24 protein-coding genes (1 of these 24 running past the window's edge) are annotated in these 57,671 nt (G+C 72.2%); 18 read left to right on the forward strand and 6 right to left on the reverse strand.

Features of this window, described 5'->3' with window-relative positions:
• Positions 1-25 precede the first annotated feature (25 nt).
• The 11 genes from Amac_RS26210 (at position 26) to Amac_RS26260 (ending at position 38,267) form a co-directional block, all read left to right on the forward strand.
• Positions 26-7,423, forward strand: a complete 7,398-nt coding sequence (locus Amac_RS26210) for a type I polyketide synthase (protein WP_155357064.1) — start codon at positions 26-28, stop codon at positions 7,421-7,423.
• Entirely contained in the window at positions 7,413-12,779 is a 5,367-nt protein-coding gene (locus Amac_RS26215) for a type I polyketide synthase (RefSeq protein WP_155357065.1), read from the forward strand. The genes Amac_RS26210 and Amac_RS26215 overlap by 11 nt, the downstream gene beginning before the upstream one ends.
• Before the next feature lie 30 nt (positions 12,780-12,809).
• Positions 12,810-18,182, forward strand: a complete 5,373-nt coding sequence (locus Amac_RS26220; protein ID WP_155357066.1) for a type I polyketide synthase — start codon at positions 12,810-12,812, stop codon at positions 18,180-18,182.
• A 40-nt stretch (positions 18,183-18,222) separates the two neighbouring features.
• Positions 18,223-23,433: a type I polyketide synthase gene (locus tag Amac_RS26225; RefSeq protein WP_155357067.1), complete on the forward strand. Its 5,211-nt coding sequence runs from the start codon at positions 18,223-18,225 to the stop codon at positions 23,431-23,433.
• Between the two features lie 236 nt (positions 23,434-23,669).
• The gene (locus Amac_RS26230; RefSeq protein ID WP_155357068.1) at positions 23,670-33,512 is read left to right on the forward strand and encodes a type I polyketide synthase; all 9,843 of its coding nucleotides are present in this window, start codon (positions 23,670-23,672) and stop codon (positions 33,510-33,512) included.
• A 53-nt stretch (positions 33,513-33,565) separates the two neighbouring features.
• Entirely contained in the window at positions 33,566-34,411 is an 846-nt protein-coding gene (locus tag Amac_RS26235) for a 3-hydroxyacyl-CoA dehydrogenase family protein (protein WP_155357069.1), read from the forward strand.
• 10 nt (positions 34,412-34,421) lie between these two features.
• Positions 34,422-34,670: an acyl carrier protein gene (locus Amac_RS26240; protein ID WP_155357070.1), complete on the forward strand. Its 249-nt coding sequence runs from the start codon at positions 34,422-34,424 to the stop codon at positions 34,668-34,670.
• Between the two features lies 1 nt (position 34,671).
• Positions 34,672-35,820, forward strand: coding sequence for an acyl-CoA dehydrogenase family protein (locus tag Amac_RS26245; protein ID WP_155357071.1), 1,149 nt, complete (start codon positions 34,672-34,674; stop codon positions 35,818-35,820).
• Positions 35,820-36,899, forward strand: a complete 1,080-nt coding sequence (locus tag Amac_RS26250; protein WP_155357072.1) for an HAD-IIIC family phosphatase — start codon at positions 35,820-35,822, stop codon at positions 36,897-36,899. Before Amac_RS26245 ends, Amac_RS26250 begins: the two co-directional genes overlap by 1 nt.
• Positions 36,889-37,668, forward strand: a complete 780-nt coding sequence (locus Amac_RS26255) for a thioesterase II family protein (protein WP_155357073.1) — start codon at positions 36,889-36,891, stop codon at positions 37,666-37,668. Before Amac_RS26250 ends, Amac_RS26255 begins: the two co-directional genes overlap by 11 nt.
• A gap of 11 nt (positions 37,669-37,679) precedes the next feature.
• Complete coding sequence (locus tag Amac_RS26260; protein WP_170322649.1) at positions 37,680-38,267, forward strand: 4'-phosphopantetheinyl transferase family protein; 588 nt, start codon at positions 37,680-37,682, stop codon at positions 38,265-38,267.
• On the opposite strand, the gene Amac_RS26265 is transcribed toward Amac_RS26260, so the two are convergent.
• The 5 genes from Amac_RS26265 to Amac_RS26285 all read right to left on the reverse strand — a co-directional run bounded on the left by Amac_RS26265 (position 38,254) and on the right by Amac_RS26285 (position 49,711).
• On the reverse strand, positions 38,254-39,414 hold the full coding sequence (locus tag Amac_RS26265; protein ID WP_155357075.1) for an acyl-CoA dehydrogenase family protein: 1,161 nt from the start codon (positions 39,412-39,414) through the stop codon (positions 38,254-38,256). The two genes, Amac_RS26260 and Amac_RS26265, sit on opposite strands and share 14 nt — an antisense overlap.
• On the reverse strand, positions 39,411-43,223 hold the full coding sequence (locus Amac_RS26270) for an SDR family NAD(P)-dependent oxidoreductase (protein ID WP_155357076.1): 3,813 nt from the start codon (positions 43,221-43,223) through the stop codon (positions 39,411-39,413). The genes Amac_RS26265 and Amac_RS26270 overlap by 4 nt, the downstream gene beginning before the upstream one ends.
• Positions 43,220-47,959: a type I polyketide synthase gene (locus Amac_RS26275; RefSeq protein ID WP_155357077.1), complete on the reverse strand. Its 4,740-nt coding sequence runs from the start codon at positions 47,957-47,959 to the stop codon at positions 43,220-43,222. Before Amac_RS26275 ends, Amac_RS26270 begins: the two co-directional genes overlap by 4 nt.
• Positions 47,960-48,090: 131 nt before the next feature.
• Positions 48,091-48,885: an ABC transporter permease gene (locus tag Amac_RS26280; RefSeq protein WP_155357078.1), complete on the reverse strand. Its 795-nt coding sequence runs from the start codon at positions 48,883-48,885 to the stop codon at positions 48,091-48,093.
• Positions 48,875-49,711 (reverse strand): ABC transporter ATP-binding protein, encoded by an 837-nt coding sequence (locus Amac_RS26285; protein WP_155357079.1) that lies wholly within the window; start codon positions 49,709-49,711, stop codon positions 48,875-48,877. The genes Amac_RS26280 and Amac_RS26285 overlap by 11 nt, the downstream gene beginning before the upstream one ends.
• Positions 49,712-50,088: 377 nt before the next feature.
• On the opposite strand from Amac_RS26285, the gene Amac_RS26290 reads away from it, so the two are divergent.
• The 3 genes from Amac_RS26290 to Amac_RS26300 all read left to right on the forward strand — a co-directional run bounded on the left by Amac_RS26290 (position 50,089) and on the right by Amac_RS26300 (position 52,806).
• The gene (locus tag Amac_RS26290; RefSeq protein WP_218041286.1) at positions 50,089-51,600 is read left to right on the forward strand and encodes a glycosyltransferase family 39 protein; all 1,512 of its coding nucleotides are present in this window, start codon (positions 50,089-50,091) and stop codon (positions 51,598-51,600) included.
• 78 nt (positions 51,601-51,678) lie between these two features.
• Positions 51,679-52,350, forward strand: coding sequence for a phosphotransferase (locus Amac_RS26295; RefSeq protein WP_155357080.1), 672 nt, complete (start codon positions 51,679-51,681; stop codon positions 52,348-52,350).
• Between the two features lie 12 nt (positions 52,351-52,362).
• Entirely contained in the window at positions 52,363-52,806 is a 444-nt protein-coding gene (locus Amac_RS26300) for a DUF1707 SHOCT-like domain-containing protein (RefSeq protein ID WP_155357081.1), read from the forward strand.
• A gap of 3 nt (positions 52,807-52,809) precedes the next feature.
• Here Amac_RS26300 and Amac_RS26305 read toward each other — a convergent pair whose 3' ends face one another.
• A complete protein-coding gene (locus Amac_RS26305; protein ID WP_155357082.1) occupies positions 52,810-54,039 on the reverse strand; it encodes an ROK family transcriptional regulator in 1,230 nt (409 codons plus the stop codon).
• 82 nt (positions 54,040-54,121) lie between these two features.
• Between Amac_RS26305 and Amac_RS26310 the strand changes: the two genes are divergently transcribed.
• The 4 genes from Amac_RS26310 to Amac_RS26325 all read left to right on the forward strand — a co-directional run.
• Positions 54,122-54,985 carry a LacI family DNA-binding transcriptional regulator gene (locus Amac_RS26310; protein WP_218041287.1) on the forward strand — a complete coding sequence of 288 codons (864 nt, stop codon included), beginning with the start codon at positions 54,122-54,124 and terminating at the stop codon, positions 54,983-54,985.
• Positions 54,986-55,122: 137 nt separating this feature from the next.
• The gene (locus Amac_RS26315; protein WP_155357083.1) at positions 55,123-56,445 is read left to right on the forward strand and encodes an ABC transporter substrate-binding protein; all 1,323 of its coding nucleotides are present in this window, start codon (positions 55,123-55,125) and stop codon (positions 56,443-56,445) included.
• A gap of 65 nt (positions 56,446-56,510) precedes the next feature.
• Complete coding sequence (locus Amac_RS26320) at positions 56,511-57,392, forward strand: carbohydrate ABC transporter permease (RefSeq protein WP_155357084.1); 882 nt, start codon at positions 56,511-56,513, stop codon at positions 57,390-57,392.
• Positions 57,389-57,671, forward strand: partial view of a carbohydrate ABC transporter permease gene (locus tag Amac_RS26325; protein WP_155357085.1) — the 5' end (the start) only. The gene runs 542 nt beyond the window's last position; only the first 283 of its 825 coding nucleotides appear in the window; the start codon lies at positions 57,389-57,391; its stop codon lies off the right edge, out of view. Before Amac_RS26320 ends, Amac_RS26325 begins: the two co-directional genes overlap by 4 nt.

A 57,671-nucleotide genomic window follows, 5' to 3' on the forward strand; every position in this document is an offset into this window, starting at 1 on the left:
GACCAAGCAAACCGCCGAAGCCTCTGTGATCGCCGAGACCCCTCGAACCGCCGAGACCCGCCCGCTGATCCGGCAGATCCATGAGGAGCCTGCCCCCGCGACCGCTGAGACCCCGCGAACCGCCGAAGTCCCCGCGACTGCTGAGGCCCCGCGAACCGCCGAAGCTTCCGCGACCGCCGAGACCAAGCAAACTGCCGAAGCCCCTGGGACCGTCGAAACCCCTCGAAGCGGGGACGCGGGCGCGGGAACGCCCTGGGTGATCTCCGCGCGGTCGGCTGAGGCGCTTCGGGCGCAGGCCGGACGGCTGCGCGACCGGGTCGTCGGCGAGCCGGCGGTTGGCGTCGCCGATGTGGCCCTCTCGCTGGTACGGACCCGGGCGAGCTTTGAGCATCGGGCGGTCGTCCTCGGGGAGCGTCGCCGGGAAGCGCTCGACGCGTTCGCCGGTGGGCGGCCTGATGAGTCGGTGGTGAGTGGTTCTGTCATCGCCGGTCGGCGGGCGTTCGTCTTTCCGGGGCAGGGGTCGCAGTGGGCGGGGATGGCCGCCGAGCTGCTCGATGGGTCGCCGGAGTTCGCCGGGCTGATCGGGTCGTGCGGCGCGGCGCTCGCATCGTTCGTCGACTACTCCGTCCTTGACGTCCTGCGTGGTGCGCCAGGCGCGCCCGGGTTGGACCGGGTCGATGTGGTGCAGCCGGCGCTGTGGGCTGTCATGGTGTCGCTCGCCGGGCTGTGGCGGGCGCGCGGGGTCGAACCCGACCTGGTCCTTGGGCATTCGCAGGGCGAGATCGCTGCGGCCACCGTCGCTGGGGCGCTGAGCCTGGCGGACGGGGCGCGGGTTGTGGCGCTGCGCAGCCGGGCCATCGCCGGGATCGCCGGACGCGGCGGCATGATGTCGATCGCCGCACCGCTCGACGTCGTCGAAGAGGCAGTCAGGCCGCTGGCGCCGCAGGTGGGCGTGGCCGCGTTCAACGGCCCGCGCTCAGCGGTCGTGTCCGGGCCGCGTGAGGCGCTCGCCGAGCTGGGGGAGCGGCTCGTCGCCGATGGGCACCGGGTCAAGCTGCTGCCGGTCGACTACGCGTCCCATTCGGCCGAGGTCGAGGGCATTCGGGATGAGGTCATCGCCGCGCTGGAGCCGATCCGGCCAGTCAGCGTTCCGATGCCGTTCGTCTCCACCCTCACCGGCGAGCCGCTGGACACAGCCGGGCTCGACGCCGAGTACTGGTACCGCAGCCTGCGGCAGCCGGTCCGGTTCGCGCAGGCCACCCGGCGGGCGCTCGACCTGGGCACCGGCTTGTTCATCGAATGCAGCCCGCATCCCGTGCTCGGCACCGGCGTCGCCGAGACGGCCGAGGCCGCGGAGCTGGACGTCGCGGTCGTCGGGACGCTGCGGCGCGGCGACGGCGGGCCAGAGCGTTTCACGCGGTCGCTGGCGGAGGCGTACACATGGGGGGCTCCCGTCGACTGGGCCGCCCAGCTCCCGGGCGCACGGCTGATCGACCTGCCGACCTATCCGTTCCAGCGCCGCCAGTACGACCCGGTCGCGGTCGCGCCCCGCTCAACGCGGATCCCGACGGCGAGCTCGGAGACCGGGGACGCGCCGACTGGTCTCTCGCGACGGGAGATCCGCGAGCTGGTTCTCGCCACCGCCGCCGGTGTGCTCGGGCATCAGGACGGTGCGGGCGTCGAGCCGTACCGGACATTCAAGGATCTTGGTTTTGACTCGGCGGCCGCGGAGGATCTGCGGGCCAGGTTGCGCGCCGCGATCGGGCTGCGGCTGCCCACCGGGCTGTTGTTCGATCACCCGACGCCGGACCGGCTCGCCGATCACCTGTATGCGCTGACCAGCGGCGGTGTGGCCGCGGCAGATCCGGTCGAGCCGACCCAGGTCGACGGCGACCCGATCGTGGTGGTCGCGATGGGTTGCCGCTACCCCGGCGGTGTCACGACGCCCGAGGAGCTGTGGCAGCTCGTCCGTACCGGCACCGACGCCATCGGGGAGTTCCCCGAGGATCGCGGCTGGGATCTCGACGCGCTGTCGGGCACCAGCGACACCCGTTATGGCGGGTTCCTCACCGGCGCGGATCGGTTCGACGCCGGATTTTTCGGGATCAGCCCCCGGGAAGCGGCCGCCATGGATCCCCAGCAGCGGCTGCTGATGGAGATCGCCTGGGAGACCGTCGAACGCGCCGGCCTGGATCCCGTCACGCTCAGCGGCACCCCCACCGGCGTGTTCGTCGGCGCGATGGCCTCCGACTACGGCCCGCGCCTGCACCAGCCCACCGGCGTCGCCGACGGCCACCTGCTGACCGGCACCGCGCTCAGCGTCGCGTCCGGCCGGATCGCGTACGCGCTGGGCTTGCGCGGCCCGGCGATCACGGTCGACACGGCGTGCTCGTCGTCGCTGGTCGCGATCGTGCTGGCCATGCAAGCGCTGCGGCGCGGCGAATGCTCGCTGGCGCTGGCCGGGGGCGCGACCGTGATGTCCAGCCCCGGACTGTTCGTCGAGTTCAGCCGCCAGAGCGGGCTCGCCGTGGACGGCCGCTGCAAGGCGTTCTCCGCGCGGGCGGACGGCACCGGCTGGGGCGAGGGAGCGGGCCTGCTCCTGCTCGAACGGCAGTCCGACGCGGTACGACACGGGCACCCGATCCTGGCCGTCCTCCGAGGCGGCGCGGTCAACCAGGACGGCGCGAGCAACGGCCTCACCGCCCCGAGCGGCCAAGCCCAGCAGGACGTCATCCGCCAGGCCCTCGCCGACGCCCGGGTCTCCGCCGCCCAGGTCGACGTGGTCGAGGCGCACGGCACCGGGACCCGCCTCGGCGACCCGATCGAAGCCGAATCGATCATCGCCGCGTACGGTACCGGCCGCGATTCCGAGCGGCCGGTCTGGCTCGGCTCCCTGAAATCCAACGTCGGCCACACCCAAGCTGCCGCGGGGGTCGGCGGCGTGATCAAAATGATCAAGTCTCTGGAGCACCGCAAACTCCCGCGAACCCTGCACGCCGACGAGCCCAGCGCTCAGGTCGACTGGTCCGCCGGTCAGGTTCGCCTCCTCACCGAACCCGTCGACCTCCCCGCCGACCGCCCGCTCCGCGCGGCCGTCTCCAGCTTCGGCATCAGCGGCACCAACGCCCACGTCATCCTGGAACGCCCGATCGCCACAAGCGGAGAGCAGCCGAACGGTTTCGGCACCAGCGGCACCAACGCCCACGTCATCCCGGAACGCCCGGTCGCCACAAGCGGAGAGCAGCCGAACGGATTCAGCATCAGCGGCACTAACGCCCCCGTCATCTTGGAACGCCCGGTCGCCACAGGCGGGGAGCAGCCGAGCGGTTCTGGCTCCGCGCTGGTCTGGGTGCTGTCGGCGAAGACCGAGGCCGCGCTCCGGGATCACGCTGTGCGGCTCGGTGCGTTCGCCGAGGGTGCGGCCGAGGAGGATCTCCCAGCCGCCGGGCGGATGTTGTCGCGGCGGGCGAACTTCGCGTGCCGGGCTGTCGTGGTCGCGCGGGATCGAGCGGAACTCCTCGACGGGCTGGCGGCCGTCGCCGCCGGGGCGCCGCACGGAGCCGTGGTGACGGGGGTCGCCGGTGGCGAGGTGCGGCCGGTGTTCGTCTTCCCCGGGCAAGGGTCGCAGTGGGCCGGGATGGCCGTCGAGCTCCTCGAATCCAGTGACGTGTTCCGGGAGCACCTGACCCGATGCGCGGACGCGCTCGCGCCGTACGTCGGCTGGTCGGTGGCGGACGTGCTGCGGGAAGCCGAAGGGGCGCCGAAGCTCGAAGGATCCGACGTCATCCAGCCGGTGCTGTTCGCGGTGATGGTGTCGCTGGCCGAGTTGTGGCGGTCGGTGGGGGTCGATCCCACGGCTGTGGTCGGGCATTCGCAGGGGGAGATCACCGCAGCGTGCGTCGCGGGGGCGCTGTCCCTGGCGGACGCGGTGAAGATCGTGGCGCTGCGGAGCAAGGCGCTGATGAAGCTGGGCGGCACCGGCGGGATGCTCGCCGTGTCGCTGCCGGCCGAGCGGATCGACCTGGCCCGCTGGGAGGGCAGGCTGTGGCCGGCCGTGTACAGCGGCCCGGCCGACACGGTCATCGCCGGTGATCTGGACGCGCTGGCCGAGTACGCGGCGGACTGCGGCGAGGGCGTGCGGACCCGGCCGGTCGCGATCGACTACGCCGCGCACACCCCGCACATCGAGGCGCTGCGCGACGAGCTGCTCGCCACGCTCGGCGACATCACGCCGCGCCCGACCGGGGTCGCGTTCTGCTCGGCCCGCGACGGCGCGTTCCTCGATCCCGCCGAGCTCACCGCCGACTACTGGTTCACCAGTCTCCGCACCCCGGTCCGCTTCCAGCAGGCCATCGAGGCGTTCGACGGCACTCCGGTCTTCATCGAGGCCAGCCCGCATCCCGTACTGACCGGGCATGTCCAGGACACCCTGGCGGCCGCGGGCAGGCCGGGCGGCGCCACCGGCACGCTCCGGCGCGATCAGGGCGGCCGGCCGCGGTTCCTGCTGGCCGCCGCCCACGCGTACGTGCTGGGCGCGGGCATCGACTGGGCCGCCGCGCTCGCCGATGGGCCGGGTCACCACGTCGACCTGCCCACGTATCCGTTCGAGCGCAGCCGCTACTGGCTCGACGGCGACGCCACGGCGGGGCATCCGCTGCTCGGTGAGGTCGTTCCGCTGGCCGGGGACGGCGGATTCCTGCTCAGGGGACGGCTGTCGCGCGGTGGCGCGCCCTGGCTGGGTGATCACATCGTCGACGGCGACGCGATCCTGCCGGGTACGGCATTCGTGGAGTTCGCGCTGGCAGCCGCGGCTGCGGCGGAGTGCGACGAGGTCGAGGATCTGACGCTCGAAGCGCCGCTGCCGCTGCGCGGCGCGTGGTCGGTCGACGTCCAGGTCGCCGTCGCGCACGCCGATGAACAAGGTCGTCGCGCGTTCACCGTGCACGCCCGCCCCGCCGGTGAGCTCCCGTGGACCCGGCACGCGGCCGGCACGCTCGCGATGTCGGCCCCCGTCGCCGCCGACCGGCTGGCCTGGCCGCCCGGCGCGCCCGTCGACATCGCCGACGCCTACCAGCGGCTGGCCGACCACGGCTACCAGTACGGCCCCGCCTTCCAGGGCCTGCGCGCCGCCTGGCGCTCCGGCACGGACACCTACGTGGAGGTCGCGCTGCCTGAGCCGCTGCGCGGGGACAGGTTCACGCTGCACCCGGCGCTGCTGGACGCGGCCCTCCACCTCCTCGTCCTGGACGCCGCCGACGAGGCGCGCGACCCCGGCACGCTGCTGCTGCCCTTCTCCTGGAGCGGGGTACGGGCGTCCGCCCAGGGCGCGGACTCCCTCCGGGTGCACCTGTCCGGCGACTCGCTGGCGATCTACGACGGCGCCGGATTCAAGATCGCCGAAGCCGACGCTCTCCACCTGCGCAGTGTGTCGCGCGGCGCGGCGCAGCAGGCCGCGGAGGCGTACGGGATCGACTGGATCGACCTGGCGATGCCGGACGCCGACCTGACCGATCAGCGCTGGGCCATCGTCGGGTACGACGGCTTCGCCGACGAGATCGGCGCGGCGCTGGCCAAGACCGGGGTGACCGCGCCGCGCTACTACGACCTCGCGTCCCTGGTGGAGACGTCCACCGGCGACGTGCCGGCCACCGTGCTGGTGCCGTGCCTGCCGGATGACGACGACCTCCCGTATGACGCGCACGACGGGATGTACCAGGCCCTCAACCTCATCCAGGCCTGGGTGGGCGACGAGCGGTTCGCCGGGTCGCGGCTGGTGTTCGTCACCCGGGCGGCGCGGAGTTCGCCGGCGGGCGGCGCGGTCTGGGGCCTGGTGCGCTCCGCGCAATCCGAGCATCCAGGGCGATTTGTCCTACTGGATGTGGAAGAAGGGTTCACCGCGTGGGGCGTGGCCGCAGCGGCGGTGGCGGCGGGCGAAACACAACTCGTGACGCGCGACGGCGCGGTCCTGGCCCCTCGCCTGGCTCGCCAGACCATCGCGAATCAGGACGAATCCGGTGCGGGTGCGGGCGTTGGTGCCGGGGCAGACCTGAGCGCGGGCACCGTGCTCGTCACTGGTGGCACCGGCGGGCTTGGCATGCTGGTCGCCCGGCGGCTGGTGGAGCGGCACGGCGTACAGGATCTGCTGCTGGTCTCCCGGAGCGGCCCCGACGCGCCCGGTGCGGCAGAACTGCGCGCGGACCTGGAAGCCCAGGGCGCGAGCGTGACCATCGCCGCCTGCGACGTGTCCGACCGCACCCGGCTGGCCGCCCTCCTCGCCGGTCATCCGGTCACCGCCGTCATCCACACCGCCGCCGTCCTGGACGACGTCACCGTCGAGGGCATGTCGGCCGAGCGCCTGGACACCGTGTTCGCGCCGAAGGCCGACGCCGCCTGGCACCTGCACGAACTCACCCCAGGCGCGACCACGTTCCTGATGTTCTCTTCTGTGGCGGGCGTGCTCGGCAACCCCGGCCAGGGCAACTACGCCGCCGCGAACGCCTTCCTGGACTCGCTCGCCGTACACCGCCACGCCATGAACCTTCCGGCGGTCTCCATCGCCTGGGGCCTCTGGGACACCGAATCGGGAATGTCCGGCACGCTGTCCGATACCGACACGGCCCGGCTGGCCCGCACCGGCATCGCCCCGATGAGCGCCGAGCAAGGTCTGGCGCTCTTCGACGCGGCCCTGACCACCCAGGCTCCCCTCCTGGTGGCCGCGACCTGGGATACCGCCGGGCTCCGCGCGCGGGCGGCGGCCGGCGAGCTGCCCCCGCCCCTGCGCGGCCTGGTCCGCACCCCACGCCGTACCACCGAGAAGGCCACTGCGAAAGCGACCGCGACGGCCGGCCTGGCCGAGCGTCTCGCCCACCTCGCCCCGGCCGACGCCCACGCCCACCTGCTCGACGTCGTCCGCTCGCACGTCGCCGCCGTCCTGGCGCACGGCAACGCGAGCAGCATCGGCGTCGATCGCGCCTTCAACGAACTCGGCTTCGACTCCCTCACCGGGGTCGAGCTGCGCAACCGGCTCAACGCCGACACGGGGCTGCGGCTCCCGGCCACGCTGGTGTTCGACCACCCCACCATCGCGACCCTCACCGACCACCTGTTCCGCGCCCTGGCGCCCGCCGCGCCCTCCGCCGAAGACACCCTGCGCGGCGCGCTGGAGCAGGTCGAATCCATGGTCGCCGCCGCCAACGGCGACGGGGACGCCCTTCGCGGCAAGCTCGTCGCGATTCTGCAGAGCGGTCTGGAAACCTTCGGGGCCGCCACGATCACCAGGTTCCGCGCGAGCCCGAGCGGCACCACGGACGCGGCGGAGAAACTCAGCTCCGCCTCGGACGAGGAGATCTTCGCCTTGCTCGACGACCGAACCAAGGCGTCACCCCTGAGGTCCTCACTGGAAAGGTCCGGTCATGGCGACTGAGGACAAACTGCGCGAATATCTCAAGCGCGCGATCGTCGAGTTGGCGGAGACCCGGCAGCGGCTCAGCGACAGCGACGACCGCCGGCACGAACCCATCGCGATCGTCGGCATGGCCTGCCGCTACCCGGGCGGGGTGACCAGCCCGGAAGAGCTGTGGGACCTGGTCGCCGCGGGCCGCGACGCCATCGGCGACATGCCCGCCGACCGGGGCTGGGACGTCGAGGGGATCTACGACCCCGACCCGGAGGCGATGGGCAAGTCGTACGCCCGGCACGGCGGTTTCCTGTACGACGCGGGCGATTTCGACGCGGCGTTCTTCGGGATGAGCCCGCGCAGCGCGCTGGCCACCGACCCGCAGCACCGGCTCGTGCTGGAGACGTCCTGGGAGGCCTTCGAGCGGGCCGGGATCGACCCGGCCACGCTGCGCGGCAGCGGCACCGGGGTCTACGTCGGGAACATGTACAGCGACTACTCCACCCGGTTCACCGACGGTGCGGTGCCCGAAGGGGTGGAGGGCACGCTGCTGGTGTCGAGCGCGCCGAGCGTGCTGCCGGGGCGGGTGTCGTACACGTTCGGGCTGGAAGGGCCGTCCATCTCGGTGGACACGGCCTGCTCGTCCTCGCTGGTCGCGCTGCACCTGGCCGTGCAGGCGCTGCGGCGCGGCGAGTGCGCGATGGCGCTCGCGGGAGGCGTCACCGTGATGGCCACCCCTGACTCGTTCGTCGAGTTCTCCCGGCAGCGCGCGCTGTCGCCGGACGGGCGGTGCAAGTCGTTCTCGGCCGACGCGGACGGCGTGGCCTGGGCCGAGGGCGTCGGCATCCTGCTGCTGGAGCGGCTGTCGGACGCGCGCCGCAACGGCCGCCGCGTGCTGGCCCTCATCCGCGGCTCGGCCGTCAACCAGGACGGCGCCAGCAACGGGCTCACCGCGCCGAACGGCCCCGCCCAGGAGCGGGTCGTCGAGCAGGCGCTCGCCGACTCCCGGCTGGACGCCCGCGACATCGACGCCGTCGAGGCGCACGGCACCGGCACCCGGCTCGGCGACCCGATCGAAGCGGGCGCGCTGTTCGCCACGTACGGGCAGGGCCGCCCCAAGGACCGCCCGCTCTGGCTGGGCTCGGTGAAGTCGAACATCGGCCACTCCCAGGCCGCCGCCGGGGTGGCCGGCGTGATCAAGATGGTGCAGGCGATGCGGCATGGCGTGCTGCCCCGCACGCTGCACGTGGACGACGCCACCGCCCAGGTGGACTGGCCGTCCGGCGGCGTCCGGCTGCTGACCGGCGCGCGCCGCTGGACCCGCGAGGGCCACCCGCGCCGGGCCGGTGTCTCCTCCTTCGGCATCGGCGGCACGAACGCGCACGTCATCCTCGAAGAGCCTCCCGAGCAGCCGGAACCGCCGACCCAGGCCCCTGCGGTCGCGGGCGCCCCGCACGCGTGGCTGCTCACCGCCCGCACCGCCGCGTCGCTGCGCGAGCAGGCGGCCCGGCTGCACCAGCTGGTCAGCGCCGACCCGACGCTGGCCCCCGCCGATGTCGCGCACGCCCTCGCCACCGAGCGGGCCAGGTTCGAGCACCGCGCCGTCGTAATCGGCCACGACCGGGAAACCCTGCTGGCGGGCCTGTCCGGGCCCGAGCAGATCACCGGTGTCGCGCCGGACCGGCCCCGGCTGGCGTTCCTGTTCACGGGGCAGGGCGGCCAGCGGGCCGGGATGGGCCGCGAGCTGGCGGCAGCCTCGCCGGTGTTCGCCGCCGCGCTGGAGGAGGTCTGCGCCGCCCTGGACCGCTACCTGGACCGGCCGCTCCGCCAGGTCATGTGGGCCGAGCCCGGCACTCCGGACGCGGCCCTGCTGAACAAGACCCGCTACACCCAGCCCGCCCTGTTCGCCTACGAGGTGGCCGCCTACCGGCTGCTCGAATCGCTGGGCGTCACTCCCGACTTCGTGGCCGGCCACTCGGTCGGCGAGTTCGCCGCCGCGCACGTGTCCGGCATCTGGTCGCTGGCCGACGCGGCCCGGCTGATCACCGCCAGGGGCCGGCTCATGCAGGCGCTGGACGTGCCCGGCGCGATGGTCGCCATCGAGGCGAGCGTCGAGGAGGTACGGCCCGGGCTGACCGGCCAGGTCGGCTTCGCGGCCGTCAACGGGCCCGCCTCCGTCGTGGTGTCCGGCGCCGAGGAGGCGACGCTCGCGGTCGGGGCGCGCTGGCGCGAGCTCGGCCGCCGCACCCGCAGGCTGCCGGTCAGCCACGCCTTCCACTCGCCGCTGATGGAGCCGATGCTCGCCGCGTTCGAGGCCGAACTGCGGACCGTCCTGTTCACCGAGCCGCAGATCCCGGCCGCCACCAACCTGGGTGGGGACGCCAGCTGGACGGAGCCGTCGTACTGGCTGGACCAGATCCGGCACGCGGTCCTGTTCCAGCCGATGATCGCCCGGCTGGAGGCGGATGGCGTCCGCGCCTTCCTGGAGGTCGGGCCCGACGCGGTGCTGGCCGGGATGGCGCACGACTGCGTCACTGGTCCGGAGGCGGTGATCGTCTCGCTGCACCGGCGGCAGCAGTCCGAGCCGGACTCGCTCGTCGCCTGCCTCGCGCGGGCGGCCGTCGCCGGCGTCCCGGTCGACTGGGCGGCGCTGTCCGGCGGCGGCGCGCACGTGGAGCTGCCCACCTACGCGTTCGACCGCGAGCGGTTCTGGCTGACCTCGCGGATCGACACCGGCGATGTCGCCGTGGCCGGGCTGCGCGGCGTCGGCCACCCCCTGCTGGGCGCGGCCGTCGACCTCGCCGACGACGGCACCACGATCCTCACCGGGCGGCTCACCACCGCGTCCGCGCCCTGGCTGAGCGAGCACGTGATGCTCGGCTCGGCCGTGCTGCCCGGCGCGGCGCTGGTCGACCTGGTGCTGGACGCGGGCGGCCGGCTCGGCTGCGACCGGGTCGAGGAGATCACGTTCGAGGCCCCGCTGGTGCTGCGCGGCGCGGTAGACGTGCAGGTCGTCATCCAGCACGCCGAAGGACCCCGCCCGGTCCGGGTTTACTCCCGGCCCGCAGGCGACGCGGAGGCCGCCTGGACCCGGCACGTCTCCGGCCTCGTGACCGCAGCCGAGACTCCCGCCGCGGACGCCGCCTGGGCAGGCGTTTGGCCGCCCGCCGACGCCATCCCGGTCGCCGTCGACGGCGGTTACGAGCGGCTGGCCGACCTCGGCTACGAGTACGGCCCCGCCTTCCAGGGCGTCCGCGCCCTCTGGCGGCAGGGCGACGACCTGCTCGCCGAGGTTGCCATCGACGACGACCTGGACGTCACCGGCTACGGCCTCCACCCCGCCCTCTTCGACGCGATGTTCCACCCCATGCTGCTGGCCGCCGTCGACACCGCCGGTGAACTCCGCCTCCCGTTCGAGTTCCGCGGGGTGCGGCTGCTCGCCGCCGGGGCCCGGCACCTGCGGGTACGGCTCACGCCCATCGGCGCCGACGGGTGCGCCATCCAGGCAGCCGACGGGTCGGGGGGACCGGTGTTCTCGATGGAATCGCTCCGGGTCCGCACGGTCCCGGTGGCCGCACTCGCCACGTCGACCGGCCCGGTGCCGCACGGGGTGGACTGGGTGGAGGTGCCCGCATCGGGCGGGGACGGTTCCGGGTTCGCGTTCCTGGACCCGATCCTCCTCCCGTCGCTGGACCCCGTCCCCGAGTTCGTGGTGGCCACCCTGACCGCCACCGCCGGGGATGTGCCCGCCGCCGTCCGCGAGCTGTCGAGCCAGGCGCTCGACCTGATCCAGACCTGGGTCACCGGCGACCGCTTCACCGGCTCCCGCCTGGTGTTCCGCATCCGCGCCGACGACCTGGCTGGCGCGGCCGTGCAAGGCCTGGTACGGACGGCGCAGTCCGAGCACCCCGGCAGGTTCGTCCTGCTGGACGCCGGGCCCGAGTTCACCTCCTGGGGTTCGGTCGCCGCCGCGGTGAGCGCGGGCGAATCGCAGCTCACCGCCCGCGACGGCGCGCTCCTGGCACCCCGGCTGGCCCGCCGCCCGATCGAGGCCCCGGCCGACCTGGGATCCGGCACGGTGCTGGTCACCGGCGGCACCGGCGGCCTCGGCAGCCTGGTCGCGCGGCGGCTGGTGGAGCGGCACGGCGTGCGGGATCTGCTGCTCGTCTCCAGGCGCGGCCTGGACGCGCCCGGCGCGGGCCAGCTCGTCTCCCACCTGGGCAGCTACGGCGCCCGGGTGATGGTCGCCGCATGCGACGTGGCCGACCGGGACGCGCTCGCCGCCGCGCTCGCGCTCATCCCGGCCGATCGGCCGCTCACCGCGGTCATCCACACGGCTGGCGTGCTCGACGACGCCACCGTCGAAGGCCTCACCCCCGCCCGGATGGACGCGGTCCTCGCGCCCAAGGCCGACGCCGCCTGGCACCTGCACGAGCTCACCCTCGACCTGCCGCTGTCGGCCTTCGTGCTGTTCTCCTCGCTGGCCGGCGTGCTCGGCAACCCGGGGCAGGGCAACTACGCCGCCGCGAACGTGTTCCTGGACGCGCTGGCCGCGCATCGCCGTACGGCGGGACTGCCCGGCGTGTCGGTCGCGTGGGGGCTCTGGGACACCGAATCGGGCATGTCCGGCACGCTGAGCGAGGCCGACACGGCCCGGCTGGCCCGCTCCGGCATCGCCCCGCTCACCGTCGAGCAGGGCCTGGACCTCCTGGACGCGGCGCTCGGCAGCCCGGAACCGCTCGTCGTCGCGGTCAGGTGGGACACCGCCGGGCTGCGGGCCAGGGCCGAGGCCGGCGACCTGCCGCCGATGGTGCGCGGCCTGGTCCGCGTCCCGCGCCGGGCCGCCGCCGGGGGACCAGCCGCCGGATCGACCGGCGGGCTCGGTGACCGGCTGGCCGGTATGGCCCAGCCTGACGCGCTGCGCCTGCTCACCGACACCGTCCGCGCCCACGTGGCCGCCGTCCTCGCGCACGGCAACGCCGCCAGCGTCGGCGTCGACCGGGCGTTCAACGAACTCGGCTTCGACTCGCTCACCGCCGTCGAGCTCCGCAACCGGCTCAACGCCGAGACCGGCCTGACGCTCCCGGCGACGCTGGTGTTCGACCACCCGACCGTGAACGCGCTGACCGACTACCTGTTCAAGAGCCTGGCGCCGGCCGCTCCCTCGCCCGAGGAGATGCTGCGCGGCGCGCTGGAACGGGTGGAATCGATGATCACGGCGGCCGCCGGGGACGCGATCAGGAACAAGGTCGTCGCGATCCTGCAGAGCGGCCTGAACCGCTTCACCGCCGCCGGGACCGCGGACGATCCGGACGACGTGGCGGACAAGATCGACTCGGCCTCCGATGAGGAGATCTTCGCGCTCATCGACAACGAGCGGTGACCCGTGGCTCTCGAAGGAAAGGCGGGACCGATGAGTACTGAGGACAGACTCCGCGACTACCTCAAGCGCGCGATGGTCGAGCTGGAGGACACCCGCGAGCACCTCGCGGAACTGGAGGAGCGCCGGCACGAACCCATCGCGATCGTCGGCATGGCTTGCCGCTATCCCGGCGGGGTGACCAGTCCCGAGGAGCTGTGGGACCTGGTGGCGGGCGGCGTGGACGCGATCGGCGAGTTCCCCGCTGACCGGGGGTGGGCCACTGACCTGTATGACCAGGATCCGGACGCTGTGGGCAAGTCGTACACCCGCCATGGCGGATTCCTGTACGACGCCGCCGACTTCGACGCGGCGTTCTTCGGGATGAGCCCGCGCAGCGCATTGGCCACCGACCCGCAGCACCGGCTCGTGCTGGAGTCGTCCTGGGAGGCGTTCGAGCGGGCCGGGATCGACCCGGACACGCTGCGCGGCAGCAGCACTGGGGTCTACGTCGGGAACATGTACGAGCACTACGCCAACCGCTTCCTCGGCGTGGTTCCCGGCTCGGTCGAAGGGACGCTGTTCACCTCCAGCGCGTCGAGTGTGCTGTCGGGGCGGGTGTCGTACACGTTCGGGCTGGAAGGGCCGTCCATCTCGGTGGACACGGCCTGCTCGTCCTCGCTGGTGGCGTTGCATCTCGCGGTGCAGGCGCTGCGGCGGGGGGAGTGCACGATGGCGCTCGCGGGAGGCGTCACCGTGATGGTCTCGCCGGAGCCGTTCATCGAGTTCTCCCGGCAGCGGGCGATCTCCGCCGACGGCCGCTGCAAGTCCTTCAGCTCGACCGCCGACGGCGCGGCCTGGGCCGAGGGCGTCGGCATGCTCGTGCTGGAACGCTTATCGGACGCGCGGCGAAACGCCCGGAAGATCCTTGCGGTGGTGCGCGGCTCTGCCGTCAATCAGGACGGCGCGAGCAACGGCATGACCGCGCCCAACGGCCCCGCCCAGGAGCGGGTCGTGCTGCAGGCGCTCGCCGACGCGCGGCTCGACACCCGCGATGTCGATGTCGTCGAGGCGCACGGCACCGGCACCCGGCTCGGCGACCCGATCGAGGCCCAGGCCCTGCTCGCTACCTACGGCCGGAGGCGATCCGCCGACCGGCCGCTCTGGCTCGGCTCGGTGAAGTCGAACATCGGGCACACCCAGGCCGCCGCCGGAGTGGCCGGCGTGATCAAGATGATCAAGGCGCTGGAGCACCGGACCCTGCCGGTGACCCTGCACGTGGCGGAGCCGACGCCGCATGTGGACTGGTCGTCGGGCGGGGTGCGGGTGCTCACCGAGACGGTCCGGCTGCCTGTCGGGCGTACGGTGCGGGCGGGCGTGTCGAGCTTCGGGATCAGCGGCACGAACGCGCACGTCATCCTGGAGGAAGCACCCGAGACCGAGACGGCGACCGAGGAGGCGACCGGCGATCGCCTCGTCTGGGTCCTCTCCGCGAAGTCCGCCGCCTCCCTGCGCGGCCAGGCCGCCCGGCTGAGCGCGTTCGCCGGGACCGCCCCCGAAGCCGACCTCCCCGCCGCCGGCCGCGTCCTGGCCCGCCGCTCCGGCTTCGCCCACCGCGCCGTCGTCATTGCCGCCGACCGTGCGGAATTGGTCGCCGGTCTGACCGCCCTCGCCGAAGGCGCCCAGCACCCCGCGGTCGCGACCGGGGTCGCCCCCGCCGACGTGCGGCCGGTGTTCGTCTTCCCCGGCCAGGGCTCCCAGTGGGCCGGCATGGCGGTCGACCTGCTCGACTCCAACGAGGCGTTCCGCGCGCAGATGCAGCGCTGCGAGAAAGCCCTGCGCCCGTACACCGGCTGGTCGGTCACCGGCGTGCTCCGCGCGGACGAGGGAGCGCCGGAGCTCGACGGGTCCCACGTCATCCAGCCGGTGCTGTTCGCGGTCATGGTCTCGCTGGCCGCGCTGTGGCGCTCGCTCGGCGTCGAGCCCGCGGCCGTGGTCGGCCACTCGCAGGGCGAGATCACCGCCGCCTGCGTGGCGGGCGCGCTCTCCCTCGAAGACGCCGCGAAGATCGTCGCGCTGCGCAGCGCGGCCCTGGTCAAGCTCAGCGGCACCGGCGGCATGCTCGCCGTGTCACTCCCCGCCGACCAGGTCCGCGAGCTGCTGGAGCCGTGGCGGGACCGGATCTGGATCGCGGTGCGCAGCAGCCCCGCCAGCTGCGTCCTGGCCGGTGACGTGGACGCGCTGGACGGGTTCACCGCCGCCCACGCCGACAGCGTCCAGATCCGCAGGATCGCGGTCGACTACGCCTCGCACACCCCGCACATCGAAGCGCTCCGCGCGGAACTGCTGACCGCCCTGGACGGGGTCGCCCCCCGCCCGACCGACATCGTGTTCAGCTCCGCGCACCGGGGCGAGTTCATCGACACGGCCGAGCTGACCACCGCCTACTGGTACGAGAGCCTCCGCAACCCGGTCCTGATCGAGCCGGCCGTCACCGCCTTCGCGGGCCCGGGCACGCCGCTGTTCATCGAGGTCAGCCCGCATCCGGTGCTCGGCCACGACCTGCGGGAGATCTGCGAGTCCGCCGGGATCGCGGCGGGCGTCGCCGCGACCCTGCGCCGGGACGCGGGCGACTGGCAGCGGTTCCTGACCGCGCTGGCCGGGGCGTACGTGCTCGGCGCCGAGGTCGACTGGACCGCGGCCGTCGACCCCGGGCCGGACCGGCACGTGGACCTGCCGACGTACGCGTTCGAGCGCCGCCGCTACTGGCTGGGCGATGCCGAGCGGGCCGGGATCGCGCCCGCCGGGATCGACGGCTCCGGCCACCCGCTGCTCACCGCCGTGGTGCCGATGGCCGACGGCGGGTTCGTGCTCGCCGGGGAGCTCGGCGCGGCGACCGCGCCCTGGCTGGCCGACCACGCCGTGGACGGCGGCGTGCTGCTGCCGGGCGCGGCCTTCGTCGAGCTGGCCCTCGAAAGCGGCGCGCTCGCGGGCTGCGACCACGTGGAAGAGCTGGTCATCGAGGCGCCGCTGTTCCTGCCCGAGAGCGGCGCCGTCCCCATCCAGGTGCTCGTCGGCTCGCCCGACGCCGACGGCCGCCGCCACACCGGGGTCTTCGCCCGCGCCGGGGGGACCTGGACGCGGCACGCCTCCGGGGTCGTCGCCGACGCACCGGCCGCGGCGGACCTGTGCGCCTGGGCGACCGCCTGGCCGCCCGCCGACGCCACACCTCTCCCTCTCGACGGCGGTTACGCGCGGCTGGCCGAGCTCGGCTACGAGTACGGCCCTGCCTTCCAGGGTGTGCGCGCCATGTGGACCCGGGGCGCCGAACTGCTTGCTGAGATCGCTGTGGACGACACCCTGGATGTGACCGGGTTCGGCATTCACCCGGCCGTACTGGACGCGGCTTTCCAGCCGATGGTGCTGGCCGCCGGGCCTGGCGGGCTGCGCCTGCCGTTCGCGTTCCGGGGCGTCAGCCTGCGCGCGTCGGGTGCGACCTTGCTGCGGGTCCGGTTGGTGCCTTCGGGGGACGACGCGACCGTCGAGGCGGCCGATGCCTCCGGGCGCTCGGTGTTCTCCATCGACAACCTGCGAGTGCGGACCGCCCCGGCGCGGACGCCCGCGCGGGGGGCTGTCGTGCACGGGGTGGATTGGGTGAAACCGGCCATAGCGGCCGGGGACGAGTCGGGATTTGTCTTCCTGGGAGCCGATCCGCTCGGCCCAGACGTGCTTAAGGGCTTTGTTGTCACCACCATCAGCGCCGAAAGCGATCTGCCGGCCGCGTTGCGCGAGGTGTCCGGCCGGGCGCTCGACCTGGTCCGGATGTGGGCCGACGACGAGCGGTTCGCCGACTCCCGCCTGGTGTTCGTGATCCGGCCGGGCGATCTGGCCGGCGCGGCGGTGCGCGGGTTGGTTCGCGCCGCGATGTCGGAGCATCCCGGCCGGTTCGTGCTGCTGGAGGCCGAGGAGGGGTTCGCCGACTGGGCGGCTGTGTCTGGCGCGGTCGCGGCGGGGGAGATCGAGTTGGTGGCCTCCGGCGGCACGCTGCTGGTCCCCCGGCTGGCCCGCAGGACCGCCGCACCGGCCTCTGAACTCACGGGACTCGCCGACGGCACCGTGCTCGTCACCGGCGGCACCGGCGGCCTCGGCAGGCTGGTCGCCCGGCGGCTGGTGGAGCGGCATGGCGTACGGGATCTGCTGCTCGTTTCCCGGCGCGGCCTGGACGCGCCCGGCGCGGGCGAGCTGGTCTGCCACCTGGGCGCGCTCGGCGCCCGGGTCACGGTCGCCGCGTGCGACGTCGCCGACCGGGACGCGCTGGCCGCCGCGCTCGCGCTGATCGCGGCCGACCGGCCGCTGACCGGCGTCGTGCACACCGCCGGCGTCCTGGACGACGCCACCGTCGAAGGCCTCACCCCCGCTCGGATGGACGCGGTCCTCGCGCCCAAAGCCGACGCCGCCTGGCACCTGCACGAGCTCACCCTCGACCTGCCCCTGGCGGCCTTCGTGCTGTTCTCCTCGCTGGCCGGGACGCTCGGCAACGCCGGGCAGTCCAACTACGCCGCCGCCAACGTGTTCCTGGACGCCCTCGCCGCGCACCGCAGCGCGGTCGGCCTGCCCGGCGTGTCGGTCGCGTGGGGGCTGTGGGACGCCGACTCCGGCATGACCGGCGCGCTCACCCCCGGCGACGTGGCCAGAATGGCCCGCTCCGGCGTCGCCCCGCTCACCGCCGAGGCCGGCCTGGACCTGTTCGACGCCGCGCTCGGCAGCGCGGAACCGCTGGTCGTCGCCACCAGCTGGGACACCGGCGGGCTCCGCGCCCGCGCCGAATTGGGCGACCTGCCGCCGATGCTGCGCGGCCTGGTCCGGCCCCCGCGCCGGCAGGCCGCATCCGGCGGACCCGCGCTCACGCCCTCCGGTGGCGACCTGCGGGGACGGCTGGCCGGGACGACCGAGGCCGAGGCCAGGCGGCTGCTCACCGACGGCGTCCGCGCCCACGTCGCCGCCGTCCTCGCGCACGGCAGCGCCACCGGGGTCGACGTGGACCGGGCGTTCAACGAACTCGGCTTCGACTCCCTGACCGCCGTCGAACTCCGCAACCGGCTCAACGCCGAGACCGGCCTGCGGCTCCCGGCGACGCTCGTCTTCGACCACCCGACCGTCACCGCGCTGAGCGACTACCTGTTCAAGAACCTCGCCCCCGCCGCGCCCTCGCCTGAGGAGACGCTGCGCGGTGCGCTGGAACGGGTCGAGGCCGAGCTCGGCGCCCTCAACGGCGAGGCGGACGCGGTCAGGAGCAAGCTCGTCGCCATCCTCCAGGCCGGCCTGACCAGGCTCGCGCCCGGGCCGAGCGGCGGAGGCGGGGTCGTGGAGAAGATCGGCGCCGCCTCCGACGAGGAGATCTTCGCGCTCATCGATAACGAACTCTGACCGCAGACCCACCACCCTCGCTACTGGAAAGGCTCGACAGATGGGGACCGAGGACAAGCTCCGCGCCTACCTCAAGCGGGTGACCGTCGAACTGACCCAGACGCGCCGACGTCTCGCCGAGGCCGAGGAACGGACCCGCGAGCCGATCGCGATCATCGGCATGGCCTGCCGCTACCCCGGCGGCGGCGAGACGGTCGAAGGGTACTGGGACCTGCTGTCGGAAGGCCGCAGCGCGGTCTCCGAGGTGCCGGCCTCGCGGTGGAACATCGACGACTACTACGACCCCGACCCGCGCACCCCGGGCGGCATGTACACCAGGCACGGCTCGTTCCTGCCGGAGATCACCGGCTGGGACGCCGAGTTCTTCGGCCTGTCCCCGCGCGAGGCGCTCCGCATGGACCCGCACCAGCGGCTCCTGCTCGAGCTGGCCTGGGAGGGCCTGGAGGACGCCGGCGCCTCCCCGACCCGGATGGCGGGCAGCCGAACCGCCGTGATCGTCGGCTTCATGGACACCCTCCAGTACGGCCGGCTCCAGCTCGAACGCCAGGGCCAGGACGCGCTGGCGGACCCGTACCTGGGCCAGGGGGCGTCCGCCAGCGTCGCCGCCGGGCGGATCGCCTACCACTTCAACCTGTCGGGCCCGACGCTCACGGTCGACACCGCCTGCTCCTCGTCGCTGATCGCGGTGCACCTGGCCGCCGAGAGCCTGCGGCGCGGCGAGTGCGACCTGGCCATCGCGGCGGGCGCGTCGCTGACCATCCACCCCAGCAACTTCATCCAGGCCTGCGCCGGTTCGATGCTCTGCGCCGACGGCAAGTGCAAGACGTTCGACGCCGCCGCCGACGGCTACGTGATGGGCGAGGGCGGCGGCCTGGTCGTGCTCGAACCCCTGTCCAAGGCGATCGCGAACGGCCGCCGCATCCGGGCCGTGCTGCGCGGCTCCGCCGTCAACCAGGACGGCCGCAGCAACGGGCTCACCGCCCCCAGCCGGAGCGCCCAGGTCGCCGTGATCACCAGCGCGCTGGCCGCCGCCGGGGTGTCGCCCGACGACATCGACCACGTCGAGGCGCACGGCTCCGGCACCCACCTCGGCGACGCGATCGAGCTCGCCGCGCTGCACGACGTGTTCGGCGGCCGGTCCGCCGAGCGTCCGCTGCGGGTCGGCGCGGTCAAGACCAACATCGGCCACACCCAGGCCGCCGCCGGAGTGGCCGGGCTGATCAAGTCGGTGCTGATCCTGGAGAACCGGCTCATCCCGAAGACCCTCAACCTGACCCAGCCGTCCGCCGCCGTGCCGGCGGACGGCTCGATCCGGCCGGCCGTCAGCGCGGTGCCGCTGGGGAGCACCCCGGGCCTGGTCGGGGTCAGCTCGTTCGGCCTGTCCGGCAGCAACGCCCACCTGGTGCTGGAATCCGCGCCGCCGCTCGAGGAGACTGCGGCCGTCGAAGGGCCGCAGGTGCTGCCGATCTCGGCCGCCACCGACGCGGCGTTCCGCGAGCACGCGGCCCGCCTCGCGTCCTGGCTCGAGGACCGTTCGGACGCCGACCTGGCCGATGTCGCGCATACGCTGCGGATCGGCCGCGCCGAGCACGACCACCGCCGCGTCCTGGTCTGCGCCGACGTGGCCGAGGCCGTCCGCAGGCTCCGGGGGGCCGCCTCGTCCGGGGCCGCCAACCGGGTCAAGGGGCGGCCGCGCGTCGCCTTCCTGCTGCCCGGCGTCGGCGACCAGTACGCGGGGCTGGGCCGGGAGCTCTACCAGGCCGAACCCGTCTACGCCGAAGCGGTCGACCGCTGCGTCGAACTCGTCGAGGGCGTCGACCTGCGCCCGCTGTTCTTCCCCGCCGAGCGGGCCGCCCCTTCAGGCGACCTGGCTGCGCTGCTCGGCCGCACCGAGGCCCCGGCCGAGATTGACCCGCTGGCGCACGCCGAGGTCGCCCACCCTTTCCTGTTCACCGTCGAGTACGCGCTGGCCCAGCTGCTCGCGCACCGCGGCGTCCGCCCCGACGCGCTGCTCGGCTACAGCCTCGGCGAGTACGTCGCCGCCACCCTGGCGGGGGTCTTCACCCTTGAGGACGCGCTGCGCATCGTCACCGAACGCGCCCGCCTGATCAGCGCCATCCCCGCTGGGAAGATGGTCGCGGTCGCGGCCGGGGAGGACCAGATCCGGGCCGTCAGCGCCGAGGTCGAAGTCGCCGCGCTCAACGGCCCGACCATGACCGTCCTCAGCGGGCGGCCCGAAGAGATCGACGCCGTCACCGCCAGGCTGGTCGCCGCGGGCATCGCCTGCCGCCCGCTGCGCTCCGCGCACGCCTTCCACTCCGCGCTGCTTGAACCCGCGCGGGAGAAGCTGGCCGCGCTGATCGACTCGGTGCCCCGGCAGGCTCCAGCCACCACGATCGTGTGCAACCTGACCGGGTTGCCGATGACTGCGGCTCAGGCCACCAGCAGCGCGTACTGGGCAGAGCAGCTCGTCAGCACGGTCAGGTTCGCGGACGCGGTGCGGCACTGCGTCGAGCAGGACATCGACGTGTTCGTCGAGCTCGGCGCGGGGCAGACGCTCGGCGGCCTGGTCCGGCAGAACCTCACCGGCGGATCCGGTGCCGCGGTCCTCGGCACCCTGTCGCCCTCCTGGGCGGGCGGGGCGCCGCGTGACGCCCAGGCCGACCTGCTGGACACTTGCTCCCGGCTGTGGGAGCTCGGCGCGAGCGTGACCTGGGAGCGCGTCCAGCCGGGCCCCGGCCGCATCCTCAGCCTGCCGGCGTACCCGTTCCAGCGGACCCGCTACTGGCCCGAGATCGGCGCCGGCAGCCAGCCGATGCCGTCTCGGCTGGCCGAACCGGCGGACCTCTGCTTCGCGCCCGCCTGGCAGCGGGACCCGGCGCGCGGCACCCCGCCCGCCGACTTGCGGCTGGACGGAACGCTGATCGTGTTCACCGACGCGGACGGCATCGGCACGGCTCTCGCCGACCGCGCCGCCGCCGCAGGCACGCGGGTACTGGAAGTGATCGCCGGGACCGCGCTGCGCCGCGACGGCCGCCGCCTGATCATCGACCCCCGCAACCCCGAGCACTACACCGAGGTATTCGCCGCCGCAAGCGGGGACGGACCAGTGCGGGTAGCCCACCTCTGGAGCCTACTCACCACCGCTGGCGCCCCCGGCCCTGGCGACGTCCGCAGCCACGTTTCCGGCCACGGCATCGTCCCCGGCAACGGCAGCGGCCATGGCAACGGCCACGTCCAAGGCCACGTCCAAGGCCACGGCAATGGCCACGTCCAAGGCCACGGCAATGGCCATGTCCAAAGCAACGGCAACGCCAACGGCAGCGGCCATGGCAACGGCCAAGGCCAAGGCCAAGGCCAAGGCCAAGGCAACGGCCAAGACCACGACAACGGCCATGTCCAAAGCAACGGCAACGGCTATGGCAACGGCCAAGGCCAAGGCCAAGGCCAAGGCAACGGCAACGGCCACGTCCAAGGCCAAGGCCACGGCAACGTCCATGGCCAGGTTCCCGCTCACGTTCCCGCCCACGTCCCCTCTCACGACCCCGGCCATGTCCCCTCTCAGGTCCCCGGACACGCCTCCGACGACGAGCTTCGTGCCGCCATCGGGCACGGATTCGACAGCCTGTTGCTCGCCGTCCAGGCGCTCGGCGAGCTGCCCGCCCAGCGGGGGGTGCGGCTGCTGACCGTGACCCGGGGGGCCACCGAGATCCTCGGTGGCGATGCGACGGCACCGCAGCGGGCCGTGACGCACGGTCTGGGGCGGGCGGTCCGGCATGAGTACCCGGGCCTGGATTGGACCGGCGTTGACCTCGATCCCGATTCGGAGGCCGACCGCCCATCGAGCACGCCAGATCTGCCAGGAGTAGTTCGCCCTCGACCGGGGACACCTGGCGACGCGGCCGGTCAGATCGGTTACGAGCTGCTGCTGGACGCCGACCGCGACGACGCCGCCTCTCCCTACGACCGGGTGTCCGGCTGGCGGCGCGGGCGGCGCTGGCTGCGCGGCTGGGGCGAGGTGCCCGCGGTTTCCGATTCGCCGGTGCCGCCGGTGCCGTGGCGGGCGGACGGCGCGTACCTGATCACTGGCGGTGCTCGCGGGCTCGGCATGGCGCTGGCGAAGCACCTGGTCCGCTCCGGTGTGCGCAAGCTCGCGTTGGTCGGCAGGACCGCGCTGTCTCGCGACGCCGGGGCCGATCCGGACAGCAAGGCCGGGCGCAGCCTGCGGGACGTCGCCGAGCTGGAGGCCGCCGGGGCCGAGGTGCTGCTGCTCACCGCCGACGCGGGTGTGCCCGCTGAGCTGCGGGCCGCGCTGGACGGCTGCCGCGAGCACTTCGGCATGCTCACCGGCGTCATTCACGCCGCTGGTCTCCCCGCCGGCGGGATGGCGCAGCGCAGGTCGCTCGAGGATGCGGGAGCCGTACTGGCGCCGAAGATCCTCGCGATGGGGCCGCTGGCCGAGCTGGTCGGCCCGGACACCCCCGCCGACCGGCGGCCCGAACTGCTCGTCCTGTACTCCTCCGCCGTCACCGCGTTCGGCGGCATCGGCGAAGGAGACTACTGCGCCGCCAACACCGTCCTGGACGCGTATGGCGAGGCCCTCGCCGCCTCGGCGCCCGCCACCCGGGTCGTGTCGATCGCCTGGGGACCCTGGCAGCACGACGACTGGCAGAGCGAAAGCCTCAAGTCCGCCACCGGCCTGGCCGCACGCGTGCGCGCCTACCGCGAGCGGTATGGATTCGCCGACGACGCCGGCTGCGCGCTTCTGGACCGGATCGTCGCTGGCGGGCACGGCAGCATCCTCGCGGTCCGGCAGCCGCTCAGCGACGTGCTGCGGGACTGGTCCGCGATGATCGACATCGACGCGCTGGTCGGCGCGACCACGGTCGTCTCGCTTGGCGAGCGCTTCCCGCGCCCCGAACTCCGTACCGACTACGCAGCGCCCAGGACCGAGTCGGAGCTCGCCATCGCCGACGTGTGGGGCGCCTACCTCGGCATCGACCGGGTCGGCATCCACGACCCGTTCTTCGACCTCGGCGGCAACTCCCTGGTCGGGATGGCCATGGTGCTCGCCATCGAGAAGGAGCTCGGCGTGCCGATCGCGCCCGCCGTGCTGTTCGAACACCCGACCGTGGCGGAGTTCGCCGCGGCGGTGGCCGGTGACGCCGCCGACGGCGCTCGCCAGGCCCTGGACACCAGCTCGGCACGGGGGTCGCGGCGCCGCCGCGCCCGCTCGGGGACGCGGAAGTGAGGACGCCCGAGATGAGGACGCCCGAAGAGAGAACGCCCGATGTGGGGGCGCTCGACGTGAGGACGCCCGATGTGGGGGCGCTCGACGTGAGGACGCCCGATGTGGGGGCGCTCGACGTGAGGACGCCCGATGTGAGGGCGCTTGAGGTGAGGACGCCCGATGTGAGGGTGCCCGACGTGAGGACGCCCGATGTGATGGCGCTTGAGGTGAGAACGCCCGATGTGAGGGTGCCCGACATGAGGAGTGATGACGTGGTCGATGACGAGGGTTCCGGCACCGACATCGCGATCGTCGGGATGTCCGGACGGTTTCCTGGCGCGTCCGGCGTGGCCGAACTGTGGGCCAACATCCGGGCCGGCCGGTCCGGGCTGACCCGGTTCACCGACGACGAGCTCCGCGCCGCCGGGGTGACCGAGGACCTGCTCGCCGACCCCGGGTACGTGAAGGCCGGCGCGGTGATCGACGGCGTGGAGCAGTTCGACGCGGGGTTCTTCGGGTTCAGCCCGAAGGAGGCGCAGATCCTGGATCCGCAGCACCGGCTGTTCCTAGAGCACAGCTGGGAGGCGCTGGAGGACGCGGGCTGCGACCCCACTCGATTCGACGGCGCGATCGGCGTCTTCGGCGGCTCGGCGTGGAGCTCCTACCTGCGGAACAACCTGGTGCCCAGCGAGATCAGCGCCGTCATGGGCGAGCTCGCGGTCGGCCTGGCCAATGACAAGGACTCGCTCACCACCCGGGTCTCGCACACCCTCGGCCTGTCCGGCCCCAGCTACTCCGTGCAGAGTTACTGCTCCACATCCCTGGTCGCGATCTGCGCCGCCGCCAGCAGCCTGGCCGGCTTCGAGAGCGATCTCGCGCTGGCCGGCGGCGTCGCGATCGGCGTGCCGCACCGGGTCGGCTACCTCTACCAGCAGGGCGGCATCGCCCCGCCGGACGGCGAATGCCGCGCCTTCGACGCGGGCGGTCTCGGCGCTCCACTCGGCAGCGGCGTCGGCGTGGTCGCGCTGCGCCGCCTGGAGGACGCGCTCGCCGACGGCGACCAGATCTACGCGGTCATCCGGGGCTGGGCGGTCAACAACGACGCCGGCCGCAAGGTCGGCTTCACCGCGCCCGGCGTGCAGGGCCAGGCGGCCGTGATGGCCGAGGCGCTCGCCGCCGCCGGTCTCGTGCCGGCCGACATCGACTACGTGGAGGCGCACGGCACCGGCACCGCGCTCGGCGACGCCGCCGAACTGGCCGCGCTACAACAGGTGTTCCGGGACGAGAACCTGCTGATCGGCTCAGTCAAGCCCAACGTCGGCCACCTCGACCGGGCCGCCGGCGTGACCAACCTGATCAAGGCCGCGCTCGCGCTCCGGCACGACCAGATCCCGCCGACTCGCAACCTGTCCACGCCGAACGCCCAGCTCAGCGCAGGCGGCGCCCGACTCGAAGTGGTCACGGGCCTACGCGACTGGCCACGCGAGGCCGGGCGGACCCGTCGGGCCGGGGTCAGCGCATTCGGCATCGGCGGCACCAACGCCCACGTCGTGCTGGAGGAGGCCCCACCGGTCTCCCGCCCGGAGGCCGCACCCCGCCCACAACTGCTGATCTGGTCGGCCCGCTCCGCAAAAGCCGCCGACGAGCTGACCACCGCCCTCGCCGACCACCTCGCCGACCACCTCGCCGACCACCTCACGAACGCCGTCACGCACACTGCCGACCATCTCGCGGACCATGTCTCGGGTCAGATCTCGCGTCACGTCGCGGGTGAGATCTCGGACCAGGTCTCGGGTCGGGTCTCGGGTGACGTCTCGGGTCGGGTCTCGGGTCAGGTCTCGGACCAGGTCTCGGACCAGGTCTCGGGTCGGGTCTCGGGTCGGGTCTCGGGTCGGGTCTCGGGTCGGGTCTCGGGTCAGGTCACGGACCACGTCACGGACCACGTCACGGACACTGCCGATGGCCTCGCGGACCAACTCGCGGACACCTCCGAACTCCGGCTTGGCGACGTTGCCCACACCTTGCAGGCTGGCCGTCGCGTTTTCGAGCACCGCCGGTTCGTGGTCGCATCCTCGGTTGCCGAGGCCGTCGCCGGAATGCGGGACGCTGGCGTGCTGGGGCGGGCGGAGAGTCGTGGCGACCGACCGGTCGGGTTCCTGATCGCGGGTACTGGCGAGCAGTACCCGGGACTGGCCGATGACCTCTACACCACCGAACCCGCGTTCAGGGCCGTCCTGGACGAGTGCCGCGCGATTCTGCGCACCCGGATGGGCGGGATCGACCCGCTGGAGGAGATGCTCCGCACCCGCGACACCGCCGGGGGCGGTCTGGCCGCCCTGCTCGGCCGCGACTCCGCCACCTCCGGCGCGATGCCGACCGCGCTGCTGCACCCCGCGCTCTTCTCCGTCGAGTACGCGCTGGCCAGGACCCTCATCGGCTGGGGCGTCGAACCGGCCGTGCTGGCCGGGTACAGCCTTGGCGAATACGTCGCCGCCTGCCTGGCGGGCGTGCTCTCGCTGCCGGACGCGCTCGCGCTGGTCGCGCACCGGGCCACGCTGATCGACACGCTCCCCGCGGGCGCGATGAGCGCCGTCCCGCTCGGCTCGGCCGACCTGGCCGACCGGATCGCGCGTGGCGGCATCACCGGGATCGACGTGGCCGCCGAGAACGGTCCCGACCTGACCGTGCTCGCGGGCGAGCCCGCCGCCATGGACGCGGTGCGGGAACTGCTGGCGGCCGACGGGGTGCCATGCCGTCCACTGGCCACCGGGCACGCGTTCCACTCCCGGATGATGGAGCCGGTCCGCGCCGAGTTGACGGCCTGGATTCGCGCTCACATCGGGCTCTCCGCGCCGCGCATTCCTTACGTGTCGAACGTCACCGGCGGCCTGATCACCGCCGAGCAGGCCACCGACCCCGGTTACTGGGCCGACCACATGTGCGCGCCGGTCAGGTTCGACGCCGTGCTCGGCACGCTGCTGGCGCAGGGTGACCTGGCCCTGCTGGAGCTTGGCCCCGGGCAGTCGCTCGGCGCGATGGCCCGGGCGCACCGCGACTGCCCGCGCGAGCGCTGGCCGCTGATCATCCCCACGCTCCCGGCCGCCGCCGACCCGCGCCCCGCCGCGACCGTGCTCGCCGAGGCCGTCGGACGGCTCTGGCTGACCGGCGCGGCGATCGACTGGCCCGGCTACCAGCAGGACCGGCCGGTCACCAAGGTCGGGCTGCCCACCTACCCGTTCCAGCGCGAGCGCTACTGGATCGACCCCCCGGCTGGGCGACCCGCCGAAGCTCCGCGCCTGGCGGCCGACCCCGACCCCGACCACGTCCAGCTGCTGGAGTCCCGCTGGACCGCCGAAGCGCTGCCCGCCGAGGTCGACGCCATCGGCCGGTACGTCCTGTTCGCCGACAACACCGGAGTCGCCGAGGCGCTGGCCCAGTCGCTCCGCGCCGACGGCGGCGAGGTGGTCACCGTACAAGCGGGAACGTCGTTCGCCGAGATCCCCGGCGGCTTCACCATCGATCCCGCCTCGCCCGCCGACCACATCGCGCTCGCCCAGCGGCTGGCCGCCGACGGACCCTCCGTCGTCGCCGACCTCCGCCTCCTCGACCGCCCCCTCGATCCGAACGACGGCCTGAACGGCACCGCGAACGACGGCCTCAACGGCGGCTTGAACTCCGGCCTGAACGGCAGGGCGGACGGCGGCTCGGACGGCGGCCTGAATGGCAGCGCGGACGGCAGCATCAACGACGGCTTGAACGGCAGCGCGGACGGCAGCATCAACGACGGCTTGAACGGCAGCGCGGACGGCAGCATCAACGACGGCTTGAACGGCAGCGCGGACGGCAGCATCAACAGCGGCTTGAACGGCAGCGCGGACGGCAGCATCAACGGCAGCCTCAACAGCGGCTTGAACGGCAGCCTGAACGGCAGCGCAGACGGCAGTCTGAACGGCAGTGCGGACGGCAGCCTCAACGGCGGCGCGGATGGGCGGGCCGTTGTTCCGCTGGCGCGGCTGCTGGACGCCTTTGGTGATGAAGGTGGCGACAGTACCCGCGTCGTCGTCGTCACTTTGGGCGGCCAGGCCGTGTCACCGGGGGAGCACGCTGACCCGGCCCAGGCGGCGGCGGCGACGCTGCCGATCGTCGGCAACCAGGAGTACCTGACTCTCGACTGTCGCGGCGTGGATCTCGATCCGCGAGCGAGTGCTGCCGGTCACGCGGGCGTTCTCGCCGCCGAGCTGCGGCGGACATCGGCTGACATCCTCGTCGCCTATCGGAACGGCCGTCGCCACGTGCGGGAGTTTGTTCCGGCCGAGGCAGCTGCGGACAAGACGGCCGCGGGAAAGGTCGCCGCGGGAAGGATCGGGGTGCGCTCCGGTGGTACCTACCTGATCACCGGCGGGCTTGGCGACGTCGGCCTGCTTGTCGGCGAGCACCTGATCCGGGCCGGTGCGAGACGGCTGATCCTGACCAGCCGGAGTGGTCCGCGCGGCGGCGGTGTCGAGCACGTTGAGCGGTTGCGGGCGCTCGGCGCGGAGGTGCTCACCCCGCGCGTGGACGTCACTGACGTCGGCGCGATGCGCGCGATGCTCGTCGAAGTGGGCCGGATCGACGGGGTAGTGCATGCCGCTGCCGAGACCGGGCCCGATACGTTCCTTCCGCTCCGCGATGTCACCGACGCTGCCGTCGCCCGGCACTTCGGTGCCAAGGTCACCGGTGCCCGCGTCCTAGCTGAGGTGCTGGCCGGGCACGAGCTCGACTTCTGCGTGCTGTTCTCGTCCACCTCGTCGATCCTTGGCGGCATCGCGTTCGGCAGTTACGCGGCCGCCAATGCCGCGCTCACCGCCCTCGCCCGGCGGAGTGGGTGGGTGGCCGCGAGCTGGGACACCTGGTCGGTCACGCTGGAGCGCCTCGATGGCGGGTTTGGCGCCGCGATGGTCGCCCACTCGATGACCGGTGCCGAGTCCCTGGCTGCGCTCGACGACCTGATCGCGCTCGGGCTGCCTGCCGTCGTGGTGGCCGCCGGAGGACTGGACGACCGGCTGCCGAAGATCGCCGCCACGGCCGAGCCGGCGCGCGGCGGTGAGCGCTTCCCCCGGCCCGAGCTGCCGCAGCCGTACAGCCCGCCGCTGACCGGCACCGAGCGCTCGCTGGCCGAACTCTGGTCGGAGGTGCTGGGAGTCGAGCCCGTCGGCACCCGTGACAACTTCTTCGATCTCGGCGGGAACTCGCTGGTCGCGCTCCAGATGCTGGCGCTGATCAAGAAGCGGTTCGGGGTCGCCGTGCCGACGGTGCTGCTCTTCGAGGCCCCGACCGTGCACCGGCTGGCCGCGATCCTGGACGAACGCGGCGCGGCCCCGCAAACCAACGCCTCCCACACCAAGGCCCCCCAAACCAAGGTCATCGCTCCTAGAACTCCCGCCGCCCCCCGGGCCACCGCGACCCAGCTCGACGACGACCGGCGGATCGCGATCGTCGGCATGGCCGGACGGTTCCCCGGCGCGGCCGACGTGGACGCGTTCTGGCGCAACCTCCGCGACGGCGTCGAGTCGATCAGCTTCTTCACCCCGGAGGAGCTCAAGGCCGCCGGCGTCGACGAGGCCCTCATCCACGACCCCGCGTACGTCCCCGCCCGCCCGATCCTGGACGACATCGCCGGCTTCGACGCCCAGTTCTTCGGCATCAGCCCCCGGATGGCCGCCCTCACCGACCCGCAGCAGCGCGCCTTCCTCGAAGTCTGCTGGGAGGCCCTGGAGCAGGCCGGCTACGCCGCCCCCGAGCACCGCGGCCGGGTCGGCGTGTACGGCGGCACCAACATCAGCACCTACCTCCTCCAGATGGGCGAGCGCCTGCTCAGCGAGGACGAGGACGTCAGCCACTACGAGATCATCATGGGCAACGACAAGGACGCCCTCACCACCACCGTCTCCTACCTCTTCGACCTGTACGGCCCGAGCGTCGCCGTCCAGACCTTCTGCTCCACCTCCCTGGTCGCCGCCCACCTAGCGGTCCAGAGCCTGCGCGCCGGCGAATGCGAGATGGCCCTGGCCGGGGGAGTCTCGATCCGGGTCCCCGACAAGGTCGGCCACATCTTCGGCCCCGGCGGCATGGAGTCACCCGACGGCCACGTCCGCACCTTCGACGCCCAGGCCAAGGGCAGCATGTTCGGCGACGGCGCCGCGGTGGTCCTGCTCAAGCGCCTGTCCGACGCGATCAGGGACGGCGACCACATCTGGGCCGTGATCCGCGGCTCCGCGATGAACAACGACGGCGCGCTCAAGGTCGGCTACACCGCCCCCAGCGTGGTCGGCCAGGCCCGGGTGATCGCCGACGCGATGGCGGACGCCAGGGTCACCGGCGAGGACATCAGCTACATCGAGGCGCACGGCACCGCCACCGAACTCGGCGACCCGATCGAGGTGGCCGCGCTGACCCGCGCGTTCGGCCCGACCAGCGACACCCGGTACTGCCCGATCGGCTCGGTCAAGACCAACGTCGGCCACCTGGACCGCGCGGCCGGCGCCAGCGGCCTGATCAAAACCTCGTACGCGCTGACGAACCAGGTGATCCCGGCGAGCCTGCACTACACGGCCCCCAACCCCGAAATCGACTTCGACAACAGCCCCTTCTACGTGAACACCGAACTTTCCCCCTGGCGGACCCGCGACGGCCGCCCGAGGATCGCCGGGCTCAACTCGCTCGGGATGGGCGGCACCAACGTGCACATGGTCATCGAGGAGGCTCCGGCGCGGCCCGCCGCCGTCGAGGACGAGCAGGGGCGCCGCTACCAGATCCTGCCGGTCTCGGCCCGCCACGCCACCGCCGCCGACCAGGCCGCCCAGCGGCTCGGCGAGCACCTCAAGAACGCCCCCGGCACCCGGCTGGCGGATGCCGCGTACACCCTCCAGGTGGGCCGCAAGACGTTCGAGCATCGCAAGGTTCTCGTTACCACCACCACCGCCGAAGCCGCGCTGGCCTTCACCGGAGAAGCCGGACAGGACGGCGTTCTGTCCCGAGTCGACACCGTGCAGGGCCGCCAGGCGGCGTTCCTGTTCGCGGGCGTCGGCGAGCAGTACCCGGGCCTGGTCACCGAGATCTACCAGCGCGAACCCGCGTTCCGCGCCGCCCTGGACGAATGCCTGGACCTGCTCCGCGAGCCGCTCGGCGACGTCGACCTGCTCGACCTGGTGGCCGGCGCGCGCGGCGGGGGCGCCGACCTGGCCGCCCTGCTCGGCCGGGCCACCGCCAAGGACGACCGGGCCGACGCGCTGAAGCGCACCGAAGTCGCCCAGCCTGCCCTGTTCGCCATCGAGTACGCCCTGGCCCGCACCCTGATGGCCTGGGGGATCCAGCCCCGGCTGATGCTCGGCTACAGTCTCGGCGAGTACGTCGCGGCCTGCCTGGCCGGAGTTCTCTCGCTCCCGGACGCGATCGCCCTGGTCGCCCACCGGGCCAAGCTGATCTCCGCGATGCCGGCCGGGTCCATGGTCGCCGTCTCGATGCCCGCCGAGGACGTACGCCGCAAGTTCCGGCTGGAACGGCGCGGTCTCGACCTCGCCGCCGTCAACGGCCCGCAGGTCGCGGTCGTCGCCGGGCCGCAGGACGAGATGGAGCGGCTCGTCGCCGAGCTGCGTCGGGCCGAGATCCCGTGCCGGGCGCTGGAGACCACGCACGCGTTCCACTCCCGGATGCTCCAGCCGATCAGCGGCGAGCTGACCGACTGGGTGAAGGCCAACATCCGGCTGAACCCGCCGGAGCTGCCGTACATCTCCAATCTGACCGGCGAAATCGCCGACGCCGACCTGGTCTGCGACCCGGGCTACTGGGCCGAGCACATGTGCCGGACGGTGCGGTTCGGAGCCGGCGTCGAGACGCTGCTGGCCGACCCCGAACTGGCCGTCGTGGAGATCGGGCCCGGCCAGTCGCTCGGCGCGCTGGTGCGCGGGGCCGGCTGCCCGCCGCAGCGGTGGCCGCTGATCCTGAACGTGCTGCCCGGCGGGAGCGACCGGCGTCCCGACGACGAGGTGCTGGCCGGGTGCCTGGCCCGGCTCTGGCTGGTCGGCGCGGAGCTGGACTGGAACGCCTACCACGGGCGGCTGCCGGAGGCCGAGACCGCCAACCTGCCGGGCCGGATTCCGCTGCCGACCTATCCGTTCCAGCGGCACCGCTACTGGATCGACGCGTCGCCGACTGCGCCCGTACCGAAACAAAGAGACACCGGCAACCTGTTCGACGCGATCAACAGCCTGCCCAAGCTGCCCGAGGAGCGGTGGCTCTACCTGCCGGTCTGGCGGCAGACCGCCGCCCCCGCACCCAGCGCCGACCAGCCAGGCTCATGGCTCGTCTACGCCCGTGAGGGCGCGGCCGACGACGTGGCCGCCGAGCTCGCCGCGACCGGCGCGACCGTCACCCTGGTCCGCCCCGGCGAGGGCTACGCCGCCACCGCGGACGGCCACACGATCCGCCCCGGCAGCGTGGCCGACACCCTCGCCCTCCTGCGCGACCTGCGCGCCGCCGGCCGCCCGCTCGACCGGGTCCTGCACCTGTGGACCCTGGAGCCGGGCGAGCGCACCGTCGAGTACGGCCTGCACACCCTGGTAGCCCTCGCCAGAGCGGCGGGCGAATCCGGCATCGACGGCTGGTCGCTGGACGTCGCGGTCTCCGGCACCCAGGAGGTCTTCCCCGGCGAGGTCGCCAACCCCGACGGCTCCACGCTGATCGGCCCATCGCTGGTGATCCCGCTGGAGTACCCGAGGGTCACCACCCGCTTCATCGACCTCGACACCCCCGCCGGCCTGGTCGCCGAACTGGGCCGCCCGCAGACGGACCGCATCGTCGCGCTCCGCCGGGGCCGCCGCTACCTGCCCGGCTACGAGACCATGGCCACCCCCGAGACCACCCCGCTGCGCGAGGGCGGCGTCTACCTGATCACCGGCGGCCTCGGCGGCATCGCGCTCGGCCTGGCCGAACGTCTCGCCCGCGACACCAAGGCCAGACTCGTCCTGCTGGGCCGTACCGGCCTGGCGGGCGAGGGCGAGGACGCCCGCCGCCGGAGCGTCCAGGCCATCCGCGACCTCGGCGGCGAGGTCGAGATCGTGGTCGGCGACGTGGCCGACCCTGCCGCGGTGAAGCGGGCCGTGGACGCGGCGATCGAGCGGTTCGGGGCGCTGCACGGCGTCCTGCACGCGGCCGGCCTCCCGGCCATGGGCCTGATGCAGTTCAAGCGGCCACAGGAGCTCGACGCCGTACTCGCCCCCAAGATCGCCGGAACGCTGGCACTCGCCGAAGCCCTCAGGATCGGCGAGCCCGACGAGATCGGGCTTGACTTCCTCGCGCTGTTCTCCTCGATCACCTCCGCCACCGGCGGCGGCCCCGGCCAGGTCGACTACTGCGCCGCCAACGCCTACCTGGACGGCTACGCGCAGCGGCTGGCCGCCACCGGCCGCAACGTCGTCTCGATCGACTGGGGCGAGTGGACCTGGAACGCCTGGGAGGCCGGCCTGGCCGGCTACGACGAAGGCCTGCAGAACTTCTTCAAGGAGAACCGGGTCAGGGTCGGCATCGACTTCGAGGCGGGCTACCGCTCGCTGCTGCGCGCCCTGGCCAGCGGCGAACCCCGGGTCGTCGTCTCCACCCAGGAGTTCGAGACCGTCGTCACCGGCAGCGCGCGCTTCAACCTGGAAGCGGTGACCTCGCCCGCCGTGACCGGCGGCAGCGGCGACCGGCACCCCAGGCCTGAGCTGGTCACGCCGTACCAGGAGCCGTCCGGGCCCAGGGAGGAGGCCATCGCGGCCATCTGGTGCGACGCGCTCCGGCTCGACCGGGTCGGCGCGGGAGACAACTTCTTCGAGCTCGGCGGGAACTCGCTGCTCGGCGTCAGCATCGTCGCCGCCCTGCGCCGCGAGTTCGAACTCGCCGAGCTCCCCCCGCACATCTTGTACGAGGCGCCGACCGTGGCCGCGCTCGGCACGACCATCGACGCCCTCACCTCGGGCGCCGCACCGGCGTCCGGGACGGCCGACGGGGACGGGGGCAGCCACGTCCGCGCCCAGCTCCGCCGGTCGGGCCTCGAATTGTCGGCCGCCCGTCGGCGCCGGTGAGCATTACGACCGGAGCATTACGACCGGAGAACAACCAGAGAAACGGAGAAGCCATGACAGTTATCGGTGTAGTGGGCGCCGGCGTGATGGGCGTCGGCGTCGCCCAGAACCTGGCGCAGACCGGCCACGACGTGGTGCTGGTGGACACGAGCGAGGAGATCCTCGCGGCGGCCCGCGGCACCATCTGGCGCAACGCCAGGATGAGCGGCCTGATGGGCGGCCCGGTCCTGGACCCCGACGGCGTGCTGTCCCGGATCACCACCGCGGTGGGCGCCGAGGCGGTCGCCAAGGCCGACGTCGTCATCGAGAACGTGACGGAGAACTGGGACGTCAAGCGGTCGGTGTACGAGACGATGGACGCGGTCTGCGGGCCCGACACCATCTTCATCGTCAACACCTCCGCGATCCCGATCACCAAGGTCGCCGCCGTCACCGGCCGCCCGGACAAGGTGGTCGGGGTGCACTTCATGAACCCGGTCCCGGCCAAGCCGGCGTGCGAGCTGATCCCCGGCGTCCACACCACCGCCGAGACCGTCGAGCGCACCCGCGACCTGCTGGCCGCCATGGGCAAGAAGGCGATCGACGTCAAGGACGCCTGCGGTTTCGTGTCCAACCGGGTCCTGATGCTCACCGTGAACGAGGCCGCGTTCCTCGTGCACGAGGGCGTCGCCACCGCCGAATCGGTCGACGAGGTGTTCCGGAGCTGCTTCGGCCACCCGATGGGCCCGCTGGAGACGGCCGACCTGATCGGCGTCGACACGATCCTCTACAGCGTAGAGGTGCTCTACGAGCACTACGCCGACAGCAAGTACCGCCCCTGCCCGCTGCTCAAGCAGATGACCGACGCGGGCCTGCACGGCCGCAAGTCGGGCCGGGGTTTCTACACCTACGCCAACTAAGGAGCCAGCCATGTCTGACAACACCAAGGACCAGATCCTCGACTTCGTCCGCGCCCGCTACCCGCAGGCGGACATCGACGAGTCCCAGGACATCTTCGCCCTGGGCTTCGTGAACTCGCTGTTCGCGATGGAGCTGGTGATGTTCATCGAGAAGACGTTCGACATCACCATCCCCAACGACGAGCTGAAGATCGACAACTTCAGGACCGCCAACACCATGGCGGAGTTGGTGGGCCGGCTCACCCCCGCGCGGGTCTGACATGACGACCCTGGCTGAGATCGCGCCGGACACGCTCCAGGTCACCGACCGGACGTCCGCCCGCGCGTTCGTCGACACTCACATCGCCCCGTACGCCGACGCGTACGACCGGCAGGGCCGCGTGCCAGAGGAGCTGCTGGAGCGGATGACCGCCGCCGGGCTCTGGGCCCCCTTCCTCCCCCGGGAGGCCGGCGGCGCCGGGATGGACCTGGTCACCCTCGGCGAGGTCCACGAGGAGGTGGGCCGGGGCTGCTCCTCGGTCCGCAGCCTGCTCACCGTGCACACGATGGTGTCGTGGGCGGTGCAGCGGTGGGGCAGCCCGGCCCAGCGCGAGCGGTGGGCGCCGGCGCTCAGCCGGGGGGACGTGCTCGCCGCGTTCTGCCTGTCCGAGCCCGGCGCCGGCAGCGACGCGTCCGGGATCGCCACCAACGTCGTGGCGCGGAACGGCGGCTGGACGCTCAACGGCGTCAAGAAGTGGATCACGAACGGCCAGCGGGCCGACCTGTTCCTGGTGTTCGCCCGCACGGCCACCAGCATCGGCGCGTTCCTGGTCCCCAGGAACACCCCCGGCGTCGAGGTCACCCCGATCGAGGACATGCTCGGCACCCGGGCGTCGCTGATCGCGGAGGTCTCCTTCCGCGACGTCGCGCTCGGCCCGGACGCGCTGCTCGGCCCGAGCGGCTTCACCGCCGGCATGGTGCTGACCGGCACCCTGGACCTCGGCCGCTACAGCGTGGCGACCGGCTCGGTCGGCATCATCCAGGCGGCCCTGGAGGCGTGCGCCGCGTACGCCTCCCGCCGCACCGTCGGCGGGTCGCTGCTCAAGGACCTGCCGCTGATCCAGGCGAAGCTCTCCGACATGGTCACCGACGCGCGGGCGGCCCGCCTGCTCGTCGCGGAAGCCGGTCGGCTCAAGGACGCCGGCGAGGCGTCCACGATCATGGCGACCTGGGTGGCGAAGTACTTCGCCTCCACCGCCGCCGCCAGGCACGCGTCCGAGGCGGTCCAGATCCACGGCGCGAACGGATGCAGCCCCGACTACCCGGTGGCACGGCTGTATCGGGACGCCAAGGTCATGGAGATCATCGAAGGCAGCAACGAGATCCAGCGCATCACCATCGCTGGCCAGGCAGAACGGGAGATCATCTGATGACCGTGGTCGACGAAACGCCCCTTGTCGTCCCGGCGAAGCCGATCCGGGGCCGGATCAAGTGCGTGGTCTGGGACCTGGACAACACGCTCTGGGACGGCGTGCTGCTGGAGGACGGCGACGTCACCCTGCGGCCCGCGGTGGTGGCGCACATCCACCGGCTCGACCAGATGGGCGTGCTGCACTCGATCGCCAGCAAGAACGACCGCGACGCCGCGCTGGAGAAGCTGCGCGAGTTCGGCATCGAGGACATGTTCCTGCACCCGCAGATCAGCTGGAACCCCAAATCCGACTCGATCGCGCACATCGCGAAGGCGCTCAACCTCGGCTTGGACGCGTTCGCGTTCGTCGACGACCAGGAGTTCGAGCGCGGCGAGGTCGGCCACGGCCTGCCCGCCGTCACCCTGGTCGACATCCTGGACCTGGAGGAGGCCCTGGCCCGGCCGGAGTTCATCCCCCGGTTCGTCACCGACGAGTCCGCCCAGCGCCGCATCATGTACCAGGGCCAGGCCGCGCGGGACGAGCTGGAGGCCGACTTCGTCGGCACCAACGAGGAGTTCCTGGCCGGTCTGGAGATGCGGTTCACCATCGCCTCCGCCGTACGGGACGACCTGCAGCGGGCCGAGGAGCTGACGGTCCGCACCAACCAGCTCAACTCGACCGGCCGCACCTACTCCTACGAGGAGCTGGACGAGCTCCGCGAGTCCCCCGGCCACCTGCTGCTGGTCGCCTCCCTGACCGACCGGTTCGGCAGCTACGGCAAGATCGGCCTCGCCCTGGTGGAGAAGGGCGAGCGGGTGTGGCGGCTCAACATGATGCTGATGTCCTGCCGGGTGATGTCCCGCGGCGTCGGCATGGTGCTGCTCAACCACATCATGCGGCTGGCCCAGGCGGCCGGCGCGTCCGTGCAGGCCGACTTCGTGGAGACGGGCCGGAACCGGATGATGCAGGTCACCTACGCCTTCGCCGGGTTCCGCGAGGTCGCGAGGAACGGCGCGCACGTGGTGCTCGAGGCCGACCTGTCCACCGTCCAGCCGCCCCCGCCGTACGTCCAGCTGGAGATCATCGATGAAGAGTGACGACGTGATCGGCCGGTGGATGCCGTTCGCGAGCCAGACCGGCGCCGGACCCGGCGCGCTCGCGCTGTACTGCCTGCCGCACGCCGGCGGCGCCGCCTCCACCTACCGGAGCTGGCAGCGCGTCCTGCCCGGGGTGGCCGTCCAGCCGATCCAGCTCCCGGGCCGGGACAGCAGGCTCAGGGAACCCGCCTACGACCGGATGGGCCCGCTGGTCGCCGACCTCGCCGAGGTCATCCTGGCCGACGTCTCGCTCGGCTCGGTCAACCGCAGATACGCCCTGTACGGCCACAGCCTCGGCGCGCTCGTCGTGTTCGAGCTGGCCCGCGAGATCCGCCGCCGCGGCGGCCCGCCGCCGGTGCACCTGTTCGTGTCCGGCTCGGTCGCCCCGCAGCTCGCCTACGAGGACGGCAAGCCGGTCGGGCAGATGACCCGGCCCGAGGTCGTGTCGATGCTCCGCCAGCTGGGCGGCACGCCGGAGTGGCTGCTGGCCGACCCCGGCGTGCTGGACATGATCCTCCCGGCCGTGGTCGCCGACTTCACCATCAAGGAGACCTACGAGTACCGCGACGAGAAGCCGCTGGACCTGCCCATCACGGCCATGCCCAGCACCGACGACTCCCGGATCAAGGCCGACACCGTGACGCCGTGGGGGGAGCAGACCTCCGGGGAGTACGAGCTCCAGCCGTTCGTCGGCGGCCACTTCGCGGTGTTCGAGCAGGCCGCGCTGACCCACAAGCTCATCTCCAAAGCCCTGCTCAAATGGATGTGAAGGACCCCTGCGTGTGGCGGGTCCACCTCGATCAGCCGGACGGCGCGAGGTGGACCTCGCCGCTTTCCGGCCCGGAACGGGACCGCGCGGCGGCGCTGGCCGGCCCGGTCGAGCGCCGCCGCTTCACGGTCGCGCACAACGCCCTGCGCGCGGTCCTCGGCCGGCTCACCGGCGTGCCGCCGGCCAGGCTCGTCTTCGGTACGGAGCACAACGGCCGGCCGTATCTGGTCGGCCACCCGATCGACTTCAACCTGTCGCGCTCGGAGGAGTGGGCGCTGATCGCGGTGGCTCCGCCGGGCCTGCGGGTGGGCGTCGACGTCGAGCGCGTCCGGCACGACCTGGATCACCTGGCCATGGCCCGGCACCTGTACCAGCCCGCCGAGGTCGACCACCTGACCCGGGCCGCGTCCCCCGTAGAGGGATATTTCCGGTTCTGGTGTGCCAAGGAGGCGTATGTCAAGGCGGTCGGGGTCGGCCTGGCCGGCCTGCGGGACACGCTGGTAACGCCGGAAGGGAACGCGACGGTGGGTTCGTCGCGTTCCCTTCGCTGGCTGGATGTGGCGCCCGGTTACGCAGGCGCCGTCGTTACGACCGCTTAGACACGGGCACTACGTACCGGCTGAACACCAGGTCCCGCAGCACGTCGTCGCCGCCCTCCACGATCGACACGTACCGCACGTCGCGCAGCAGCTTCCCGATCACCGCGTCGTGGGTGTACCCGACGCCACCGAACATCTCCGACGCGGCCGAGGCGATCTGCCAGCCGGTCTGGCCGCAGAACATCTTCGTGGTCAGCGCCGACTTCAGCGTGCCCACCCGGAGGAACTCCTCGCCCGCGTCCGGCCGGGCCGCGATCTCGTCGTACTGGCGGGCCGCGGCCAGGCACTGGTTGGCCATCACGTCGATCTGCATCTCGAACTGGCCCAGCTTGGCCGCGAACACCGCGTTGTTGGCCAGCGCGGTCCCCTTGACCTGCTTGGACTTGCCGTACTCCATGCACACGTCGCGGATCCTGCGGGCGATGCCGAGCGCGGTCGTGGCGATCAGGATGCGGCTGGCGTTCAGCCCCACCTCCAGCAGCCGCAGCCCGTTGCCGCGCAGCACGTTGGCCGCCGGCACCCGGCAGTCGGCCAGCGTCACCTGGTAGGTGGCCGAGGACCGCAGCCCCAGCACATCCCAGCGCTTGTCGATCCGGATGCCCGGCGTGTCCCGGGGGACCAGCACGGCCAGGTAGCCGGCCGGATCGTCCTCGGCGCGGGCGATCACCACCAGGAAGTCGGCGAAGTCGGCGTTCGTGGAGAAGGCCTTCTCCCCGTTCAGCACGATGTGGTCCCCGTCGCCGCGGGCGGTCGTGGTGATCCTGGCCAGCTCGCTGCCGGCCGCGTGCTCGCTGCCGAGCGTCGCGCAGCAGCCGTTCCCGGCGACCAGCTTGCCCAGGTAGTGGTCCCGCAGCTCGGGGGACCCGTACCAGGAGAGCATGCTGGTCGTCAGGACCGGGATGAACAGGGTGAACGCGGCGCCGGCGTCGGCGTAGGCGAGGTCCGCGACGATCCGGACGCTCTCCTCCAGGCCGAGGCCGGGGCCGCCGTGCTCCTTCGGCACCCACCAGTTCGCCAGGCCGGTGTCGGCGAACCGCTCGTACAGCGGGAGCGGGGCCTCGGCCAGCGAGTCGAGGTAGGCGTCCTTGCCGGTCAGCTCCCTGCGGGCGAACGCCTGGACCGCCCGCAGGTACTCCGGTTGCTTCATTCCGCCTCCCGGTCGTCGAGCAGCTCGGCCAGCAGGCGCACCGTCGGGCACTCCAGCAGGCCGGTCACCGGGACCGACGCGTTCAGCGCCTTGCGGATCCTGGTGGTCAGCTCGATCGCGAGCAGCGAGTGGCCGCCCAGCTCGAAGAAGTTGTCGGTGGCGCCGATCGGCTCGATGCCCAGCACCCGCGACCAGATCTCGGCCAGCGCCGCCTCGGTGCCCTCCTTCGGCTCCACGTACGGGTTGTTGAGGTCCGGCCGGGGGTGGCGCTCCTGCTCGTCGAAGTCGTCGTCGGCGCTGTGGATGTCGCCGGTGACCCACTGCGCCAGTCGGCCGTCCAGCGGTCCGGTCGAGATGACCAGGTGGCCGACCCGGTCGGTGGCCGACAGGGCCCGCTCGAAGATGTCGACGCCCTCCGCGGGGGCCATCGCGAAGCCGACGACGGCCTCGCTGTGGCCTTCCAGGCGGCCGGCGTCGATGCTCCAGGTGTCCCAGTCGACGGTCACCCAGCGGCCCCGGTCGGATACCCGAGCCTGCCGGATGTAGGCGTCCAGCGCCGCGTTGGCCGCCGCGTACGGCGCGAGCGTCATGCCGCCCAGCACCGCCGCGATGGACGACAGCGTGACCCGCCGGTCCTGGGCATGCCCGCCGAGCACCTTCTGCAGCACATGGAAGCCCTTGACCTTGGCCGCCAGGTGGGCGTCGCACTGGTCGCGGTCCATCAGGTGGGCGAAGTTGAAGTACGCCCCGTCCTGCACGCCCGCGCCGTGCACCACGACGTCGATGCCGCCGAACCGCTCGACCGCGGCCGCGACGACGGCCGCCATCTGCGGCTCGTCCGCCACGTCGGCGGACAGGCACAGCACGCTCGCGCCCCGGCTCTCCAGGTCCAGGATGTTGCGGATGTGCCGGGCCGTGCGCTCGCCGCCGGGGGGAGTCTCGGCCAGATACGCGTCCCACTCCTCGCGGGGCGGCAGCGGTGACCGGGCGGTCAGGACCAGGTTGCAGCCGTACTTGCCGGCCAGGTGCCGGGACAGCACCAGGCCGACGTCGCCGAGGCCGCCGGTGATCAGCACGGTCTCGCCGTCCTTGATCGGGCGGGTCTCGTCGGTCAGCTCGTCGATGGGGAACGGCTCGTAGGTCCGCAGCCAGGTCTCGCCGGCGCGGACCGCGACCGGGCCCTCGTGCGGGGTGAGGATCGCGGCCAGGATCTGGGTGGTGAGCTGCCCGAGCGCGGCCTCGTCGCCGGCATCGACGGTGTCGGCGTCGATCGTGCGGGCCCGGACCCGGGGGTTCTCCTGGGCCAGGCTCGGGGCCAGCGCCGCCAGGGTGGACTGCTCGGGGTGGCGCAGGTCCGAGCCGAGCACGCCGACCGCCCGCGAGGTGAGCAGGGCGAGCTCGGCGCGCGGCGCGGAACCGCTGTTGTCGACCAGCTCCCTGGCCAGCGCCAGCACGGAGTAGAAGCCGCGGCGCTGCTCGGCGTCGAAGTGCTCAGCCGGGTCCTGACCCGGCTCCGGCTCGACCCCGGCCAGGCTGAAGCCGTGGATGATCGCGCGCGGCGCGACCAGCAGCGAGTACAGCAGCTCGGCCATGTCATCGGGTTTGTCCGGCCGGATCGTGAAATTTCCGGCGTCGTCTTGGTCGAAGGTCGCGCCGCGGCGTACCGCGGTGACCTCGGCGCCCGCCGCGTTCAGGCGGTCGATCAGGGCCTCGCCCCGGGCGTCGTCGGCGAAGACCAGCCAGGGCCCGGCCGCCCGCAGCCGCTCGTCCAGGTCGGCGACCGCGAACGGGCGCTGCTTCCAGGTCGGCAGGTACGTCCACTTCGACCGGTCGAACGTCTTGTCGTTGCTGACCGGGGCGGCCTGGATGTTCGGGTTGGCCTTGACCCAGTAGTGGCGCTTCTGCCACGGGTATGTGGGCAGCTCGACCCTGCGGCCCGCGCCGCGGTGCAGCGCGGTCCAGTCGATCGCGCTGCCGGCCTGCCACAGCCGGGCCAGCGTGGCCAGCAGCCACTCGGCCGCGGGCTCGCCGTCGGCGGGGGCGACGGTGATCTCCTCGGCCCCGGCGGGCACGTCCTCGCGCGTCACGTGCACGCCGAGGCGGCGCAGCCCGTCCGCCAGCGCGCCGAGCGCGTCGCCGCGGTCGGTGCCGTCCTCGATGCCGAGCACGGCGTCGATGGCCGCGAGCAGCTCCGGCCACCAGGCATCCGGCACGCCCTGCGGCGTGACCAGGCGGACCTTCGGGTTGCGCCGCTGGGTCTTGGCGTTGATCCAGCGGGCGGAGTCGGCCAGCGCCAGGACCGCGTCGTCGCGGTCGGCGACCACGACCGCGCGCCGCAGCGCGAAGCCGCCGCGCGACACCTGCAGGGTGAACGCCACGTCCGCGAGGTCCTCGGCGGAGTCGCCGGCCAGATAGCCGGCGAGCCGCTCGCCGAGCTGGTTCAGCGCGGTCTCGTCGGCCGCCGAGAACGTCAGCAGGTGCGGGCCCGGCCGGTCAGGGCGGGGCGCGCGCGGCGGCGCCTGCTCCAGCACCACGTGCGCGTTGGTGCCGCCGAGGCCGAACGAGCTGACCCCGGCCCGGCGCGGGTGCGGCCCCTCGGGCCAGGGCTGGTGCTCGGTCAGCACGGTGAACCGGTCCCGCGCCGTGGCCAGCGCCGGGTTCGGCTGGACGTAGTCCGGCACGCCCTGCAGCAGCTCGTGCTTGAGGCTCAGCGCGGCCCGCATCAGCCCGGTCACCCCGGACGCCCGGTCCAGGTGGCCCAGGCTCGGCTTCAGCGAGCCGAGCACGGCCGGGATCTCGCGCGGCTGGGTGAACACCCGGTTCATCGCGGCCAGCTCGATCGAGTCGCCCAGCATGGTGCCGGTGGCGTGGCACTCGACGTACCCGATGGTGTCGGGTTTGACCCCGGCCACGCCGAGCGCCGATTCGATCACCTCGGCTTGGCCGTCCACGCCCGGCGCGGTGTATCCGGCCCGCATCCGGCCGTCGTTGTTGGCGGCCGAGCCGAGGATGACGGCGTGGATCACGTCGCCGTCGGCGAGCGCGTCCGACATGCGCTTGAGCGCGACCGTGCCGACGCCGCTGCCCATCACGGTGCCGCTCGCCTCGGCGTCGAAGCTGCGGACCTTCCCGTCCGGCGACATGATGCCGCCCTGCTCGTACAGGTAGCCGGCCGGCTGGGGGAGCGGCGTGAACGCGCCGCCGGCCAGCGCCAGGTCGCACTCGTAGGTGAGCAGGCTCTGGCAGGCCAGGTGCACCGACACCAGCGAGGTGGAGCAGAACGTCTGCACCGACACGGCCGGGCCGCGCAGGCCCAGCTTGTACGACACCAGCGAGGCCAGCGAGTCACGCTCGTTGCCGATCGCCATCAGCAGCGCCCCGCCGGGCTGGCGGGACAGATGGAAGATGTTCTGCACGATGTAGTCGGGGAACCCGCACCCGCCGAACACCGCGACCTGCCCCGGCACGTCGGTGGGGCAGTAGCCGGCGCTCTCCAGCGCCTCCCACGAGCACTCCAGGAACAGCCGGTGCTGCGGGTCCATCATCTCGGCCTCGCGGGGGTTGATCCCGAAGACCGTCGCGTCGAACTTGTCCAGGTCGGCCAGCGGGCCGCCGATCCGCACGTAGCGCGGGTCGGCGAGCTGCCCCGGCTCGACGCCGGTCTCGCGCAGCTCCGCATCGGTGATCTCGCGCAGTCCCTTGATCCCGGACAGTACGTTGCGCCACAGTTCCGCGACGCTGTCCGCGCCGGGGAAACGACCGGACATGCCGATCAGCGCCACCGCCGAGTCGTAGTCAGTTTCGCTCATGACGTCCTTCCGCTCCGGAGCATGTTGCGCCGCTGTTCGATGCGCGACGAGCGCTGCTGCTCGCGCACGTCGGCCGTCTGCTCTTCCTTGGCCTCGCCCGCGGTGGCCGCTTCGGCGAGCGATGAGATCGTGGGCGACTGGTAGAGGATGTGCGGCGGCAGGTAGGACAGCCCCAGCGCCTTTCGGACTTCCGTGATGATCTCCATGCCCAGCAGCGAGTTGCCGCCCAGCTCGAAGAAGTTGTCGTGCACGCCGACCGACTCCAGGCCGAGCGCCTCGGTCCACACCTCGGCGATCTTCTCCTCGGTCTCGGACTGCGGCTCGACGAACGCGGTCGACAGGTCCGGCCGGGGGTGCCGGCCGAACGCGTCCCTGAGCTTCTTGACCGTCGCCTGGTGGCTCTCGATCGAGGACTTGCGGCTCATCGCGACCAGCGGCGCGAAGTCCTGCGTGGAGGCGACGACATGCCGCTCGCCGCTGGCCAGCACCCGCATCAGGGTCTCGAAGCCGTCCTCGTAGCTGAGCCCGAACAGGCCCCGGTACCAGGTGAAGTACTGCTTGGAGCCCTCGTCGTAGTTCTCCAGGCCCTCGGTCCAGCCGTTCCAGGTCCACTCGCACCAGTCGACCGAGGTGACCAGCGTGCCGGGCAGCGGGTCGCTGAGCGCGAACGAGTCCAGGAACGCGTTGGCCGCGCAGTAGTCGACCTGGCCCGCGCCGCCGCCGGTGGCGGACGTGGTGGAGGAGTACAGGGCGACGAAGTCGACCGGCACGTCCTTCAGCACCTCGGCCAGGGCCAGCGAACCGGCCACCTTCGGCGCCAGCGTGCGGTCGATGTCGGCCACCGTCTTGAACTGCATCAGGCCGACGGCCGGCACGCCGGCGCAGTGCAGCACGCCGTTGAGCTCGCCGAACTTCTCGATCGCCGCGTCCACCGCCCGCCGCACGTCCGCGACCTGGGACACGTCGCCGGCCACCGTGATGACCTCGGTGCCGCCGCCCTCCAGCCGGCGCAGTCCTTCGACGCGCCGCCGTACCTCGTCGGCGGTGGTGGGAGCGGCCAGGATCTGGCTCCACTGGTCCTTCGGCGGGACCGGGGTGCGGCCCATCAGGACCAGGTTGGCCTGGTATTTCTCGGCCAGCAGCTCGGCCATGCCCAGGCCGATGCCGCCCAGGCCGCCGGTCACCAGGTACGTCCCGCCGCGCCGCACGTGCACGGCTGGGTCGGTCCTGTCGATGTTGGCCGCGTCCAGCACCTCGTAGCCGGGCGTCCATCTGCGGCCTTCGCGCAGTGCGACGACCTGGTCGACGGGGTCGGCCCGCAGTTCGGCCAGCAGCCCACGCAGGGAGGCCGGGCCGGTGGTGGCGTCGATGTCGATCAGGCGGGTCTTGACCCTCGGGTACTCGACCGGGATGAGCCGGGTCGGGCCGAGCAGCGTGTTGCGCTCGGGGAGGATCGCGTCGCCGGTCAGCACCTTCTGGCTGCCGACGGTGACGATGTCCAGCGCCCAGGCCGGCAGGCCGAGGTCGACCGCCGCCCGGGCGAACGAGACCAGCGTGTGCAGGCCGCGCTTGAGGCACTCCTGGGTGGCGTCGCCCCCGGCCGGGGCCGGGTCGGCGGTCCACAGGTGCACGACCCGCTCCGGCTGGAAGCCCCGGCTGCCGAGCGTGCGCAGCGCGGCGACGATGTCCTCCTGGGAACCCGGCCGGATGACGATGCCGTCAGGGCCGTCCTGGTACGCGTCGCCGGGCCGTACCAGCACGACCTCGTGGCCGAGGGCGTCCAGACCGCCGCGTACGGACGCGGTCAGCGTGTCGGCCAGGCCGGTGTCGGTGTAGACCAGCCACTTGGTGAGCTCTTCCTCGCGCACCAGCTGCGGTGCGGTCTGCCGCCACACCGGGACGTTGATCCACCGCTCGTCCGGCAGGCGCGGCAGCGCGGTCGCGATGCTGGTGGGGTCGCTCTCGTCCAGCATCGGCACGCCGGTGCCCAGCGCGGACTGGTCGATCTCCAGCCAGTAGTCCTGGCGCTCGAACGGGTAGGTCGGCAGCGGCACCCGGCCGGGCGTCCAGTCGCCGTCCGGGCTGGCGTGCAGCGCCTCCCAGTCGACCGGCACGCCGGCCAGCCAGAGCTTGCCGACCGCGGTCGCGGTCGCGGCGAGCGTCTCGACCTGGTCGCCCTGGCCGGGCAGGGTGGTGACGATCAGCGGCCACTGGTTCCGGTCGCAGTCGGCGTGGCCGCGGGTCAGCGCGCCGAGCGACTGCCCGGGGCCGATCTCGGCCAGGGCCAGGTCGCCGCCGCGCAGCACGTGCGCGAGCCCGGCGCCGAATTCCACCGTCTCGCACATGTGGCGGGCCCAGTAGCCCGGGTCGGTGACGAGGTCGGCGGTGGCGATCGTGCCCGTGACGTTGCTGACGTAGGGGACGGCCGGCGGGTTCAGCGTCACGTTGGCGCTGATCCAGGAGGTCAGTTCGGTCGCGATCGGGGCGAGCATCCGGGAGTGGAACGCGTGCGTGGTCTGGAGCCGGCGGCAGCCGATCTCGGCCGACCTGAGCAGCGCGGCGGCGGCCGTGACGGCCTCCTCCGGCCCGGCCAGCACGAGCTGCGAGCCGGTGCGGACCGCGATGTCGAGATCGAGGTCGCCCAGCACCGACTTCAGCCGCTTCTCGTCGGCGGCCACGGCCAGCATCGCGCCCTCCGGCTGGGAGGTGATCAGCTTGGCCCGGTAGGCGACCAGCCGCAGCGCGTCGGCCAGCGACAGCACCCCGGACAGGCAGGCCGCGACGTACTCGCCGAGGCTGTAGCCGACCATGATCTCCGGCTTGATGCCCCAGCTCATCAGCAGCCGGGCCAGCGCGTACTCGGCGACGAACACGGCGGGCTGGATCAGATGCGCGTTCGGGGTGGACTGCGGGGACGCGTCCCCGGTCCGGCCGAGCAGCGCGGCCAGGTCGGTGGCCTTCCCTGCTGCGGCCGCGACGAAGATGTCGGACAGCTGGGAGGCTTCGGTGAGCCCCAGCACGCTGACGCATTCGTCCACATCCACCCGGAAGCCGGGCTCGGCCTCGTACAGGGCGGCGACCATGCCCGGGTACTGCTCGCCGACCCCGGCGATCAGGAACCCGGCCTTGCGGCCGACCGTCGTGTCGGTACGGCCCAGCGGCCCGGCCGGGTCCGCGAGCAGCGCGGCGGCCTTGGCGTTGCTGTCGGCGATGACGACCTTGCGGTGGTTGAAGACCTTGCGGCCCACCTGGAGGGTGTAGGCGACATCGCCCAGATCCAGGCCGGGCTCGGCGGTGATGCCCTCGCCCAGGCGGGCCAGCGCCCGCTCGGCGGCGGCGGCCGACCGGGCCGACACCGGGAGGATCTGCCAGCGGCGCGGGCGCTCCTGGCGCGGGGCCGGGACGGGGGCCTCGAAGATGATGGCGTGCGCGTTGGTGCCGCCCATGCCGAGCGAGCTGATCCCGGCGATGCGCGGCTGGTCGGCGCTGCGCGGCCAGGGGGTGGGCTGCGCCGTCACGTAGAACGGGCTGGTGTCGAAGTCGATCTCGGGGTTCGGCGCGTTGTAGTGCAAGGTCCCCGGAATCAGCTCGTGCCGCAGCGACTGGACGACCTTGATCAGACCGGTCACGCCCGAGGCGCGGTCCAGGTGGCCGACGTTCGGCTTGATCGACCCCAGCACGCAGTACTGCTTCTTCTCGGTCTGGCCGAACGCCCTGGTCAGCGCGGCGACCTCCATCGGGTCGCCGACCTCGGTGGCGGTGCCGTGCGCCTCCACGTACGAGATCCGCGACGGGTCCACGCCCGCCTTCTCGATCGCCTTGGACACGCAGCGGCGCTGGCCGTCGATGCTGGGGGCCAGGTAGCTGAACTTCATCGCGCCGTCGTTGTTGATCGCCGACGCGCGGATCACCGCGAGCACGGTGTCCCGGTCGGCGATCGCCTTGCCCAGGCGCTTCAGCGCGACCACGGCCGCGCCGTCGCCGAACATGCTGCCCCGGCCCTCGGCGTCGAAGGTCCGCACATGGCCGTCGGGCGACTCCTGGCCGCCCTCCTCCCAGAGGTAACCGGTCCGGTCCGGGATCCGGATGGAGACGCCGCCCGCGAGCGCCATGTCGCACTCGTCCCGGCGCAGCGCCTCGCTGGCCAGGTGCACCGCCACCAGCGAGGTCGAGCAGAACGTCTGCACGGTCACGCTCGGGCCGGACAGGTCCAGCCGGAACGACACGTTCGTGGCCAGCGAGTCCTTGTCGTTGCCGATCATCAGCGCGGACGGATCGATGCCCATCGCGAACGCCTGCAGCCGGGTCAGCAGGTAGCCGCTGATGTTCATGCCGGCGAACACGCCGACCGAGCCGCGGTTGTCGGTCGAACCGTACCCGGCCGATTCCAGGACCTCCCACACGCATTCGAGGAAGAGCCGCTGCTGCGGGTCGGCCAGCGTGGCCTCGCGCGGGTTGTAGCCGAAGAACGCCGCGTCGAAGCCGCGGATCTCCTCGAGAATCGGCCGGCTCCGGACATAGTTCGGCTTCGAGAACGTCGTCGCGGGGACGCCCGCCTCGATCAGCTCCGCGTCGGAGAAAACCGTGAAGGATTCGACGCCGGTGCTGATGTTGCGCCAGAACGTGTCGACGTCATTGGCTCCCGGAAATCGACCGGCCATGCCGATGATCGCAATATCGGACTCGTCCGCCGCGTTTCGCGAGTCACCAGGTGGATGTTGCTGATTCATCAACATGCCCCTTTATTAATTAGAAAGTCGTGATCTGGACAGCCGCGACGCTGAATTGCCTGGTCGGCGGCTATGCGGCTGTCTATGGGACGGGTTTCTGGTTAATTTGTGGGAAATCGATGGTGGCGATTTTGATTTCAGAGCAGCCCGCCGCGGCCCCAGCCGCGGGTGAGCCGGCGAATGGCGAACGCGCCGGAGATCAGCGCGATCCCGAGCAGGATGGCCGCGGGCAGCAGGGTGCCGGCCGTGTCGCCGGCGACCGCGGCCTGCAGCATTTCCAGGGCCCAGTAGCCGGGGGACACGTGCGCGGCGACCTGCGCCCAGTCCGGCATCAGGCTCAGCGGCACCAGCGCGCCGCCGAGCGAGCTGAGCGTCAGCGCGCCCACGTCCGAGATCACGCTGAGCTCGCCGTGGCTGCGCACGATCGCGGCCAGCAGCGCGCCGATCGCCAGCAGCGTGAACGCCCAGATCAGGATGGACATGAGGACCAGCGGGATGTTGCCGGGGATGGGCAGGCCGATGACCAGGCAGCCGTACCCCAGCAGGATGGCCTGCTGCACGATCATCACCAGGTAGATCGGCAGGGTCTTGCCGAGCAGCAGCTCGGCGGCCGGCGCTCGGCTCACCCGGAGCCGGTCCCAGGTCTTCCAGGTCCGCTCGGCCAGGATCGCGTTGCCCGCGATGGAGATCGCGAACACCGAGAACATGACCAGCAGCCCGGTCACCACCTTGGTGGTGCCGCCCTCGACCGCCCGCACGTAGAGCGGCTTCAGGACCAGCATCAGGACCATCGGCATGACCAGGTAGCTGATCATCTGGCCGGGGTCGCGGAGCCGGATGGTCGTGTTGTGGCCGGCCAGCGCGCCGATCCGGTAGACGGATTCGCGCAGTGCGGCGATCGGCCCGGCCCGGTAGCCGGTGTCAAGAAGCATCGCTGACCGCCAGGGATCGGTAGAGGTCGTCCAGGGAGGGGTTGTGGACCTCGATCGTGCTGATCGGCCGCTCGGCGCGGCTGAGCAGGTCGATCAGGGTGGCCGCCGGCTGCGTGGTGGAGACGCGGACCTCCTCCTCGTTGTCGTGGATCAGGCACACCTCGCCGGGCAGCCCTTCCACCAGCTCGTCGTAGGTGCCCCGCGCGATGATCTTGCCGTTCCTGGCGACCGCGATGGTGGCCTGCAGCTCGACCAGTTCGGGCAGGTAGTGGGTGGTGTAGACGATGGCGGCGCCGTCGCCGGCGCGCTGCTTGACGACGTCCAGCATCGCCTCGCGGGTCTCCAGGTCGGCGCCCGCGGTCGGCTCGTCCAGCAGCAGCAGGCCGGGCCGGTGGATCAGCGCGGTGGCCGCCTGGACGCGCCGCTGCTGCCCGCCGGACAGCCCCGCCGTCTTCCTGTCGATGAACGCGCCGAGCCGCAGCGCGACGGTCAGGTCCTCGATGGCGCTGTCCAGCGCGGTGCGGCGCAGCCCGGCGAGCTTCCCGAACAGGACGAGGTGCTCGCGCACGGTGATCGACGGGTAGAGCGCGATATGTTGCGGCGCGACGCCGACCTGGCCCTTGCTGGCCGACGGCGGGCGGCCGTCGATGGTCACGTGACCGCTGTCCTGACGGATCAGGTACGACACGATCTCCACGAAGGTCGTCTTGCCCGCGCCGTTGTGCCCGACCAGGCCGACGATCTCACCGGCCGCCACACTCAGGCTGAATCCGTCCAAGGCGAGGACCGAGCCATATCGTTTGACCAGATCTATGGCTTGCAGCAACGTGTCACCTCCTTTAGTATTCAAAACTTTTCGCGTGTCACGCGAATTGGGAATTCGGGCGGCGCCATGAATACGCCGCCAGTTGAATACGATTGACCGGTGAAATCGAGTTACCGCTACAATAGCGGCGGGCGGCCCTGCCGCTATTGGCAAGAAGTGGCCGGAGACAACAGGCCAACGGCGGAAGTGCGGGCGGCGATCCCTTCTTGAGCTGTGACGATAGGGGTCACCCCCCTACCCGCCCGGCCGCGAAGACAGGGGTTGCGCCCGGTCGCCCTTTGGACCGCTTTTAAGCCGTCTGACCTGCGCACACAGTCCTGTTACAGCTTGACCGGAACGACCTGTTCAGGGTGACGGGTAGCTGTCATGCTCTCCGGGTGACTATCGAACGCTCTGACACAACGTTGCCGGAGGAAGGCGAAAGTCGCCTCGGGGAACTGCCACCCTTCGCGGTGGGTCCGGTCGCCGCGGTCTCGGCGCTGCTCGCGGCCGTGCTGACCGCCTTATCCGGCCGGTACGGATTCCATCGCGACGAGCTCTACTTCATGGTCGCCGGCGACCACCCCGACTGGGGTTATGTCGACCAGCCGCCGCTGACGCCGCTGCTCGCGCGCGCGAGCAGCGCCCTGCTCGGTGATAACCCGTTCGCGCTCCGCGTCGTGGCGACGCTGCTCTGCGTGGCCACGGTCGTGACCGTCGCGCTGATCGCCCGCGAGCTCGGCGGCGGTCGCCGGGTGCAGTTCGTCGCCGCCTGCTGCGCGGCCACGTCCGCGATCGTCCTGGGCCTCGGGCACTTGCTCGCCACCGCGACCATGGACATGTTCGCCTGGGTGCTGGTCAGCCTGCTGGCGCTGCGGCTGCTCCGCACCGGCGACGGCCGCTGGTTTCTGGCGATCGGCGTCGCGATCGGAGTCGGCCTGGAGAACAAGCAGCTCATCGCGCTGCTGGTGGTGAGCCTGTTCCTGGCGCTGCTGCTGGTCGGGCCGAGGCACGTGCTGCGCACCCGCTGGTTGCCGATCGGCGCGCTGATCGCCCTGGTCATCGCCGCCCCCAATCTGATCTGGAGCGCCGCGCACGGCTGGCCGCAGTTCGCGGTCGCGGCCGGAATCAGCGAGGAGGACGGCGGCGAGAACCGCGCGATGCTCGTCCCGCTGCTGATCGTGCAGCTCTCCCCGATCTTCGTCCCGCTCTGGGTGGCGGGTCTGATCCGCCTGTGGCGGGATCCGTCGATCCGCTGGGCCCGGTTGTTCCCCGTGGCCACCGCGCTGCTCGTCGTGATTGTTCTAGTTACGGGCGGCAAGTCGTACTATGTGCTGCCTTTGTTGCTGGTGTCGATGGCCGCCGGTGTGGCGCCCGTCGTCCGCTGGGCTCGCCCGCCCGTGCTCGTCGCGGGCATCGCGGTCGCGGCGGCCGTCAACATCGTCGTCGGCCTGCCGGTCCTGCCGCCCTCCGCCGCGCAGCTCCCGAACGCGTTGAACGCCGAGGTGGGGGAGCAGATCGGGTGGCCGGAGTTCGTCCGGTCGGTGGGGGACGCCTGGAACCAGATCCCCGAAGCGGACCGCGCCCGCGCCGTCATCTTCGCGCAGAATTACGGTGAAGCCGCCGCAATCGCGCAGTATGGCCCCGACTACGGCCTTCCTGGCGCCTATTCGGGACATATGGGCTACGCCGACTGGGGCCCGCCTCCGGACACCGCCAACGGTCCCGTCCTCCTGATCCACGCTGCGGAAAACCGCCGCATTCCCGCTCGATTCACCGACTGTCGCCTCATCGGCCCGATCGACACCGGCTTCGACGTCGAGAACAAGGTCCTGGAGAACGTCATCCAGATCTGCGGCGCCGCCCCCGTCTCCTGGTCCGCCCTCTGGCCGATCCTCCGGCGTACCTGATGCTGGCACCAATCGGCGGGGAGAAGCTGCCACCGGGAGCCCGGTCAATCGCGGCGCTTGGCGGCCTAGCCTGGCGGCATGCGCGTAGGTTGTCTGATCGGGTCGGGACGCGACTGCGACGTCTTCGAGGCCGGAGCCGGGAAGGTCATCCGGCGGGCCAAGGACGGCCGGAGCCTGGAACGCGAGGCGTCCGTCATGCGGCACGCCCGCCGTGGCGGCTTTCCCGCGCCGGAGGTGTACGACGCCGACGGCCCCGACATTCTGATGGAGCGCATCGACGGCCCGAGCCTCCCCGACGACGCCGCCGCGCACCCGTGGCGGATGTCCGAACACGGCGCGCTCCTCGGCGATCTGCTCACCAAGCTGTCGGCCGTACGCGCCCCGGGCTGGCTTCCGGCGGCCTGCGGCGGCGGCAAGCTGCTCCATCTGGACCTGCACCCTTACAACGTGCTGCTCACTCACGACGGCCCCAGGGTCATCGACTGGGCCAATGCCGGCCGCGGCGCTTCCGCCGCCGATGTCGCCTCCACCTGGCTGGCTGTCGCGTCGTTCCCGTTGCACGACCCGGCACTGCGCCGGGGCCGCCCGCTCATGCTGGCGGCCTTCCTCGACCGTGTCGACCGCGAGGCGGCCCGGCCGTACCTTTACATGATGGCGGAGCGCCGCCGTACCGACCGAAACGCCGACAATGCGGAGACGGCCGCCATCGACCGCCTCCTCGCCCGCGAACAGCCCGTGAACGTTCCTTGAGGAGGCACTGAAATGGTAGATCGACGTGAAGTCCGGGTGTCCGACGGTGATCGCGAGGCCGCCGTCGCCCGGCTCCTGTCCGCCGTGGACGAGGGCCGCCTCAGCCTCGACGAGTACAACGACCGCATGGGCCGCGCCTACGAATCGGTCACCTACGCCGACCTGGACAACCTCTTCTTAGACCTCCCCGGCACCGCCCCCACCGCGGCTCCCGCCACCACCGCCACGCAGACGAAGGCGCCGGTCGTGGCGACGGGCGCGCTGCCGCGCTGGCTCAAGGTGCTCTGGGTGGCCTGGGCCGCCAAGGTCGCCCTCAACCTGGTCATCTGGGTCATGCTCAGCATCACCGAGGGCGAGCTCCTGTACTTCTGGCCGATGTGGATCATCGTCCCGCCGGGCGCGGTCCTCTTCGCCCTCAGCGTCGCCACCTCCAGGTCCCGGCAGGGTCGCGCATAAGCCCTACGCGTGCGTCGCGGCGACCTGTGGCCCGTGGCCGGGTGCGACGGATCCCTGGAGCACCAGGGCTGCCCCGCCGATGGCCGCGGAGTCGCGGGGATTGCTCGACAGGTCGACCTGCACCACGTGGATCTTGCGCGAGAATGCCCGCTCGGCGAGGCGGCGGCGGATCTCGCTGACGTAGAGCGAACCGGCGACGGCGAAGCCAGGACCCGCGAGCACGAGCGTGTCGAGGTCCCAGAGGTTGGCGAGCGTCATGGCGCCGTCGGCGAGGAGCAGGGCCGACTCGTCGACCAGCGCGCGGGCCTGCCCGTCGCCGTAGATCGCCGCGCGGGCGAGGACGTCGAACGCCCGCGCGTCCGGGTCGTCAGGGCGGATCTTCAGGCGGTTCGCCAGGTTCGGAATTGCTCTGGCCCGGTCCACCAGCGCGGCGGGTGCGGCGTACAGCTCGAGGCAGCCGCGGCTGCCGCAGCGGCACCGGGCGCCGTCACGGACCACCGAGACGTGCCCGATCTCACCCGCGTTGGAGCTGGCGCCGCGATGGAGCGCGCCGTCCAGGACGACCCCTGAGCCGATTCCCGAGTTCATGTAGAGACACCCGAAGGTCCGCTCCCGCGAGACCTGCCGCCCCCAGAACTCGCCCACGGCGGCCGCTGCCGCGTCGCTGTCCACGAGCACCGGCACGCCCAGCTGGGCGGTCAGGGCCTGGCCGAGTTCGAGGTCGGCCCACCGCTCCAGGCCCGGGAGCGCGAGGAACCTGCCCCGGGCGACGTCGACCGGACCCGGCCCGACGACGGCAAGACCTGCCACGCTCTGCGGCGACAGACCAAGCCCTTGCGTGACGTCGCGGTAGAGCGAGGCCAGCTGGGCTACGACGTCCTCCGGCTTCTCGGCGGGCGGCGCGGAGACGAGCTCGCGCCCGATCGTGCCGCCCCGGGTGTCCGTAACGACGCAGGTGAGGGTGTCGGCTCCGACGCGGATCCCGACGCCGTATGCTGATCGGGAGTTGATCACAAGCAGGGTCCGGGGCTTGCCACCGGTCGCGACCGTGGCACCGGTCTCGCGCACGACACCGTCGTCGATCAGGCGGCGGACGATGTTGGAGATCGTCGGCTGGGTCAGTCCGGTCGCCTCGACGAGTTCCACCCGGCTGATCGGCCCCGCGGACCGGATGAGGTCGACGACGAGCGCGCGGCTCCCTGGCCCCGCCACCGCGGACTCTCGTCGGGCCACGCTCAACCACCTCTAGTCCAGGCCGCAGGTACGGCACGACTACGTTACGGTCACGAGGTTAGTTCACGAGGGAAGGGCACCGATGGTCGCGTTATCGACGGGTACGGCGACACGCCCGCGGGCGGGCACGCCGGTGGGCCTCGCCCTCGTGCGCGACGCCGAGGTTCTCGGTGCCGAGCCGTTCTTCCACGAGTTCATCGCGGGCATGGAGCGCATCCTCGTCCCCCTGGGGGTGTCCGTGCTCCTCCAGGTCGTCGCTACCGTCCGGCAGGCGAGCGACCGGATGCGCGCGTGGGCGGCTGAGGGGCAGGTGCAGGGGATGATCCTGATCGACCTGCTGCCCGGCGACGAGCGGGTCGCGCTCGTCGGCGAGCTGGGCATGCCGACCGTGGTCATCGGCGACCCGGTCACCGCCGGGGGGCTGCCGGCGGTGTGGACGCAGGACGAGGTGGCCATGCGCGACGTCGTCGCCGCGCTGGTCGCGGCCGGGCACACGCATCTCGGCCATGTCGCCGGGCCGGCGGAGATGGCGCACACGATCATCCGCCGCCGCACGTTCGACGCCGTCGCGGCGGAACACGGCGTGCGCACGACGACGTTCGACGGCGACTACTCCGAGGCGGCCGGGGTGCGCGCCGTCACCACCCTCCTGGGGATCGACGACCGGCCGACGGCGCTGATCTTCGACAACGACGTCATGGCGCTCGGCGCGCTGCACGAGGCGAGCCGCCTCGGCCTGGCGGTCCCGGCCGACCTCTCGCTCGTGGCGTGGGACGACTCGGCGCTGTGCCAGCTCGCGGAGCCCCCGCTCAGCGCCGTCAGCCATGACGTCCAGGCCCTGGGCGAGCTGGTCGGCGAGACCCTCGCCGAGATCCTTTCCGGGGCCGCGCCGCGCGTGATCACGGCCGTGCCGGCGACGCTGGTGGTCCGCGGCTCGAGCATTTAATAGATTACTAATCTTTCTTATTGACTTCGGGGCTTCCTGTCCTGCACGCTGTGGTTCGAGCAACCCCAGAAATGTGCACGTAACCCCCGGGACACACGAGTCCCGGCACCCCCGGAACATGAAGCAAAGGAAGCCCCATGCACCGCACCACGCCACGGGCCGTACGCGGGGTGGCCGCGTTCGCCGCCGGAGCCCTCGTCCTCTCCCTCGCCGCCTGCGGCTCCGATGATCCCGCGCCTGGTCCGGCGGCCGCCTCGGCGACCGGCGGCGGCTCCATCGACGTCGTCACCCGCTTCACGGCGGGCAACTCGGCGGCCCAGGCCCAGAAGCGCGTCTTCGACGCGTTCACCGCGGAGACGGGCATCAAGATCAACCTCACCGAGGGCCTCGAAGCCATCGACGACCAGGTGGAGACCGCCGTGGCGGCGGGCAAGTCCCCCGACCTGGTGATCGTCAACCTCTTCGACAAGACGGTGGGCTGGCTGGACGCGGGCGTCACCGTCCCCGTCGACCAGTACGTCAAGGACTGGGGCCTGGCCGACAAGATGAAGCCGGAGGCCCTCGACGAGTGGCGGGTCGGCGGCGTCAGCGGTGGCCAGTTGCAGGGCCTGCCGTTCTCCGGGTTCAGCTGGCCCCTCTGGTACAACACCGATCTGCTGACCAAGGCCGGCGTCACCGAGGTCCCGAAGTCCACCGACGAGCTCATCGCCGCCGCCAAGAAGCTGCGCGACGCGGGCGTCGGGCCCGTCACCGTCGGCGGCAACGACTGGACCGGGCAGAAGCTCTTCTACCAGATCGCGCAGTCGTTCACCGACGCCGCGACGATGCAGAAGGTCATGCAGGAGGGCGGTTACTGCGCGACGCCGTCGGTGCTCAACGGCATCAAGCTCTTCACCGACCTGCGCGACGCCAAGGTGTTCGTCGACAACGTCGCGGGCCTCAGCGCCGACGACATGTACGCGTCCTTCTACTCCGGCAAGGCCGCGATCATGTCCGCGGGCTCGTGGGCGTACACGGAATCCAAGGCCTCAGGCACTGGAATCGAGACGCACACGACGCTCGGCGGCTTCCCGGTTCCGAGCGGCTCGGTCTACCCGAAGCCGACGGCCTACCAGGGCTTCACCGGCGTCGGGTTCATGATCACGAAGCAGGGCGCCGAGGCTGACAAGATCGACAAGGTCCGGCAGCTCGTGACGAAGTTCTACGACCAGCCGACCGTCGGTGACTTCGTCAAGGACGCCAGCATCCTGCCCCCGGTCACCGGCGACTTCGCCTCGTACGCGACCGACCCGCTGCTGAAGGCCTCGCTCGGCCTGGACGCCAACGTCGACTACGCGGTCCTGCCCGACGTCTGGATCGGCTCCGCGTCCGACCCGATCACCCAGGTCCTGACCGGGGCCTACGGCGAGGCGAGCCCGCAGGAGATCTGCGAGGGCCTCGACACCGCCACCAAGGGCTGAGACCTGCTCCCCGGGTGGGGCCGCCAGGCCTGGCGGCCCCACCCGCCCCGAAAGAAAGCGCACGAATGCCATCGACCAAGTCGCCCCGGGTCCTCTGGCTGACCGTCCCCTCCCTCGTGTGGTTCGCCGTCTTCTCGGTCGGCCCCCTCGCCGCCATGTTCGTCATCGCCACCTTGCGGTGGAAGGGGCTGCTGTACGAGCCCACGTACATCGGCCTGGAGAACATCGGACGCGTCTTCGCCGACCCGACCTTCCACGCCGCGGTGCGCAACAGCGCGATCCAGGTCGCCGTCGCGATCCCGGTGATGATCCCGCTGGCCTTCATGCTCGGCTACCACCTCAACACCAAGCCGCGCGGCTACCGCGTCCTGTCGGTGCTCTACTTCTCGCCGGGCCTCATCTCGATCTCCATGACCGGGATGATCTTCTACGGGGTGCTGTCCCCGAACGGCGGGGTCAACGGCCTGTTGCGCGGCATCGGCCTCGACTCCTGGGCCACCGCGTGGCTCGCCGACCCGAGCACCGCGCTGGCGACCCTCATCGCCATCGACCTGTGGCGCGGCGTCGGCTGGACGGCGGTGCTGTTCGCCGCCCGCCTGGCGAGCCTGCCGGCCGAGGTGATCGAGGCGGCCCAGATCGACGGCGCCGGACGGCTGCGCACCATGTGGCAGGTCGCCTTCCCGATGGTCAAGGACTACGTCCGCACGCTGGCGATGCTGCAGTTTCTCTGGACGCTGTTCACCTCGGCCGCCTTGATTTTGCTGCTCACCAAGGGCGGGCCTGGCACCTCGTCGACCACGCTGTCCTACCTGGTCTACGCGAAGGCCTTCTCCCAGCGGGATCTCGGCTACAGCCAGGTGGTCGGCGTCGTGCTGCTCCTGTTCGGCATCGCTGGGATGTTCCTCATCCGCGCGCTGCTGCGCAGCCCCGAGGAGGACTCCCGATGAGAAAGAGCAAGGGCGGCCTCCTTGCGACGGTCCTCTCCTGGTCGTACGCGCTGCTGCTGGCGGCACCGCTCTACTACCTCGTGGTCAGCGCGCTGAAGTCCAACATCGAGATCTTCACGCGGCCGTTCGCGCTGCCGGCGCAGTGGCTGTGGGAGAACTTCGGCACCGCCTGGCGGACCGCCGACCTGGGGCGCGCACTGGTCAACTCCGTGCTCATCTCGGGCGTGGCCATCGTTGTGACGCTGTGCCTGGCCGTGCCGGCGGCGTACGCGCTGGCCC

It is taken from the genome of Acrocarpospora macrocephala, from assembly GCF_009687865.1.
Classification (GTDB): Bacteria; Actinomycetota; Actinomycetes; order Streptosporangiales; family Streptosporangiaceae; genus Acrocarpospora; species Acrocarpospora macrocephala.

What these genes read in the sequence shown, in the direction of transcription:
- Amac_RS26220 (WP_155357066.1), top strand. Translation starts at nt 12,810, where the DNA reads ATGAGTACTGAGGACAGACTCCGCGACTACCTCAAGCGCGCGATGGTC.
- Amac_RS26235 (WP_155357069.1), top strand. Translation starts at nt 33,566, where the DNA reads ATGACAGTTATCGGTGTAGTGGGCGCCGGCGTGATGGGCGTCGGCGTC.
- Amac_RS26255 (WP_155357073.1), top strand. Translation starts at nt 36,889, where the DNA reads ATGAAGAGTGACGACGTGATCGGCCGGTGGATGCCGTTCGCGAGCCAG.
- Amac_RS26240 (WP_155357070.1), top strand. Translation starts at nt 34,422, where the DNA reads ATGTCTGACAACACCAAGGACCAGATCCTCGACTTCGTCCGCGCCCGC.
- Amac_RS26225 (WP_155357067.1), top strand. Translation starts at nt 18,223, where the DNA reads ATGGGGACCGAGGACAAGCTCCGCGCCTACCTCAAGCGGGTGACCGTC.
- Amac_RS26270 (WP_155357076.1), bottom strand. Translation starts at nt 43,223, where the DNA reads ATGAGCGAAACTGACTACGACTCGGCGGTGGCGCTGATCGGCATGTCC.
- Amac_RS26245 (WP_155357071.1), top strand. Translation starts at nt 34,672, where the DNA reads ATGACGACCCTGGCTGAGATCGCGCCGGACACGCTCCAGGTCACCGAC.
- Amac_RS26295 (WP_155357080.1), top strand. Translation starts at nt 51,679, where the DNA reads ATGCGCGTAGGTTGTCTGATCGGGTCGGGACGCGACTGCGACGTCTTC.
- Amac_RS26215 (WP_155357065.1), top strand. Translation starts at nt 7,413, where the DNA reads ATGGCGACTGAGGACAAACTGCGCGAATATCTCAAGCGCGCGATCGTC.
- Amac_RS26315 (WP_155357083.1), top strand. Translation starts at nt 55,123, where the DNA reads ATGCACCGCACCACGCCACGGGCCGTACGCGGGGTGGCCGCGTTCGCC.
- Amac_RS26280 (WP_155357078.1), bottom strand. Translation starts at nt 48,885, where the DNA reads ATGCTTCTTGACACCGGCTACCGGGCCGGGCCGATCGCCGCACTGCGC.
- Amac_RS26275 (WP_155357077.1), bottom strand. Translation starts at nt 47,959, where the DNA reads ATGTTGATGAATCAGCAACATCCACCTGGTGACTCGCGAAACGCGGCG.
- Amac_RS26265 (WP_155357075.1), bottom strand. Translation starts at nt 39,414, where the DNA reads ATGAAGCAACCGGAGTACCTGCGGGCGGTCCAGGCGTTCGCCCGCAGG.
- Amac_RS26250 (WP_155357072.1), top strand. Translation starts at nt 35,820, where the DNA reads ATGACCGTGGTCGACGAAACGCCCCTTGTCGTCCCGGCGAAGCCGATC.
- Amac_RS26300 (WP_155357081.1), top strand. Translation starts at nt 52,363, where the DNA reads ATGGTAGATCGACGTGAAGTCCGGGTGTCCGACGGTGATCGCGAGGCC.
- Amac_RS26320 (WP_155357084.1), top strand. Translation starts at nt 56,511, where the DNA reads ATGCCATCGACCAAGTCGCCCCGGGTCCTCTGGCTGACCGTCCCCTCC.
- Amac_RS26310 (WP_218041287.1), top strand. Translation starts at nt 54,122, where the DNA reads ATGGTCGCGTTATCGACGGGTACGGCGACACGCCCGCGGGCGGGCACG.
- Amac_RS26230 (WP_155357068.1), top strand. Translation starts at nt 23,670, where the DNA reads ATGAGGAGTGATGACGTGGTCGATGACGAGGGTTCCGGCACCGACATC.